Origin of the sequence: Fundidesulfovibrio magnetotacticus (genome assembly GCF_013019105.1) — a bacterium.
Lineage (GTDB): Bacteria > Desulfobacterota > Desulfovibrionia > Desulfovibrionales > Desulfovibrionaceae > Fundidesulfovibrio > Fundidesulfovibrio magnetotacticus.
On the sequence record NZ_BLTE01000008.1, the window covers coordinates 114,285 to 170,015 of the forward strand.

A 55,731-nucleotide genomic window follows, 5' to 3' on the forward strand; every position below is an offset into this window, starting at 1 on the left:
CGCGAGCACCCGGTCCGGGGCCGGGGGCAGGCCCGAGGCCGCGTCCTCGCGCGAGTGCAGGAGGATGGCCTGGGCGGCGGCCGCCGCCACCAGGGCCGAGGGCACGCCGTGGCCGCTCACGTCGAGCATGTAGGCGTCCATGCGGTCCGGGGCGGGCGCGAGGATGTTGAAGATGTCGCCCCCGATGGCGGCGCTGGGCCGGAAGAGCCAGCCCGCCTCGTAGCGCGGGTCCGGGGCCAAGCGCACGGGGAGCAGGCTCTTCTGGATCTCGGCGGCGGCCTTCAGGTCGCGCTCCAGGGCGGCCTGCTGCTCGGCCAGGCGGCGGGTGTAGAGCCGCTGGGCCTCCTGGGCCTTCACCCGGACGGTGATGTCGCGGGCGAGGCAGATGCACAGCCGCCGGGAGGGCAGGTCCACGGCCGAGACCGTGAGTTCCATGGGAAAAGTCGCGCCGTCCAGGCGGCGGCCGGTCATCACGCGGGTTTTCACGGCGCAGGACGGAGCGGGCTTGCGCGCGCGCCGCGCGGGCCGCTCGGCGGGAAGGGCGCAGAGGCCCTCCAGCCGAACCTTGGGGGCCACCTCCGTCAGGGGGCGTCCCGACAGGTCCCCGGGAGCGGCTCCGAACATCTCCTCGGCGGCGCGGTTGGCCGATTCGATGCGCCCGTTCTGATCCACGGCCAGGATGCCGTCGCCCGCGCCGTCCAGGACCGCGCGCAGCCTGGCCTCGCGTTCGGCCATGGCCTCTTCGGCGGCCTTGCGGCCGGAGATGTCCACGGCCACCAGCAGATAGCCCTCGGCCCCCTGCGCCCCCTCGATGGCCGAGAGCACCACCTCGGCGGCAAAGCGCGAACCGTCCTTGCGCACGAGGGTCCACTCGCCCAGGTCGCGCCTGCCGGAGCGGGCCAGGGCCATGAGCACGGCGAGACCGGCCGGGCGTTCTCCCCCGGCGGCCGCCAGCTCCCGGCCGCGCCGGGCGATCTCGTCGGGGTCCAGAAAGGCCAGGGGGGTCTCCAGGCCCACCATGGCGGCGGGCTCGTGGCCTAGAAGATTGGCCGCGCCGGGGTTGAATACGCTGATCACCCCGGCGGGACTGGTGGCCACGATGGCCACCCGCGAGGCGGCCTCCAGCACGCCGCGCAAGCGCCCGGAGAGCTCCTCCAGGGCCTGGAGCGCCGCCTGCCTGGCGGCGGACTCCCGGCGCAGGTCCGCGTTGAGGCGGATCACGTCCAGCGCGCCCCGGCGCAGCTTCTCCACCTCGCGGCGCTCTTCGGTCACGTCGCGAGCGAGCACGGCCACGGCAGGCCCCCCGGGGTCGGCCCCGGGAACCGGATGCGTCGACAACGCCACCGAGCGCGTCCCTCCCCCCCCGGGCGGCTCGAAGGACACCGCCTCGGCGCCCTCCAGCCCGGGCGAGACGGCCTGGGCCGCAAGCTCCTGGAAGCGCTCCCCGGCGACGCCCGTGAGCATCCGGGCGGCGCGCAGGCCCTTGTCCGGCGGGGCGTCCAGGCCGAAGACTCCGACCGTGGCGGGGCTTGCCTCCAGCACGCGGCCCTGGGAATCCAGGAGGAGGCTGGCCAGCTGGCTGGCGGAGAACAGGGCCGACGCCAGCGCCTCGCGGCCTCCGGCCGGGGAAGCGGACGCGCCCCGCGCGGGGGCGTCGCCGGAATCGGCGTCCGGTCGGGAAGGTCTGGGCGGGGCGTCGTGTGGGTGCGTCATGGCGGTTTCCGGCTCGACCATAGCCTCCGGCGTCCGTTGTTACAACACCTCGTGCGTCGCCGCGCGCGGCCTTGCGCGTCAAGCTGCCGCGTGGTAGTCTTCAAGGATGGAGCAACCCGGCGAGCCTTCCAGCGCGGGAGATGCCTCCAACCGGCGCGCCGACTACCGGGTGGAGGTGCCTGCCTCCCACCTGCGGGAACTGGCCCTGTGGCCCGGTCCCGCCGAAGAGCACGTGCGCGTCACCCCCGCCTGCCTGGGCAGGCCGAGGCTGACCCTCTCGCGCCTGGGCCACGGCCGCCTGCTGCTGACGGACCTCTCCATCAGAGGGCTCGGCATGCTCCTCCATCTCCGGCCCGAGGACGCCGAATGGCTCCGGCAGGCCCGCAAGGTCTACATCTACCTCCAGCTCTGGGACCCGACCCATGACGACCCCTTCGGCGTGCTCTCGGTGTTCACCAGCTGCCATCTGGTGCGCGTGGCCGACACGCCGCGCGGGCTTTTCGCCGGGGCGCGCTTCCTGCGCTTCGCCGTGGGTTCGCGTCTGGAGAAGGCCCTGGAGTTCCTGGACGCGCGCATGGCGGGCGTGACCGCCCTGGCCCGCTGGTGCGACAACATCGCCCGGGGCGAACAGCCCGTGGCCGAGCGCCGGTACCCCGGCCTGGACCTGGACAACCTCCTGGCGGAGATCGAAAACGCCCTGACGGAACGTTCCCCCTGCGTTCCCGAGGGCGGGGAGACGCAATGATCGCTCTTTTTGGCATTCTCGTCGTGGTGGCCTGCGTCGCGGGGGGCTACTGGGTGGCGGGCGGCAAGTTCGGCGTGCTCTTCCAGCCCGCCGAGATCCTGGTGATCGGAGGCGCGGCCCTGGGCTCGCTCTTCATCGGCTCCACCCGCACAACCCTCACGCTCATCGGCCGCAACCTCCTGGACGTGTTCTCCTCCAAGCACTACGCCCAGGAGGACTACCTGGAGCTGCTGAGCCTCCTGGCGCGGCTGCTCATCAAGGTCCGGCGCGAGGGACTCTCCAGCGTGGAGCAGGACATCGAGCACCCCGAGTCGAGCATCATCTTCAGCCAGCACCGCCGCATCCGCGAGGACGCTTCCGTGACGCGCTTCATCTGCGACACCTTCCGGGTCTACCTGGTCACGGGGGAGCCCGCCGAGATCGAGGGCATCATGCACGCGGACATGGAGTCCATGCACGCGCTTTCCCATCTGCCGGCGCACAACCTCTCCAAGGTGGCCGAGTCGCTGCCGGGCCTGGGCATCGTGGCCGCGGTGCTGGGCGTGGTGCTCACCATGCAGAAGATCACGGCCCCGCCCGACGAGCTGGGGCACTCCATCGGCGCGGCCCTGGTGGGCACCTTCCTGGGCGTGCTGCTCTGCTACGGCTTCGTGGGCCCCATGGCCACCAAGCTCGAGAATCGCGCCCAGGAACGCGACGCCTTCTTCGGTGTGATCCGCTCCACCATCTCCGGCACGGCCCACGGGGCCACGCCCATGATCGCCCTGGAGTTCGGGCGGCGCTCCGTTCCCGAGGTCTACCGCCCCACCTTCGAGGAGCTGGAGCGCATCATCCGAGGCTAGACCATGAAGCCCAAATCCGCAGCCCCCCGGGTGTTCCGGTCCCGCAGGAGCCTGCCGTCGCACCACGGCGGCAGCTGGAAGGTGGCCTACGCCGACTTCGTGACGGCCATGATGGCCTTCTTCCTGCTCATGTGGATCCTCAACATCGTGCCCAAGGACGTGCAGAAGGCCATCGAGACCTACTTCAAGGCCGACACGAAACTCGGCAAGGTGGTGGAAGACCCCAACTCCGCCCTCACCGGCGACCCGGACCAGGTCCGCAAGGAACTCACCGAGGACCAGGCCGCGCGCTTCGCCATCGCCATGCGCTTCAAGAAGATCATCACCGACGACCCCTTCCTCAAGCAGAGTTCCGGCGTCAGCTCCGACGACTCCGGCGTGCTCCTGCGCATCAACAACGACGTCATGTTCAAGCCCGGCTCCGCCGAGCTGGCCCCCCAGGCCGACAAGGTGATCAAAGAGGTGCGCGAGGTGCTCAAGAGCTTCAACCTCAACCTCATGGTGCGCGGCCACAGCCTGCCCGGCGAACAGGCCGGAGGCCCTTTCCCCTCGGTGTGGGAGCTCTCCGGCGCCAGGGCCGGGGCCGTGGTGCGCGCCCTGCTCCAGGACCGGGCCATCGCCCCCGGCCGGGTGCGCGCCGTGTCCCTGGGCGACACCCTCCCCCTCACCCCCGCCTTCGACGCGGCCAGCGCCGCCCAGAACCGCCGGGTGGAATTCTACTTCCACCGGCCCGACGTCTCTTTCCAGCGCGTGGTGAACTAGGTGGACCTGCCGCGAGGCCTCTCCCTGCAGGCCCGGACCATCCTTCTCGTCACCCTGCTCTCCGGCGCCGCCGCGCTGACCGCCCTGGGCGTCGCCCGTCACGAGACGGCCCAGATTCTCTCCGCCCAGAGCGCCGAGCGCGCCGTGCAGGCCCTCTCCCAGGCCTCCCTGCTCGTCAACGAGCGCAACGAGGACATCCTGGACCAGCGCCGGGATGCCGTGGACAACCTGCGCTCGCTGCACAGGACCTTCCTGAAGCTCTTCACGGGCTTCATCGACCAGGAGCGCGAACGCGGCGTCCAGCGGGAGCGAGCCGCCGACGCCGCGCTCCAGTCCCTGTCCGGGGCGGCCCGGGAGGCGGGAGTCAGCCTTTTCGTCCTGGACTCCGCAGGCGTCTTCACGGTCCACACCACGCCCGGTCTGGCCGGATCCTCCTGGTCCCGCCTCTGGCCCTCCGGCGCGCGACCCGGCCCCGGGGCCGCGCCGCAGCCCATGGAATCCATGGTGGTCTGGTGGCCGGACGGGGAGGCCGCGCAAAACTCCAAGCAACTGGCCAGCCTCGTCCGCTACGAGCCATGGGGCTGGACCCTGGGCGTCAGCACCGCCTTCGAACGCATCGAGAACCGCTCCCTGGAGCTCGCTGCCCAGATGGACCAGGAGATACAAGGGGCCCTCTCCGACGTGCGCTTCGGCCGCGACGGACGCCTCTTCCTCCTGGCCCGCGAAGGCCAGGAGACCCTGCTCGTCCCGCCCCGCTTCAAGGCCCTGCTGGATGCCCACGCCCGGGAGATCGCCCAGGCGGCGTCTCCGGCCGGAGCCCCCGCGCGTCTTCGTTTCATCGGCCCCTGGGGCGACGCCACCGTTTTCACCTCCTACCTGCCCCACGCCGACCGGACCCTGGGCCTTGTCCTGGACACAGCCGAACTCCGGGGAGACACCAACGGCCTGGACGGGGGGTTCCACGCCGCGCTGGCCGCCCTGGTGACCGCCGGGGCGTTCCTGGCATGGCGCTTCACCCGGCGCGTGGCCGGGCCTCTCGGCGAACTGTCCCGGCTGGCCGAACGAGCCTCGCCCGCCCACCCCTCGAACGCCGCCCAGGCCGGCGCCCGACGCCATGAGCTGGACCGGCTGGCCGGAGCCCCCCGCGAAGCGGGTGCGCTGGCCAGAACCCTGCGCGATGCCCTGCACGCCCAGGAGAACGCCGCGCTCGGGCGCGAACAGGCCCAAACCGAGGCCCGGACCGCCGCAGAACGCCTCGCGGCCGTCACCAAGGACCTGGACACCCTCAAGCAGGACCTGGAGCATCGCGTCGCCCTGCGCACCGCCGCCCTGGAAGCGGCCAACCATCGCCTTCACCGCAGCGAAGCGCGCTTCCGCAGCCTCTTCGTGGCCTCGCCCGTGCCTTTCCTTGAACTCGACGCGAGGCCTCTGATCCAGTTTCTGGGCTCCCCCGAAGCCGCGCGGGCCAGGGGATCGCTGGATTTGGTCGGCCCGGAGCTCCTGCTCGACTGCCTGCGCCTGCTGCGCATCCAGGACGCGAACCCCGCCGCCCTGGCCTTCTTCGGCGCATCGGGCATGGACGGACTGACCCGCACTCTTCCGGAGGTCCTCGCGCCCGTGGCGGACATCTCCCTGGACAGACTGCGCGACGTCCTGCTCATCGGTCCGATCCCCCAGGTGATGTGCCGCATACGCACCCCTTCCGGCCTCCTGCGCCACGCAGTGGCGGGCGTGCGCCCCATGCCCGGCCACGAGCAGTCCCGGGACAGGCTTCTCGTCTCGCTGCAGGACGTCACCCGGCTTTACGAGAGTGAAGAGCGCCTGCGTGCCGCCCACGACCGCCTCCAGGCCGCCAACCGCGCCAAAAGCGAGTTCCTGGCCAACATGAGCCACGAAATCCGCACGCCCCTCACGGCCATCCTGGGCCTTGCGGAGCTTTCCACCCGGCAGACCGGCCAGGAACGCACCGCGCAACACATGCGCATGATCGCCGACTCGGCCCAGACCCTCCTGGACATCGTCGGGGACGTGTTGGATCTCTCGCGCGTGGAGGCCGGAAAACTCGTGCTGGACCGCAAACTCCTGCGGCCCCGCGACGTGCTGGACAAGGCCATGGCCCCCCACCTGCTCCGCGCCGGAGCCAAGGGCCTGGAGTTCTCGGCCCAGGTCGCGCCCGACGTGCCCGACACCCTCCTTGGAGACCCGTTGCGCCTGGGCCAGGTGCTCTCCAACCTGATGGACAACGCCGTGAAGTTCACCCCGAAGGGCGCAGTGCGCGTGAACCTCGTCGTGGCGGACCGAAGGGCGACGGACGTGACCCTGGGCTTCTCGGTACAGGACACGGGCATCGGCATCGCCCCGGAGTCCATGGACACCATCTTCGACAACTTCCGCCAGGCGGACTCCTCCTTCTCCAAGGCCTACCAGGGGGCCGGACTCGGCCTGGCCATCTGCCGCGAGCTCACGCTGCTCATGGGCGGCGACATCTCGGTGGAAAGCGTCCAGGGCCAGGGCAGCACCTTCCGTTTCACGGCCGTTCTGGAGCAGACCGACCGGAAAACCTCGGAAACGGCGGTAGCCAGCCCCCCCACGGAGGCCCGCACGACAGGCCTCCGTGTCCTCGTGGCCGAGGACAACCCGCACAATCGCCACGTCTACCGCGAGTTCCTGGCCTCCCAAGGGCACCGCGTGGAGACGGCGGCAGACGGAGAACAGGCCCTGGACCTCCTGCGAAAGCAACCATTCGACCTGGTGCTCATGGACGTGCAGATGCCGCGCATGGACGGCCTGGAGGCCGTGCGCAGCCTGCGCGACGGCGCGTGCGGCGAGGAGGCCTCCCGGACCCCCGTGCTGGCCCTGACCGCCTACGCCATGCGCGGCGATCGCGAGCGATTCCTCCTGGCCGGCATGACCGACTACCTGCCAAAGCCCGTCTCCCTGGACGACCTGGCCAAGGCCGTGGACCGCTTGGGCGGCGCCCCCCCCGCACCCGAAGCTGCCCGGTCCGAGCAGGCCGTCTTCGACAGGAACACCCTGGAACAAACCGCTCTCTTCCTGGCCGAACGCTGCGCCCAGGCCCGGGCGCACCTGAACCAGGGCGACCTGGAAGGCGTCGCCAAAGCCGCCCACGACGTGAAAGGCACGGCCATGCTCTTCCGCTTCGCCGCAGTGAACGAGGCCGGGGCGCGCCTCCACGAAGCCGCCCGCGACGGAAACCCGGAGCTGGCCCGGGAGGCCATGGACGGACTGGACGAGGCCCTGGCGGACTTCCGGCGGGAACTCGGCTGGCGACCCGTCGGCTGAAGCGGTTCGCGACAGGGCGGGGACAGCGGAGACAGCGGAGACAGCGGAGACAGCGGAGACAGCGGAGACAGCGGAGACGCCTCCGGCGGCCAGGGCTTCGCCCTGGACCCACCAGGGGGAGAGCTTCCCCCTGGACCCGGCGATTGCTTCGCGTCAACGTGAGTTTCGTCGCAGCAGGACGGGATAAGGCGCGCCGCTCGGCGGCGGGAGGGTCGTCGGGGCTGGACGGGGGCGAGGCGTGCGCCAGCCCGGGGCCGGTCAGCCGCCTTGCAGCCGGGCCGCAAGGCGCTGGGGCACGAAGCGCTGTCCCCTGGCCACGGCGCGCACGCCCTGGGCCAACTCCTGGGGCTGGGCGTCCTTGAGCAGGAAACCGTGCGCCCCGGCCTCCAGTGCCGCGCGGACCAGGGCGGGGTCCTCGTGGCCGGTCAGCGCCAGGATGCCCGTGCCGGGCAGCAGGGGGCGGATCAGGGCGATGGCCTCCAGCCCGTCCAGAACGGGCATGGAGAGGTCCATGATCACGGCGTCGGGCTTGAGTTCCAGGGCCTTGTCCACGGCTTCGCGGCCGTCGGCGGCCTCGCCCGCCACCACGATGTCCGGGAAGCCCGCCAGGAGCATGCGGATGCCCAGGCGAAGCACCGGCACATCCTCGGCCAGAAGCACCCGGAGAAGCGGCTCCCGGCCCATGCGCTACTTGCCCTTGGAGGCCTTCACCGCCTCTTCCAGTTCGGCGAACGAGGGACGGTGGTGGTTTGGGATGGCCCTGCGCCCGGCCTCCAGGGCCACGGGGGGCGGATTGCCGCCCACGAAGGCCCCCAACGCGCATTTGATCACGACGAGGCAGTGCTCGCCCTCGCGCGCCTTGGACTCCATGTTGGCCGCGATGGGGCCGATGACGCCGTAGCACATGAGCACGCCCAGGAACGTGCCCACCAGCGCCGCGCCGATGTGGTGGCCGATCACCTCGGGGGGCTCCGAGATGTAGCCCATGGTGATGACGACGCCCAGCACCGCGGCCACGATGCCCAGGCCCGGCAGGGCGTCGGCCATCTTGTTCACGGCCTGGGCCGGAGCCACGGCCTCGTGGGAGTAGGCCTCGATGTCGGCCTCCATGATGTTCTCGAACTCGTGCTGTTCGATGTTCACGGTGGAGAACACGCGCATGGTGTCGCAGACGAAATCCACGATGAACTTGTTGGATTTGTTTTTGAGGAAGGCCGAGAAGATCTGGCTCGATTCCGGGGCCTCGATGTCCTTTTCGATGGCCACCAGGCCCTCGCGGCGGATTTTCATGAAGAGCATGGAGAGCATGATGAGCATGTCCAGAAAGAAGGCCTTGCTCGTCTTGGAAGCCCCGAAGGCGCCGCCAAGGCCCTTGAGCGCGCCGATCACCACTTCCTTGGGCGAACCCAGGATCAGGGACCCGAAGGCCGCCCCGAAAATGATCACCAGCTCCGCGGGCTGCCAGAGCACCGCGAAGTTGCCCTTCTCCAGGGTGTAGCCCAGGATGACCGCACCCAGGACCGTGACGATGCCGATGATGGCGAACATGCTCTGTGGTTTCCGTGCCGGTTAGGGTTGCTTGCCTTTGATGGTCTCGTCGTAAAGCCTTTCGATCTGACGGTCCAGCAGTTCCCGCTTTTCCTGGGGGATGGGCGAGGGCGGCGGCGCGGGCGGCTCCTGGGGCTTGGCGAAGATGTTCTCCTTGCCCTTGGGGGGCGCGGGAGCGGGCTTGCCCTGGGCGGGTTCCTGGGGCTTGGGGGTCTCCATCACCAGGCGGATGCGCCGGTTCTTGGGGTCGAAAGGGTTCTCGGGCACGAAGGGGCGCGTGGCCGCGAACCCGGCCACCTGGCCCACGGCGTCCTGGGCCACTCCGGCCTTTTCCAGTTCGCGCCGGGCCGCGGCGGCGCGTTCCGTGGAAAGCTCCCAGTTGGTGAAACGCTCGCCCGCGTAGGAGTAGGCGTCGGTGTGGCCCTCCACGGTCAGGCGGCCCTTGCCCGCTTTGGCGAACTGCGGGGCCACGGCGGCCAGTGCGCGGCGCGCGTCGGGCGTGAGGTCGGAGCGGCCCAGGGCGAAGAGAGGCTTGCCCTTGGCGTCCTCCACCACCTCGACGATGAGCCTGTCGGCCTCGGTCTTGACGATGATCTGGTCCTTGAGGTCGGGCACCTTGGCCTCGATGGCCTCTTTGACGGCCTCGGCGGCCTTCTCGGCCTCGGATTTCTCCTTGGCCGGCCCCGAGGGGGTCTCGGAGAGCGGTTCCACGATGGAGGGCGGGTTCTGGGGCTGGGCGATCTGGGAGAGGTCCGTGGCCGGGATGAGGCCCGGCTTGCCGCCGGTGTCCAGCAGGCTGAAGGACTGGAAATACTGCGCGATCTCCTCGCGCTTTTCCTTGGGCAGGGAGTTGACCAGCCACATCACCAGGAAGAAGGCCATCATGGCCGTGACGAAGTCGGCGTAGGCCACCTTCCAGCTGCCGCCGTGGGCGCCGCCGTGGCCTCCCTTCTTCACCTTCTTGATGATGATTTTCTTGTGTTCCTTGTCCGCCATGGCGCTCCCTTCCGGGTTGAATGCCATGCAAACGGCGGACCATGCAAGGGATTCCCACCCTCGTGCGACAGGGGGGAACACCAGGCCGGGGCGCGGGGACGGGCTCGCGGCCGGGCGCGGCAGGCTGCGACCCGGTCAAGCGGCTGGGGGGGCTCCGGACAGAGCGCAAAAAAAGGCGGCCCCACGGAGGGGCCGCCTGAATTCCGTGCCGGCGGACTAGGCCGCGGCGGGAACCACGTGGATGCGGGTCTTCACCTTGCGGTTGCGGGTGTACTTCTCGAAGACCACCGCGCCGTCCACCAGGGCGAAGAGAGTGAAGTCCCGGCCCAGGCCGACGTTCTCGCCGGGGTGGAACTTGGTGCCCAGCTGGCGCACCAGGATGTTTCCGGCCTTCACGGCCTGACCGCCGAAGCGCTTCACGCCGCGACGTTGTCCGGCGCTGTCGCGGCCGTTGCGCGAGCTGCCGCCTGCTTTTTTATGAGCCATGAGAAGCCTCCTAGGCCGTGATCGCCTTGATCTTCAGGGTGGTGAGATCCTGGCGATGGCCGGTCTTCTTGTGGGAGTCGTTGCGACGCCACTTGTGGAAGACCACCACCTTGGGGCCGCGCAGATGCTCGACCACTTCGCAGGTCACCTTGGCGCCGCCCACGTAAGGAGCGCCGACCTTCAGGCCGCCTTCGGCTCCCACGAGCAGGACCTTTTCCAGGGCCACTTCGGCGCCAGCCTCCACCGGGAGCTTCTCCACGGTGATCTTTGCGCCTTCCTCGACACGGTACTGCTTACCGCCGGTTTCAACAATCGCGTACATGAATAGACCTCCGCAAACGGGGAAGCCGTTCTTACGGAGCCCACGGTTTTTTGTCAACCCCGTTCCCGCGCTTTTTCCTCCCGTCCACTCCGTTGACAACCCCCGACGCCCCATGACAGACCCGGAACGCGCAGGGACACGAGGCGTCCCGCGCGCGCTCCCACCGCGCGCCCGCCGCGCGCGACCAGAAGGACATTCCATGAACATCCTCGCGATCCAGATAGGCATCGGCGCGTCCGTCTGCCTGCTCAAGGACGGCAAGATCGTCCTGGCGGTGGAGGAAGAGCGCCTCTGCCGCCAAAAGGGCTTCATGGGCTTCCCCGCCCAGGCCCTGGCATACCTCAAGACGCGCCACCCCCGCGAGCTGGACTCCCTGGCCCTCTGGGGCATCCCCGGGCGCGACGACGTGCTCCACTCCAAGGCGGAGTTCCAGACCCGCTACGACGCCCGCCTGGAGCCCGCGCGCAAGCCCTCCCTGGCCCAGTCCTGCAAGGGGCTCGCCTGCCGCGCCCTGCCCGACGAGGTGAAGGCCCTCATCAAGCCCTCCCTCAAGAAGCCCTCGGTGGCCAGCATGGTCCGCGAGGCGCTGGAAGGGTTCGAGCTGCCCGAGAAAAGCCTGCGTCGGCCCGGCCACCACCTCTGCCACGCGGCGGCCGCCTACTACGGCCTGGGCCGCGACCATGAGCGCCCCTACCTGGTGCTCACCCTGGACGGCGGCGGCGACGGCCTGTGCGCCACCGTCTCCATCGGCCGCCGTGGACGCCTGGAGACCGTGGCCGCCACGCCCACCGGGCACTCCGTGGGCAACCTTTATTCCAACATCACGCACCTTCTGGGCTTCACGCCCCACGAGCACGAGTACAAGCTCATGGGCATGGCCCCCTACGTGCCCGAGCGCCACACCGCGCGCGTGCGCGACATCCTTGCCGGATACGTGGGCCTGGACCCCGCCAATCCCATGCTTTTCAAGCGCCTGATCCCCGAGAGCACCACCATCTGCAACAAGCGCCTCGCACGCGACCTGCGCCGCCAGCGCTTCGACAACGTGGCCGGGGGCCTGCAGCGCTTCACCGAGGAGCTGGTCACCGACTGGGTGAAGGCCTGCATGGAGCGCACAGGCATCCGCGACCTGCTCTGCTCCGGCGGCGTGTTCATGAACGTGAAGCTCAACCAGCGTCTGAGCCGCCTGCCCGAGGTGCGCTCCATCGACGTCTTCCCCTCCTGCGGCGACGAGACCAACGCCCTGGGCTGCGCCTTCCTGCTGCACAACGAGGCCTCCGGCGGCGGCTTCCCCGAGTTCAGGGCCTTCACCCTGGGCCCGGCCCCCTCCTTCGACCTGGAGGAGGCCAAGGCCCGCCATGCCGGGGACTGCACCTTCGAGAAACTCGAAGACCCCCACCAGACGGCCGCCGAGCTGATCGCCTCCGGGCGCATCCTGGCGCGCGTGGCCGGACCCATGGAGTTCGGGGCCAGGGCGCTGGGCAACCGCTCCATCCTCTGCGACCCCAGCAGGCTCGAAATGGTGGAGCGCGTGAACTTTCTCATCAAGCAGCGCGACTTCTGGATGCCTTTCGCCCCGGCCATCCTGCGCGAGGACGCCGAGCGCTACCTGGTGACGCCCCCCACCCTGCCCCCGGAACTCTCGCCCTACATGATGTTCACCTTCGACACCACCGAGGCCCGCGAGGAGATGATCGCCTGCCTGCAGCGCGCCGACCGCACGGCCCGCGCCCAGGTGGTGAACCGCGAATACAACCCCGGCTTCCACGAACTGCTCACCCGCTACAAGGCCCTCACGGGGCGCGGCGCGGTGATGAACACCTCCTACAACATCCACGGACACCCCATCGCCATGGGCTCCATGGACGCTCTGGAGATCCTGGTGAACTCCAGCCTGGACCACGTGCTCATCGAGGACGTGCTGGTGGGCAAGCGCAAGGCCTGAGCCGGGCTTGCACGGCGAGAGGAAAAAGCCCCCCGCGCGTCGGCTCGGGGGGCTTTTTAGCGTTTGATGCGGGCGTACCGTCAGGGCTTGCGGAAGGCGTAGCAGCCGTAGGCGTAGGGGCGGCCCAGGCGGTCGTATTCGGCCAGCGTGCAGATGCGGTCGCCCAGGGCGTAGCGTTCGTCCACGAGGTCGAGCCCCGCGAAGAGCGCCCGGGACGACTCGGGCGTGAGCACCCGGTGGGCGTTGTAGACGATCCTGTCCTCACGCCCCGCCGGGAAGGCCGCCAGCACCAGCCCGCCGGGGCGCGCCACCCGGGCCATCTCCCGCGCGGCCCGGGCCATGCCGTGCACGTCCGGGGCGTCGCCGTAGCGGCCCAGGCCCACGTGCTCCAGCACAGAGAGCGAGCTGACGAGCGGGACCGAGCCGTCCCCGAAGGGCAGGGCCAGGATGTCCGCCTTGAGGGCCTGGAAGTTCTCCATGCCCCCGTCCACGTTGCGCAGGTCCACGGAGACCACCCGCGCGGCCTGGGCCGCGAAGCCCACGAAGTAGCGCGAGGAGGCCACGTCCGCCATCCATTCGGGGCGCTCGCGCAGCACGTGGGAGAAGGCCCAGGAGTCCTGGTAGATGTAGCGCCCGAACCGGCCCGAGGATTCGGTGCGCTCGCCCAGACAGGGACGCTCGGCCGCAAGGGGCGTGCGCAGGCCCGAGGCGGCCAGCTGGCGGCGCAGTTCCCGGGCCGTGGCGAAGTAGTCGCGCCATTCGCGCCAGAGCGCCTTGAGACGACGCTCCCGGGCCAGCACGTTCAGCGAGGGCAGGACGTAGCGGTCGATGAGCCCCATGGTTCTACTGCCTGGGCACGAGGCCCTCGGGGCCTTCCTGATAGGCCTGGCCGCAGTCGGGGCAGGCCAGGGTTTCGTCCAGGCGGCCGCCGCAGGCGCACATCCAGCCGATGCGCCGGGCGGGGTTGCCCACCACCAGGGCGTGGTCGGGCACGTTGCGCGTGACCACCGAGCCCGCGCCCACGAAGGCGTAGCGACCCACCGTGCGCCCGCAGACCACCGTGCAGTTGGCCCCCAGCGTGGCCCCCTTGCGGATGAGCGTGGAGCGCAGCTCGTGCATGCGCGGAATGTGCGCGCGCGGGTTCATGATGTTGGTGAACACCATGGAGGGGCCGCAGAACACGTCGTCCTCCAGCGTGACGCCCTTGTACACCGAGACGTTGTTCTGGATCTTGCAGCCCGAGCCCACGCGCACGTCGGGGCCGATCACCACGTTCTGGCCCACGTTGCAGCGCTCGCCCACCTCGGAGCCCGAGAGCACGTGGGAGAAGTGCCATATCTTCACGTTCTCGCCCAGGGTGACGCCCTGGTCCACCACGGCGGTCTCGTGCACGAAGACCCCGGCCGGGAAGCGGCCGGGAGTCCCGGCTCCGGGGCGCACGGCCTGCCCCGTGTCCAGGGAGCGCTGCCCGGCGTTGAGGATGCGCAGCACGCGCAGGCCTTCCTCGGAGTCGGTGACGGGGCGCCGCCCGGTGGTCAGGCAGTCCAGGAAGTGCTGGCACTCGGCGCGCAGGGGCTCGCCCTGCTCCAGGGGCACGCGTTCGGGCTGGGCCTTGGCGGGCACGGGCACGTTGCCCTCCCAGCGGATCTCGTGGGGGAAGAGCAGGAGCTTGTCCTCCCAGGGAAGGGTGTCGTCGAACACGGCCATCTTGCGCTCGCCCACCACCACGAGCTTCTGCTCCTTGAAGGGGTGCAGCCAGGAGACGAAGATGTGCGCCTTGAGCCCGGAGGGGAAATCCAGGTGGGTGGTGGTCACGTCGGCGATGCGCCGGTGGAGGTAGTTGCCGCCCGTGGCGTGGACGCTCTCGGGCTCCTCCCCGGCCAGGGCCAGGATCATGGAGATGTCGTGGGGCGCGAACGACCACAGGATGTTCTCTTCCCGGCGGATCTTGCCCAGGTTCAGGCGGTGGGAATAGATGTAGTTGATCTTGCCCAAGGCCCCGGAGCGCACCAGCTCGGCCAGGGCGGTGAAGGCCGGGTGGTAGCGCAGGAGGTGCCCCACCATGAGCGTGAGCCCCTGGGCGTCGGCCAGTTCGGCCAGTTCGCGGCCCGAGGCCTCGTCCAGGGCCAGGGGCTTTTCCACGAAGAGGTGCTTGCCCGCCAGGAGCAGCTCCTTGGCCACGGGGTGGTGCGTCTCGGCCGGGGAGGCGATGACGGCGGCGTCGATGTCGGGGTCGCGCAGGAGTTCGTGGAGGGCCATGCAGGTGCGCACGCCGGGATACTGCTTGCGCACGGCCTCCAGGCTGGCCTCGTCGCGGTCGCACACGGCGGCCAACACGCCCAGGGCCGCGAAGTTGCGCACGAGGTTGCGGCCCCAGTAGCCGGAGCCGACGACGGCCACGCGTGGTCTGGTGGGATTCATAGGGATATTCCTTCTGCGCCGGGGCCGCGTCCAGGGCGGCCGCTCCGGGCGGTTAGCGTTCGATCTGCCGGACGAACCAGCGGCAGAAGCGTTCCATGCCAGCGGGCGAGACCATGTCGCGGTAGGCCTCCTGGCCCCTGCGGGCCAGGGCGACGCGGGCCTTGTCGTCGCCCAGCAGGCCCAGCACCACGTCCTCCAGGTCGCTGAAGTCCCAGCGGTAGGGGGCGTAGGTCTCGTGGGGCACGAAGATGTCGGGCCAGGTCTCCATGTGGGAGATGTCCGGGCGCACCAGGGCCGCGCCCAGGATCATGGTTTCGTATTCCTTCACGTTGAGTTCGCCCCAGCCGAAGGGGCCGAAGCTCAGCTTCGAGCCGGCCAGCTGGCGGCGGTATTCCGCGATGCCCGGCAGGCCGGGCAGCCAGTTGAAGGCCTTGTGACGGAGAAAGGGGAAGCGCTTGCGGTAGCCCGCCACGGGGAGCTGGCCGCGCACCGAGCCCGTGAGGTCCGGCCGGGCCTTGAGCAGGGCGTCCAGACGCTCGATGAGGGTCTTGCGGTCGAAGGAGACGCTCTCGCGGCCCATATCGGCGGTGGTGCGCAGGAAGAAGTCCTGCAGGCGCGGCGAGGCGGGGTCCACGCAGGGCACGGCGTAGCGCGGGGGCAGGAGGCCCGGGAACTGCCTGCGCAGCGAGCTGTAGCGCGTGAAGCCGTTGAACACGTCGCCCATGCCGATGTTCCAGGAGAGGTCCACCTTGGGCCAGTCGGCCTCGTCCAGGGGGTGGAACTGCTCGAAGGGGGCGGCGTCCTCCACGCCGAAGACGCGGTGGTAGTAGTCGGAATAGATGCGCCCGCCCACGAAGGGCTTCTTGTAGAGCGTGCGGTCCTTGAGCAGCTGCTTCTTGAGGTAGAGGTCCACGTGGGGCAGAAGCTCGAAGTGCGTGACGCCCGTGCTGTCCGAAAGGTCGAACCAGACGAGTTTGGAGGCGCGCTTTCGGCATTCGCCCAGGAAGCGGATCAGCCTGCCTTGGGGCTCGAAGAAGGCGGCGCGCTCCCCGGCCAGGTCCATGACGGGCTTGGAGACCAGGCAGAGGATGTCGCATTCCAGCCCGGCGGGCGAGGCGTCGTGGCGAAAGCGCACGTCGTGGCCCAACTCGCGAAGGCGGCGGCGGTTGTGGCGCACCGGGGTGGCCAGGTAGTCGGAGATTTTGTCTTTGGCTGTGAGGAAGACGACCCGCTTCACGGGAGGACTCCAGGGCGGGCCGGTCCGCCGCTCTTGCCGGCCCACGCGGGGCCCGGGATGTGTCGCCGGGACGTGGAGCGGTCCGGGCGCTTGGCGCGTGCCTGGTCCGGCGGTTTCCGGACCCCCCGGTCCTTAGTGAGAATCGCCCCGTGCGTCAAGGAACTCGCCCGGCTGCTTTCAGCGGATGAAGCGGCGCAGGGGTGAGCGGTCCATGGCCCAAAGCATGACGCCCGTGCCCAGCACGGTGCAGGCGAAAAGCGCCAGGAGCTGGGGGTTGGAAGGCGCGAGCGCTGCCTGCGGGGTGGCCAGGGCCGCCAGGGCCATGTGCGCCAGGCTCTGGGGGATCTTGTGCACGGCGAAGACGCCCAGGCTCAGGCGTGAAAGCGTCTCCACGGCGCCCCGGCGGGGGAGGTCCAGCGAGAGCGCATAGCCCATCAGCGCCAAAGCCCCGCAGATGTTGGAGTAGCGGCAGTAGGTGCGCACCTCCAGGCCGTGGACCGCGATCAGCCAGGATTCCAGACAGGCGAAGGCGAACCAGGCCAGGGCGAAGGCGCGTCCGTGGCGGGCCAGTTCCTTGGCGTGAAAGGCCGCCGGCACGTAGAGCACGAAGAATTCGAGCCCGATGTAGCTGGGGATGCCGTAGGCTTGTTCCAGGCCCACGAAGCCCGTGGCGAACCCGGCCACGGCCCACCCGGCGCGCGCGCGCCAGGCCGGGCCCAGGCGCGCGTAACCCTCGGCCAGAACGGTGAGCACGAGGAGGTCGCTCAGGAAATAGAAGACCGAGCCCCCCACGTAGGGCAGGCTGGGCCCGCCCTGGAGCACATGCGAGAAGGTCAGCGGCGCGAGTTCCCCGGTGAAGGCCCAGGACGTCAGCCATTGCGTGAGCGTCCAGAACAGATATAGCTGGAGCAGGCGCGCCATGCGGCGGCCGAAATAGCCCGGCTTCGCTTCGCGCCCCTGGAAGTAGAGATAGAGCGACACCAGCAGGAACGTGGGCACGGCCAGGGTGGTCGCATGGAAATAGAAAAAGCCGAAACACGCCCTGGCCAGGAAGGGGGCCTGGGCGTCCAGCAGCCAGGGCCTGGCGTGCCAGACCACCACGAACGTTATGAGAAGCGCCTTGAGCCAGTCCAGGGATGCCCGCCGTTCAGTCATGGGGCACGGCCTAACCCATCGCACCGGGCGAGGCAAGGCGCGCGCCGTTTGACCCGCCCCAGGCCTTTGGCCTAAGCTGGCCCACACCTTCGGAGAATCAGGAGCCCCCGTGAAACGAGCCGTCGAGTCCCGCTTCGACCAGCGCCTGGCCGCCCAGGCCAAAGCCGCCTACCGCTTCGACGCCGCGAGCCTGGGCCACAAGGACCGCGCCATCGCCGCCTTCCTGCGCGCCCTCTCCCTGCCCGGCAAACGCTGCCTGGACGTTGGCCCCGGCACCGGGCGCTGGCTCCGATTCCTCCAGGCCGAGGGCGCTGGGCCGCTGTGCGCCGCCGACATCTCCGCCGAGGCCCTGGCCCTGGCCGCGCCCCTGTGCGAGAAGGTCCAGAAGCTCGACCTGGAGCGCGACGTGCTGGACTTCCCCGACGCCTCCTTCGACCTCGCCGTCTCCTTCGAGGTGCTCGAACACCTGGCCGACCCGGACAACTACGTGCGCGAACTCCGGCGCGTCGTGCGCCCGGGCGGGAGCATTCTCATGAGCGTGCCCAACGTGGTCTCCTTCATCTCCCGCGTGCGGGTGGCGCTGGGCGGGCTGCCCCCGGCCATCAGCCAGGACCCCACCCACCTGCGCCACTACCGCCGCAAGGACGTCGCCGCCCTGCTGGCCCGGCACGGCCTCGCGGCGCGCTTCATCCCCACGTCGTTCTCGCTCAACCCGCTCGACCCCAAGTGCCGCGTGCGCGTGCCCCCCTGCGCCCTGCTGGCCGGGCTCGACGACAGCCTCCTCTTCCACGCCGCGGTCTAGGCCCATGCCCGGCGCGCTCCGCCCCGTGAACGTGCTGGTGGCCAGCTCCAAGTTCCCGCCCGAGTACGCGGGCTCGGCCCTGCGCGCCCACGCCACCTACCGTCGGCTCGCAGCGTCCGGGGCCGTGGACTACGAGGTGCTCACCAGCTCCGTGACCCACAATGAGCGCCTGAGCTACGTCCACGAGGGCTCGCGCGTGACGCGCATCGCCCGCAAGGTGAGCGGCCTGCACCAGGGCGACCCCGGCGAGGACCGCCCCGTCTCCCGCGCGCGCTACCTCTTCAACGTGGCCGCCTCCCGCGCCGACTACCTCCTGGAGGCCACGGCCGTCTGGCGTTGGCTCGCCCCCAGGAGCGCGGGCTTCGACGTCTTCCACGTCTTCGGCAACAACCACGTCACGGCCGCGGCGCTCACCTGGGCCAAGCTCAAGGACAAGCCCTGCTTGGTGGAGCTGGTGAATCTGGCCGACGACCCGCGCCAGTACGAGCCCTGGCTCGTCTCCCGGCTGCTGGGGCCGGGCTTCCCCCGGCGCTCGCTCATGGTGTGCATCTCGCCGCTTCTGGCCGACATGTGCCGCCGCCACGGCATTCCCGAGGAGCGCATCTGGTGCCGCCCCAACCCCGTGGACGAGGCGCGCCACCGCTTCGACCCCGCCGGCCGCGAGGCCCTGCGCGAAAAGGCCTGGCCCGGCATGGCCCCGGGGGACGCGCTGCTGGTCTACGTGGCCAAGTTCCGCAAGCTCAAGAACCAGCGCTTCCTGCTGGACGTGCTGGCCCGGCTGCCGGAGCGCTTCCGGCTGCTGCTGGCCGGGCCGCTGGTGGACTCCGGCCCCCTGGCCGAACGCCAGCAGGCCTACTTCCGGGAGATCGGACGCGACGCGGCCGCCATGGGCCTTTCGCACCGCGTGAGCCTGCGCCCGGGCTTCGTGGAGCACCCGGAAGACCTCTACCGCGCCGCCGACGCCTACCTGATGCCCAGCACCTACGAGGCCCTGGGCACCCCGGTGCTGGAGTCCCTGGCCTGCGGCACGCCCTGCGTGACCAACTCCATCCCCGGCGTCTTCGACCGCTGGGTGCAAGACGGCGTGAACGGCTTCGTGCGCCCCCTGGACCCCGAGGCCTGGGCGCGCGCCGTGCGGGACTGCCTGGAGTTCACGCCCGAGGCGCGCGAGCGAGCCTCGCGAGACATCCTGGCCCAGGCGGGCACACTGGTGATCGACGCGCAGTACGTGGAGCGGCTGCGGGCGATGGCGTAGGCCCTCTACCAGCCCCTGCGCAGCATGTACTTGCAGGCCAGGCCCAGGATGCGCCATGGCCCCAGCCCCTTCATGGCATGGCGTTCCATGTATTTGTAGCCCTTCCAAGCCCGGCCCAGCAGGAGATAGAGCCGAAGCAGGGGCAGCCTGGTCAGGACATCGCGGTGCCTGGCCAGGAACGGGAACCCGACCATCAGGGCGAACAGGGCCTGAAGGTTCCTGATCCGCTCCTTGTCCGCCAGGCGCAGCGGGGTGTCCGCGTAATAGGACGGCGGGAATTTCACGCTCTCGTCGACGTAGCCCTTGTCCAGGCAGTACTGCCAGATCTTGGTGCCGTAGTAGGGATTGAGCAGGCTCGACCAGGCGAAGTCGGCCTGGACCTCCACGTTCAGGTCCAGGCTGTCGCAGGCGTCGCGGTAGCTGTCGGGCACGGGGTTGCCCAGGATGTTCTGGGTGAGCAGGAAGATGCCGTGGCGCTTGACCGTGGCCGCGGCCTGGACGATGGCCTCACGCGACATGGCCCGGCAGAGGATGTCGTTGCGCGTGGCGTCGTTGCCGCTCTCGATGGCCATGGTGATCGAATGGCACCCCGCCTCCTTGAGGAGGCGTACATTCTCGTCCTTGACCAAGTTCGCCCTGCAGTTGACCCCAAAGGGAACGTTGATCAGCTCCAGGTACTTCTGCTTGAACTCGCGCAACCACTCCGTCTTCACGGGGAAAAGGTCGTCGATGAAAAAGAAGAAATTGATGTTCTTATTATAGTAACGAATGGAAGCCAGTTCCGCGATGACGTTGTCCACGGAGCGCACGCGCATCAGGTTCTTGCCGTAGAGTTCACGCAGCTGGTGGTTGAAACAGTAGGAGCAATCGAAGGGGCATCCCCTGCTGGCCATGACGAATTCAATATTGCCGATGACGTTGGGGATGTGCTTGTAGATCCGCCTGTCCGGGAAGGGCAGTTCGTCCAGGTCGGCCGTGAGGGGCCTGCAGGGATTCTGGATGACCCCTGCCTCGTCCTTGAACCAGAAGTTGGCCACGTCGCGCCAGTCCCGCCCGGCCTCCATGCGCTCCACAAGCTCTAGGAGGGCTTCCTCGCCCTCGCCCCGGCAGATCATGTCCACGCCGGGCTCGTGCACCAGCTCCGGGAAGAAGGTGGGGTGCGGCCCCCCGAAGAGCGAATGCACACCGGCCGGGAGCACGCCCCGCAGCCGCCGGTTGAGCTCCAGATAGATCGCCTCGGTCCCGGTGGTCACGGAATAGGCCAGGATCTGTGGTGCGAAGGTGAGCACCTCCCGTTCGAGGTTGGGGTCCTCGGCATGGAACAAGCGTACCTGATGGCGATGCGCCTTGAGCATGGCGGAAAGACACATCACGCCGAGGTTCTTGAAGCTCCCGTGGACGTCCACTTCTGAAATGAAGACGATGCGCATCGCTGCTCCCTTGGCGTGTCTCTGAGGACCCCGCGACACCCCGGATGGTTCACACCAGCCAGGGATACCGCTTCAGACAGTATGTTACCGCGAAGCTCAGCATCAGCACAAGGACGTACTGAACCGTCTTGTCGGTCACCGCGAACATGGAAAAGAATGGCGCAAGCCAATGATTCAAGAGCAAGTGAAGGCAGAACACGCCGAACGACAACCCGGCGAGTCGCTCCAGCAGAGGATGGTGTTTCCTGAAGAACGCCATCGCGCCGCAGACGATGGCCAGCGCCCCTACACAGAGGGAGGCCCTTGCATACGGCGGCATGATGTACTTGTCCGGATAGCCTGGCCAGGCGATCCTGGACAGGAACACCCACTCCAGGACGGACAGTACAAGCCAGAGCGCCGTCAGGCAGCCCACCACGCGCCCCGCGCGGGAGGCGTCATCCAGCGTCCCGTTGTCCAGAAGGCTGCGCACCAGAATTCCTCCGAACAGGTACGGGATGAACGTCATCGGATTCCAGTAATAGTACGGCAGCTGCAAGACGCCCTGGAAGAACCAGGGAGCAGCCAGCATCACAAGCATCGAAGCGACCCAGAGCCCTGTGGCGCGGGCGGCAGAGAGCTCTCCCGCCGGAAAGACGCGGCGTACGGCCTCGTACCCAGCAGTCCAAATCATGAGTGAAACCAAAAAATAGAACGATGTGTTCGTGCTGATCAGGTAGCCCAGGAAATAGGGCAGGCTCACGAGAAAAAGGCGAACGTCCATTTCCAGGATGATGTTGTGGGCCGTGGCCCAGAACAGCGTCATGATGAAGAGCTGGCGCATGCGCCTGGGGAAATAGTCCGCCTTGGTCTCCCTGTTGAGAACGTACAGGAACATCGACACCTGCATGAACACCGGGACCGCCAGCAGCAACAGGTTCATGGACAGGATGTCCGTGCCCGTCGGCACGAATCCCTGGAGAATGTCCGGGGCGAACCGGGTCACCTTGGGGGCGGCCACGATATGCCAGTACGAGACACAGACGCAGAAGAACACGCGCAGGGCATCGAATCCGTGGAACCGCATGGCTCATGCCCTCAGATGGTTATGGTCCGCAACTCGCCGCAGCGGGCGCACAGGGGGTTGCACACCCTGTTGGCCAGGAACTCCCGGCGCAGCGCGATCATCCGGGGTGAATTCCAGATCTCGGCCAGCGAGGCCGAGCCCATGTTGCCTAGCACGTACTTGCCGTCGAAGTCGAAGCAGCAGGGCAGCACGTCGCCGTTGTAGGCCACGGTCATGGAACGCCAGGGATACGGGCAGGTGACCAGGCCTTTGGACGTGAAATCCAGTACCGCCGCCGAGGCGTTGCCCGAGATTTCGGATATGGCCTCCACGCTGCCGTCCCAGGGCGTGAAGGGCTTAACGTACACGGCCCGCACCCCTGGGACGTCCTTCCAGCGTCGCCGGGCCAGTTCCACGCTGGCGGCGTTGAGCTCAAAGTCGATGATGGAGACGAAGACCTCGGCCTTGGCCCCCAGCTCCTGCCTGATCTCCAGGAATCGGCTCAGGTTGGCCGCCGAGGACTCGTAGGCCTCTTTCACGCCCCGGATGGCGGCGAAACTCGCGTCGTCGTGGCCGTCCAGGGAACAGTACAGCGTGGAGACCCCAGCCTTGAGCAACGCCCGCCCCTTGTCCTCGCTGAGCAGGAGGGGGTTCAGGGAGAGTCCGGTGCGCAAGCCCCGGGACTCCGCGTAGGCCACGCAGCGGTCCAACTCCGGATGGAGCAGGCTTTCCCCGAAATGGTGCAGCCAAACCGGCTGGGAGGCCAAGAGCCCCTTGGGGGCCTGGGCCACGAGTTGATCCACGACCTCCCGGAAGAGCGCGAATTCCATGACCCCCTTGGGCCTGGTCATGGCGTGCGTCCGGGGGCACATGACACAGCGCATGGGGCAGTGGTTGGTCAGCTCGATGTTGTAGAGGGTGAACGGGGCGTGGACCAGTTCCGCACGGGCTCGGGCCTGGGCGCGGAACACCATGGACGCCAGGTCCACGGCCAACCGGCGGGCGGCGGAGGAGTGCGTGAGCACGGCGCGCAGGAGCTGACGCAAGGACGGCAGGCTCATGGAGTCTGCTCCCTCCGGGGCAGGCCGTGCGGCTCCCCGGAGGGGAGGAACAGCCACAGCGCGCTCACCGCGAAGTAGAACAGGTAGTTCACGAGAATCAGTGAGGAGAAGAGCACCGCCCACTCGGTGGGCAACCCCTGCTGGGCGAAGAGCATTTCAAGCCAGACGTCCCGGGTGCCAATGCCGGCCACGGAAACCGGCAGCATCCCCACCAGTTGAGAGGTCATCGTGGCGAAACAGGTCATGGAGATAGAAACCTTAAGATTGAGCCCCGAGGTCATGGCCAGCATCCCCAGGAGGAAAACAAGCCATTGCCCGACGCTCATGGCCAGGAGGGCGAGTTTGTGCCGGGTATTAAAGAGGTTATCCAGCAGAAGCCCGGCCGAAACGCCCATAATGCTTCGTCCGCCAAGGAACTTCTTCAGCCAGGGCCGACCCAGTTCCAGGAGCCCCCAGCCCCCTAGGCCCAGCAGGCACGAAGCCACCGTCAGAGTGATCAGGCCATGGTCGTCTTCCGTGGCGAGAAACACCGTGGAGAGCAGTGTCACCACGGCCAAGGCTGCCAAGTCCAACAGGCGATCCATCAGCACGCTGTTGATTCCCTGGAGAAAGGAGACACCATGGCCTTTGAGGTATGTGACCCTGATGACCTCTCCCATCCTGGCCGGACTGACCAGCCCCCAGAAGGAACTTTTGAAGAATATCGAAACCGACGCGCCCAGAGCGATCTCCAAGCCCTGGCAGCGCAGCAGGAGGTGATAACGCGCCACCCGCACACCGATCATGGCCAGGGTGAGCAGCAGCCCCAGTAAGAGCATCGCCGCGTCCAGGTGCATAAGCATGGATCCGATGGCGCGCAGGTCCTGCCGGGAGACAACCAGGGCCATGAGTCCCAGCCCCGACAGCCGCAGGACCCACCTCAGGACCCGGCGTCCCGTTCCCTGGGCGCGGCCTTCTCCTGCCTGGGATCCCACTTCGCCCCCTAGCCCCCGGCCTTACGCAGCACGGCCAGGTAAACGTAGGCTAGCGCGCTGGGCACAGTGCCCGGCACGTCGAGGACCTCCTCCACCGCCAGGGGCGAGGCACGAAGGAAGGCCACCAGTTCGGGGCGCGTGAAGTGCCGGTCCCTGATCTGTACGTGCATGCCCCCGAAGCGACGCAAGCGCAGCAAGGCGCGACGGACAAACTGCACAGGGTGGAAGTTGGGGTAGATGTAATAATGAATGGCGTTGCGCAGCAGGAAAGCCTTCTTGGGCAGCAGAAGCACCGCCCTGCCTCCGGGGACCAGCACGCGGCTGAACTCTTCGAGACCCTTTTCGGGGGAGATGAAGTGTTCCAGGCTGCCCATGGAGAACACCAAGTCGAAGGAGCCCTCCGGGAAGGGCAAGGCTTCGCCCATGCCCTGCACCGTCCGCACGTGGGGATGGCGCGCGCGTGTTTTGTCCAGGGCCACATGGGAAACGTCCAGGGCCACGCTGTGACACCCGGCGGGCACGTGGTCGAAGAGCAGGCCCATGCCGCAACCAGCGTCCAAAAGGCGCTGGCCGTCCTGGGGGCGCACGCGTGAGACCGCCTCGCGCATCTCCACCGACACGTTGAACAGGCTTGCGTCGTGGATGGCGTCGTAGTTGTCCACGGTTGCGGCCAACTCGGCGGTGTCCACACCCGTGGCGTTGGGCCGTCCGGGCCTGGGCAGGAAATCCGGGATACCTGCTCGCACGGGGTAGTCCGCTCCGCAGCGCTCGCAACGCAATCCTTCTCCCTGTTCGCCGACAGACCCCCGGCAGTAAACGCAGCAATAAGTGGTGCTCATGAGTCCCTTCAGGCTGTCTCCAATTTGTGAATTATCCAGACCACCGGATGGTAGACCCCGAGCCTTGCTGCCCACTCCAGGGGCTTGAGCACCCCCAAAGCACGCAAAGTTCCGACGATGCGCGCCAGGGCAGGCACGGAGATGGTCTCGGTGCTACGCAGCCGCGCCAGGAAGAGGTCCAGGCCCAGGTCCTCCACGCGCGCGGGGAGCCCTTGGAGCAGCCGCCGCATGGACCCGGGCGTGGTGAACGTCAGCTCGTCCAGGTAGCGCGGATCGCGCCCGCGCAGCCGCACATAAAATGTCTTGAGCGCCCTGGGAAGCATGGGCGGCCAGAACAGGTCGTAATGGGGCTCCCAGACGAAAAGGTAGTTGGGGAACACCAGATACCAGATGCCCCCGGGCCTCAGCACCCGCACGCCCTCCGACAGCATGAGCCTTTGATCCCTGCAGTGCTCCAGCACGGACATGGAAACCACCGCGTCGAACGTGTTGTCCCTGTAGGGCAGGCGCTCGCCCACGGCGTTCACCAGCCCGGCCTTTCCAGCAGGCAGGTGTGCCATGGCCAGGCGGCACTGCTCCACGGAGGGCTCCACGCCGTGGGCCTGCAGCCCGCGCTGGGACATCCGCCGCAGCATGGAGCCCACGCCGGCCCCGATGTCCAGCACGCGGGCGGGCCGGTCCAGCGGCCCCAGCCTGTCCAGCACGAGGTCCACGATGGCGTCCTGCTTGGCCAGGTTGCGCTGCTCGATGAGCACGCGCTCGCGCAGGTTCGCTGTCTGCAGCTCCGGGGCGTGCAGCTCGAAGTAGCGTTCCAGAACATCCCCGGGAACGGGGGAACGCTCGTCGCGTGGGCTAGCGGGCACGCAGGGACTCGAAGAGGTCTTCATGGGCCTTGGTGATGCTTTTCCAGCTGAACACGGTGCGCAACATGTCCTGGCCTCTGGCCACCAGGGAGGCGGACAGCCCGTGTTCGTCGGCAAGGCGCAGCACGGCCGCCGCGATGGCTTCGGCGTTCTTCTGGGGAACGAGCAGCCCTGTGCGCCCGTCCAGCACCGTGTCCAGGATACCCCCGACGTCGCCGGCCACCACGGGCACGCCGTAGACCCAGGCCTCGAAGGTGACGATGCCCAGCCCCTCGGTATCCCCCTTGGAGTCCACGATGGAGGGGAACACGAAGACCTCGGCCTGCTCGTAGAGCTTTCCCAACTCCTTGGCCGGGATGAAGCCGTGGAAGCGCACGATGTCGTCCACGCCCAGCCTTTTGGCCTCCTGGGCCAGGGGGTCGCGCTCGGGGCCGTCGCCCACCACGTCCAGGACCACGCCGGGCATCGCCTTGCGCAGCTCTGGCAGAGCGCGCAGCAGGTAGACCACGCCCTTGCGCTCCACCAGCCGCCCCACGAAGAGCAGGCGTGCTCCGGTTTCGCGGGTGAAGGACTTGGCCGGGGCCATGGCGTCCAGGGTCACGCCACGGGTGAAGATGGAGGTCTGCGGCCCCACGGGAATCATCTCCAGGCGGGCCTTGCCGAGGTCGAACGCCTTGAAGAGCTCCATGTTGGGCGTGGAAATGGTGATGAGGGCCGACACGCGCGGGAAGATGGCCTCGCAGGCCTTGCGCAGCAGGCCCGAACGCCTCGCCATGAAGAGCTCCACCCCGTAGATGGTCAGGGCCACGGGCTTGCGCAGCACGAGCTTGAGCATGATCCCCGTGAGGGCCGAGAGGAGCCAATGGCAGGAAACAACGTCCACCTTGCGCATCAGGCACAGGCGCAGGGCCGCGAAGAACTGGCAGGGCAAAAACAGGCAGAACAGGAGCCTGTAGCGCCAGTAGCGCTTGATGCGCTCGGGAATCCCCGAGCCGTAGCAGAGGGTCTCCCAGCTGTCGGGGCCGTAGCGGAAATAATGCAGGTGCACTCCGCCGCGCGTTTCGCGGGAGGGGCCTCCCGGGTAGTGCGGCAGCACCACGTGCACCTCGTGGCCCTCACGCGCCAGGTGCTCGTAGAGTTCCAGAACGTAGGGACTGGCGGTCTCGCTGGCTGCCGTGGGGTAGCTGGAGGTGAGGACGAGGATGTTCATGGGGTTGGCGGGGGTTCCGGTTGGGCCGCTGGGCGCGGAGGAGAAATCCCCCGCCGAGGCTCTTTTGTCAAGCCGCGCCGGAGCGGGAGCCCGCCAGCTCTTCGCCTGTGGTCAGCGCGTAGCGCCGCACGATGCGCCGGAGTACCTCACGGGCCTGTTCCTCACGCCAGGGCAGCGGCCTGCGCAGCCCAGGACGCGCATAAAAGGCCGCGGGCAGGGCGTTGTCTGGCACGAGGTCCGCGAGATGGAAGGCGTAATTGAGGAAGCCGCCCCCCGTCAGGCCCTCCAGGGCGTCGAAGACCTTAAACAGGCCGCTGCCGAGGATGTTCACCATGGAGAAGTGGATTGGGAATTTGCAAAGGGGCATGGTCGTCACGGGAATTTCCAGAAGGCCCGCGCCGCCGGGACGCCAGATGCGCCCGGGGCTGGGACGGTAAGGGTCGCGCGGAGAGAGCAGATGGGCTGGATAGCCCCAGTTGGCAGGGTGGATGGGCTTGCGCAGCAGCAGGCGGTAGTAGGTCTTCACCACGGGAGAGATCACTGTGGCGATCATGGAGGAGTCGTAGGCGTATCCCAGCTCCTCCAGGACGCGGACCAGGCCCGGATCGGTGGCGTAACAAGGGGCCTTGAAGCCGGAGCAGGCCACGCCGAGCCGGTCCAGGATGGCCTCGTGCGCGCGCGCGACCTCCTCGCGCCTGGCAAGGGCGTCACACTCGGCGAAGTCGCTGTGGGAATAGCTGTGGTTGGCCACCCGGTGCCCGGCTTCCAGGGCGGCGGCCAGGAAGGGCAGGTTGGCTTCGTTCTCCAGGTCGCGCCCCACGACAAAGAAGGTGGCGCGCACCCCAAAGGACGCGAAAAGTTGGAGATAGACGGGCATGGCCCGGGCGATGATCGGGTCCGGGCCGTCCTGGACCCCGGGCAACCCGTATGCGCGCGCGATGACGTCGTAGGAGTCCACGTCCACCTGAACCACGGCTGTGGGCCTGTTCTTCACGGCTTGCGAGGCCGCGGCACGGATGGCGCTCATTGCGGCTGCTCCCCGACCGGGCTTGCGGCTCTTCTTTCGAGAAATGGAATAGATGGCTGCGGTGTGAGCGACCCCAGCGCGGACAGGGAATCCTGGGGGAAAAAACACCCCACGAGCATGAACGCCAGGTTGGGCAGGATGCCGTTGGGATCCGGGATATTGGGCAATTCCAGACGGTTCAGGGGGCGCAAAGTATAGACGACGGGCGCGTCTGGCACGATCGGATGGAAGCGCCTCAGATTCCAGAAGAGCCTGGCGTTCTCGATGGGAAGTGAGGGGGACGTGTCGACCTTTGCCACGGGTTCGCCCCGGCCCTCGGCCAAGTTCATGCACTGGGACGTCACCGCCAGATAGGACGCGGAAAGAATCGCCGCGAAGCCCACCAGGACAAGGCCTGCCCTCTTCACCCAGCCGGGCCGTACCTCGAGCAGACGCAGCCAAAAGAAGGCGTGGCCGAACACGAAATACGGCAGGAGCACCCGCATGGCCGAGGGCAACTCCCCGTGCCCCACGTAGAAGAACAGCGCCAGGGGCAAAATGGTCGTCACGGCCTGGAACCAGCTGCGGACCCACAAGACCCCGGCCATTCCCAGCGGCATAAGCAGGAAGAGGTTCTTCACGTAGGAGACCTGACCGCCGACTCGGGCGTAGTCGCCCACCGCAGCCGTGAAACTGCCCAGAAAGAGCTGCGCGTAGGTGGTGTGCACCAAGAGGTTGTGGCTGCCGTCGGCTGCACGCAGCGCGAACATCAGAAGTTCCATGAGCCCCCAGACCGAGAGTCCGCCCAGCGCTGCAGCCAGGCAGACCCGCCAGTTCCTGCGCTCACGGATCAGGAGATACAGGCCCAGGCAGCCCACAAGGGGCAAGGCGGAGCGGTGCGCGAAGAAAGCCAGGGTCGTCATGAAGAACGCCCAATAGAAACGCCTGACGCTGAAGAGCCAGAGCCCGGCGCAGGCGCAAAACACCTGCAGGGCGTGGGCATCGTAAATCCAGGCGTGGAAGATTATGAAGGGGCTCAGGGTCAGTCCCGCGACCAGGAAGTAGAAGGGCTTGTCGGGCGGGGCCAGGGCGTGGGTCAGGAAAAGGAGCCCGGACAGGAACATGAGTACGCCCAGGAAGAAGTGGAGCGTCAGGGGGTGGTCGGAAGTCAGCTTGATCAGGGCCAGATAGGTGAAATAGGGCAAATGCTGGTCGGTGATGGCCGAGGCCCAGCCATTGCGGAGGATGTCGCTCTTCAGGCCGTAGTGACTCTCGAAATAGTCGTTGAGCCCCTCCACATCCCCCGTGAAAAGCAAACGCTTGAACACCTCGGCGGACACCTCGAACTTGCCGGAGTTTTCCCCGCCCTGATATGTTCCCGAATAGGACAATCCCACAACGCCGTAGTACACGGCGACCACGAGGCATGCGACGCCCCACGTCACATTCATGCGGCTTGACGCGGACAACTGTCTCTCCATGCAGGTCGGATTGGTGCCGGACGGAACGTCGACGCCCGGGCGGCGAGCCGCCGCCTTATCTGCCAGGGCCCAGCCCCGTGTCAAGAACGTCCGCGATTTACACCCCGCTGGGGCTGTGCCATAAGCCCACCCCAGGCAAGCACCGTGAAAATCGCCCAACTCTGCCACCACTTCGCCGACAGCCTGGGCGGCCTGGAAGTCTGCGTGCACAACGTCTCGCAGCGCCTGGCCCTGGCCGGGCACCACGTCAGCCTCTACTGCTGCGGCCCGGGGCGGCTGCCCTTCCGGCCCCCCTACCGCCTGCGCGCATTCCCCCGGCTCTACAAGGTCCGCCAGACCTACCCCCTGAGCAAGTGGGCCGCCTGCGCCTTCGTGGCCGCCGAGCAGCTGCGCCTGCGCTACGACGTCTGGCAGGTCAACGGAGGCTACCCCTACGGGGCCTATCTTTCCGGACTGTTCGCCCGCCTGGGCGTGCCCGCGGTGCTGCGCTGCTCCGGCGAGGACATCCAGGCCGAGCCCGACATCGGCTACGGCTACCGGCTGGACCCGGAGCTGGCCCGGCTCATCGAGCGCGGCTACCCCCGCTACGACGCGCTGGTGGCCATCAGCGAGACCGTGACACGCGAATACCTGGCCCTGGGCGTGCCCGGGGAGCGCATCGCGCGCATCCCCAACGGCGTGGACGTGGAGCGCCTCGCCGCCCCCCGCGACCGCCAGGCCGTGCGCGAGGCCCACGGCATCCCCCGCGACGCCAAAGTGCTCCTCACCGTGGGGCGCAACCACCCCAAGAAGAACTACCGGATCATCCCCGCGCTCCTGGACGGGCTCCTGGACGCCGGGCACGACGCCTGGTGGCTGGTGGCCGGACGCGGCGTCTCGGCCCTGGACGCCCAGGCCCTGGCCCCGGAGCGTCGCCGCAGGCTGGTGCTGGTGGAGGAGCTGGGCGCGCCGCCCAGGGATTTCTCCCTGCCCCCCGACGCCCTGCTCGACCTCTACAAGGCCGCCGACGTCTTCGTGATGACCTCGCTTCTGGAGACCTTCGGCATCGTGCTCCTGGAGGCCCTGGCCGCCGGGCTCCCGCTGGTCTGCTTCGACGCCCCCGGCGTGCGCGACGTGGCCCACCCCGGCGTGGCCCGCGTCTGCCCCCTGGGCGACCAGGCCGCCATGGCCCGCGCCCTGCACGACGCCCTCATCGCCCCAGACACCCCCGAGGCGCTGCGCGCGCGCCTCGATTTCGCCCGGGACCACTCCTGGGACCGCGTGGCCCGGGACTACGCCGCGCTCTACGCCTCCCTGGCCCGGAGCGCCCGGGAGAACACGACCTGATGGCCCGCAAGATCCTCTTCTTCATCCCCTCCCTGGACATCGGCGGGGCCGAACGGGTGTTCACCGTGCTCCTGCCGCGCCTGGACCGCGCGAAGATCGAGCCCCTTCTGGCCCTCACCGTGCGCCGGGGCCCCCTGCGCGACGCCCTGCCCCCGGACTTCCCCGTGGTGGAGATGGCCTGCAAGAGCCACGCGACCGCCCCCCCGGCCATGATCCGCCTGATCCGCCGCGTGCGCCCCCACGCCGTGATGGCCACCCACAGCCATCTGAACCTGCTCCTGGGCCTGTGCAAGCCTTTCCTGCCCCGGGGCACGCGCCTCATCGGCCGCGAAACGTCGCTTCTGAGCCATTCCCACCAGGAGTTGCGCTTCCCCGGGCTCTTCGACGCCCTCACGCGCCGGGTCTACCCGGTCCTGGACCTGATGGTCTGCCAGTCCCTGGACATGAAGGACGAGTTCGTGCGCGACTACGGGCTGGACCCGGCGCGCATGCGCGTGCTGCCCAACCCCGTGGACGTGGACGGCGTGGCCCGCGCCGGGCGCGAGGCGTTCCCCGGACTGCCCGGCGAACCCTTCGTGACGGCGGCGGGACGCTTCGCCCTCCAGAAGCGCTTCGACCTTCTCCTCAAGGCCTACGCCTTGCTGCCGCGCGACTTCCCCCGCCTGGCGCTCCTGGGCGACGGTCCCCTGCGCCCCTCCCTGGAGGCCCTGGCCCGCGACCTGGGAATCGCCCACCGCGTGGACATGCCCGGCTTCGCGGCCAACCCCCACGCCTTCATGGCCCGGGCCCGGGCCGTGGCCCTCTCCTCCTCCTACGATCCCTTCCCCAACACGCTCCTGGAGGCCGGGGCCTGCGGCGCGCCCGTGGCGGCCTTTCGCTGTCCGGGCGGCGTGCGCGAGATCGTCGAAGAGGGCGTAACGGGCTTCACCGCCGCCCCGGGCGACCCCGAGGCCCTGGCCCACGCCCTGCTGCGGACCGTGGAGCACCCCTTCGACCGCGAGGCCGTGCGCGAACGCGTGCGGGCGCGCTTCGACGTGTCGGCCGTGGTCCCGGCCTACGAGCGGGTGCTTCTGGAAGAGTGAGGAAGGTTCAGCGCGGCGCGTCCGGGTTCACCGGGCAGGCGATCCACGGCGCGGGGCCGACGGCGGAAAGAGCGTGTCAGCGCGGCGCGTCCGGGTCCCCGGCTTCGGCGCGCAGCCGGTCGTAGAGCGCCTCCAGATGCCTTTCCCGGTCCTGGAGCCGCAGATGCTCCACGGCGTGGCGGCGCGCGGCCCGGCCCAGGGAGCGCCTCAGCTCCGCCGAGGAGAGCACCCGGGCCAGGGCGTCGGCCAGGGCGTCCACGTCCCACTCGCGCGCCAGAAGCCCGGTCCGCTCCGTTTCCACCACGCTGGGGATGCCCGCGTGATAGGTGGAGACAACGGGCAGCCCCGAGGCCATGCCCTCGACGAGCGCGCCGGGGATGCCCTCCTGCACGTTCCCGGGGGCGGTCACGCTGGTGTGGCAGAGCACGTCGGCCTGGCGGAACTCCTCCATGAAGGCCCCGGAAGCGTACTCCAGCATGCCCAGCATGGTCACGCGCCCCTCCAGGCCGTTTTGCGCCACGAAGTCCCGAATCTCCCCGGCCAGTTCGCCGTCGCCCAGGATGCGCAGGCGGAAGTCCGGACCGCCCGAGGCCGCGAGCTTCGCCAGGGCCCGCAGCAGGAAGAGGTGACCCTTGTAGGGCTGGAGCGAGGAGACCGTGAGCAGCACCGGGGCCTCGCGCCCGGGACGCTCGAAGTCCTCGGGCAGGAGGAAGCGGTCCACGTCGGTGCCGTAGTAGTGCACCACGATCTTCTCCGGCGGGCACCCGGCCTCCAGGAGCAGGCGCTCCATGTCCCGGCTCATGGCCAGCACCCGCGTGGCGTGCCGGAACACCGTGGCGCGCAGGAAACGCCCCCCGTAGCCCCAGAGCATGCGCGGGAACGAGCTGCAGTCGTAGCCGTAGAAGGAGGCTACGCTGGGCAGGCCCGAACGGCGCATCACCTGGGCGTACATGCCCGCGTCGGTGCCGTAGTGGAAGTGCAGCACGCGGGCCTTGCCGGCGCGCAGGAACTCCAGGGCGCGGTCCACGTCGCGGCGGCCGATGCGGAAGAGACGCCGGAAGAGCTGCTCCTCCAGCCAGGAGTGGCCGGGGCTCAGGTCCAGGCAGGGGAAGCCCTCCAGGTCGAAGGAGGCGAAGCCGCCGTCCGCGCGCCGGGAGAACTCCCGGAAGGCCAGCACGGGGCGGTAGCGCTGGTGGCTCTCAACCTGGTTCTTGATGAAGCTGGCCCGGAAATGGGTGGACTTGCGCACGAAGTGCGCCACCACGGGCCTGGGATCGTCCGCCTGGGTCATGGATGAGCCCTACCGCCAGCGACGACGCCCCGAGCGCTCCTGGCCGTAGTTGACCCCCGGGGTGCGCTCCTGGTGGTCGCGCCGGGCGGCCATGCCGAAGCCGTTGTGGTTGTCCCAGTGGGTGAGCGCCGCCGGTCCGTAGCCGTTCTCGAAGAACCAGCAGGCCAGCTCCGTGGGCGTGTGACGCCGGGCGTGACGGGGGGTGATGGAATCGTAGACGCTCACGAAGAACTCGTCGCGGCTGCGCTTCTGGTAGTCTCCCGCCAGCCTGAGGGCCGGGGCCGCCAGGGCCGTGAAGGCCCCCACGGCGCGGCGCTGCCAGCGCTCGGGCAGGCGGCTGACCACCAGGCGCAGGGCCTCGGTGACCGCGTTGTAGGCCAAGGGCAGGGGCTCCAGGGTCCAGCGGTAGAGGAAGACGTAGAGCAGCCCTCCGGGCCGGGCCAGGGCGGCGATGCGCCGGAAGGCCTCGCGGGTGTCCGGGGTGTGGTGGAGCACGCCGCTCGAATAGACCAGATCGAAGGCCTCGGCGGCCAGGGGCGGGGCCAGCACGCTGCCGCGCACGAAGTGCACGTCGGGCGAGCGCCTGCGCGCCTCGGCCGCGAAGAGCGATTCGGAGTAGTCGAGCCCCACGGTCACCGCGCCCAGGGAGGCGAAGCCCCCAGTGAGCAGGCCGTGGCCGCATCCGGCGTCCAGCACGGTCTTGCCCGGGAAGAAGGCCTCGTCCACGCCGGCCTCCAGGAGGGCCATGGAGAGCCGCTCCGAGGTGAGCCAGCCCCACGTGCGCGTGACGCCGCGATCGAAGAATTCGCGCCACTCGCCCGAGAAGGAGAAGCCCTCGCCCGGGGCGCTCAGGCAGGCCCGGCATGCTTCGCGGTCCGCCCCCTCCAGGGAGGCGCGCTCCAGGAGCTCCGGGGGCACGCTGCCCGGGAGCATCACCGGCACGCCCGCCAGCACGGGATAGAAGCGTCTGGCCCCGGCTGAACGCAGCAGGCCGAAGGCCACGTCGCCGGGCTCCCTGTCTTGGGAATATTCCACGGGCAGGAGGTCCAGGGTCGAACCGTCCTCGGGGCAGCGCAGGAAGGCGAGCAGGTCAGGGCGCACGATGCCCTCCTTGGGACGCTTTGTCCTCCGGCGCGCGGGGAACGGTCCGGAAATACAGGAAGAGGAAGGCTAGGCAGAACAGCAGGAAGGCTCCCTGCACGGCGTAATCGGGGGTTTTCATGTAGTAGCCGGTGCTGTCGGTGAAGCGCGGCCAGAACACGGGGTTCACCTCGCCGGAGACGGAGGTGTCCACGTTGTAGTTCATGCGGTACCACACCTTGGAGAAGAGCAGGCTCAGGAGGGTGAAGCCCGCCAGGAACCACTTCCCGGGCCGCAGGTCCTCCAGGGCCAGCACGGCCAGAAGCGTCAGGAAGGGCAGGATGACGATGCACTGGCGCGTGAGCGGATTGATGGCCTGAAAGCCCATGAGCGTCACGGCCAGGGCCATGCCCCAGCCCAGACGCGCCACGCCCGCCCCGGCGCGTAGAGGCATGCACAGGGCCACCAGCCACACCGGCCCCAGGTAGAGCGTGTGGGCCACCAGGAACTCCAGGGGCCTGCGCGATCCGTGCAGAAGAACTTCCCGGGCGTAGCACCTCAACGTGTCGAAGGTTTCCGGTGCGAGCCTGTCCAGGAGAACCAGCCCCAGCGCCGCCAGGGCCAGGCCCGCGCACGTCAGGAGCATCTCCCGGCGCGACCGGGAAGTCTCGAAGAGCCCCCGCGCGCTCCACACCGAGAAGAGCAGCGCGCCCAAAAACAAGAACGAGAGCGCGAACGAGAGCGGCAACATGGTGTAAAACACCTGCTCAACGCCTTCGACCCAGACAACGCGCACGAGACGCGCCGCACCGGCCAGCGCCGCCAGCGCGACCAGGCCGGCGATCCAGGGCCTGGGCTTCCCGCCGGAGAGGTCCTTGCGCGGGAAAAACGCCAGGCACGCCCCCACGGGCAGCAGCGTGGGCCAGACGAAGAGTCCTGCCGCCGAGAGGAGCACGAGCGTCCAGCGTCGACCGGCCACGTAGGCCCAGAGCATGAACGTGGCGTAGGCCAGACCGTGGGAGTCCGTGAGCGTGGGGTAGTAGAAGGAGAACTTGAGCACCGCGTAGTTGACGAAGAGGAACAAGAAGCCCGTCCAGCTCCCCCGGGGGCCGATGCCCAGGGTGCTGGCAATGCCGTTCCAGGCCAGGGCCATCAGGGCGTAGAGCGCGATGTTCACCGCCTGGAACGCGACGATCACCCCCGGCACGGTCATGGCCGCGCCCGAGGCCTTCATGACCAGGAACACCAGCGCGCTGGGCAGGTAGCGGAAATAGCTCACCGGATAGGGCGGCTTGCCCGTGGCCAGGAACTCGTCGAAGCGCAGGGCCAGATGGGCGTAGACCCCGCCGTCCCAGCCCAGGCCGTTGTTCACGTAGATGCGCTCCGAGAACGCCGCGAGGAGCGATCCGGCCGCCACCACCAGGGCCGCCTGGAGCCACATGTGGACGCAGGGTCGCCGGAACAGGCCTTCCAGGACTGCACGATCGGTTCGCATGGGCCGGTCTTTGACCTCATCGTCCCCGTCGTGTCAATGCGCGCGGGACCGCCGCCCCGGCGGCACTTGACCCGGGCCGCGCGCCGGGCTTAGATGTGCGCGCGCCGCACGCGCCCAAAGGAAGCTCCCGCCATGATCCCCTTCGTCGACCTCAAGGAACAGTTCCGGCGTCTCGAAGCCCGCATCCGCGAGCGCATGGACGCCGTCCTGGCCCACGGCAAATACATCTCCGGCCCCGAAGTGGCCGAACTGGAAGAAAAACTGGCCGCCTACGCGGGGACCAAGGCCTGCGTGGGCGTGGCCTCGGGCACCGACGCCCTGCTTCTGCCCCTCATGGCCATGGGCGTGGGTCCCGGCGACGCCGTGTTCACCACCCCCTTCACCTTCATCGCCACCGCCGAGGTGGTGAGCCTGCTCGGGGCCACCCCGGTCTTCGTGGACATCGATCCGCGCACCTTCAACATCGACCCCGACGCCCTGGAGCGCGCCGTAACGGCCCTCAAGGCCGGCGACGCCAAGGCCCACCCCCTGCCCGCGAAGGCCCGCGAAGGCCTCGTTCCCAAGGCCGTCATCGCGGTGGACCTCTTCGGCCTGCCCGCCGACTACCCCCGCCTCAACGCCGTGGCCAAGGCCCACGGCCTGACCGTCATCGAGGACGCGGCCCAGGGCCTGGGCGGCGAACTGGACGGACGCAAGGCCTGCTCCCTGGCCCTCGTGGGGGCCACCAGCTTCTTCCCGGCCAAGCCCCTGGGCTGCTACGGCGACGGCGGGGCCGTGTTCACCGACGACGCGGAACTGGCCAAGGTCTTCAAGTCCCTGCGCGTGCACGGCGCGGGCACGGACAAGTACGACAACGTGCGCATCGGCGTGAACGCCAGGCTGGACACCCTCCAGGCCGCCATCCTGCTGGCCAAGCTGGAAGCCTTCCCCGCCGAGGTGGAGCTGCGCCAGGCCGCGGCCGCGCGCTACGACGCCGCCCTGGCCGGAACCGGCGTGACCACCCCCCACATTCCCGGGGGGTACAGGAGCGCCTGGGCACAGTACACCGTCCTCACGGAGCGCCGCGAGGCCCTGCAGGCCGCCCTGAAGGAAGCGGGCGCGCCCACGGCCGTCTACTACCCGCGCCCCCTGCACCTCCAGACGGCCTTCGCCCGCCTGGGCCACAAGCCGGGCGACTTCCCCGTCTCCGAGAAGGCCAGCGCCCAGGTGCTCAGCCTGCCCATGGGGCCGTATCTCACGCCGGAAGACCAGGACATCGTCTGCGCCGTCGTGCGCAAGGCCGCGAGCTGAGGTCCCGTTGAACGCCGCCGTTCCCGCCGCCGTCACGATGCCCTCCGCCGCTCCGGTTGCCCCGGAGGGGCTCAGGGTCTGTTCCCGCTGCGTCTACGACACCACCATCCCCGAGATCGTCTTCGACGACGAGGGCGTCTGCCAGTTCTGCCGCATCCACGAGGAAATGGAACGCCAGTACCCCGCCGGGCCAGAGGCCCAGCGCCGCCTGGAGCAGCTGGTGGACCGCGTGAAGGCCCAGGGCAAAGGCAAGGATTACGACTGCATCGTGGGCGTCTCCGGCGGCGTGGACAGCACCTACACCCTCTATCAGGCCGTGAAGCTGGGCCTGCGCCCCCTGGCCGTGCACTTCGACAACGGCTGGAACTCCGAAGTGGCGGTACGCAACATCGAGAACTCGGTGAGCCGCCTCAACGTGGACCTGCACACCCACGTGGTGGACTGGGAAGACTTCAAGAAGCTTCAGATATCCTTCCTGAAGGCCTCGGTCTCCGACGCGGAGATCCCCACGGACATGGCCATCCACGCCGTGCTCCACCAGATGGCGGACGCCGAGGGCGTGAAGCACATCCTCATCGGCCACTCCTTCCGCACCGAGGGCATCGTCCCCAAGACGTGGACCTACTTCGAGGGCTCCTACATTCGCGGCGTGCACAAGCGCTTTTCGGGCTCGTCGCGCACGAGCGTGCCGGTGCTCTCCCTGCCCGGGCTCTTCTACTACATGGCCCTCAAGCGCATCAAAGTCTCCCCGCTGCTCAACTACTTCGACTACGACAAGAAGAAGGCCGGGGAACTCCTCGCCCGCGAGGTGGGCTGGGAAGACTACGGCGGCCACCACCACGAGTCGCTCTACACCAAGTTCTTCCAGTCCTACCTGCTGCCCTTCAAGTTCGGCATCGACAAGCGCAAGCTCTCCTTCTCCGCGCGCATCCGCTCCGGGACCATGGTGCGCGCCGAGGCCCTGCGCATCCTGCGCGAGGAGCCCTACCCGCTGAACATGGACATCGTGGAGTACACCATGGAGAAACTGGGCCTCTCCATGGCAGACTTCGAGGCCATCATGGCCGCGCCGCGCCGTTCGTTCCAGGACTACCCCACGCTCTACCCCTACATGCGCGCCCTGAAGACGCCCATCACCCTGGGCTTCAAGCTGGGGCTGGTGCCCAAAATCCTGTACTACAAGTACATCTACTAGCCCCGGGACGCGCCATGGTGGTCATCGTCAACTACGGACTCGGCAACCTGCGCTCGGTGCTCATGAAGTTCCACCGGCTCAAGATCGAGGCCCGCATCAGCGACTCCCCCGAGGACGTGGCCCGGGCCGACAAGCTCGTGCTGCCGGGCGTGGGCTCCTTCGGCGCGGGCATGAAGAACCTGCGCGAGCGCGGCCTGGTGGAGGCCCTGCGCCACGCCGTGCTGGCCCGGGGCGTGCCCATCCTGGGCATCTGCCTGGGCATGCAGCTCTTCACCGAACGCAGCGAGGAGGGCGAAGGAGCGGGCCTGGGCTTCATCCAGGGCGCGACCCGACGCTTCGACTTCTCCCGGACTCCCGAGAAGCTGCGCATCCCCCACATCGGCTGGAACAAGGTGGAGCGCCGGGGCGACTCCGTGCTTTTCACGGACATCGACCCCGCCCTGCGCTACTACTTCGTGCACTCCTACGCCGTCTTCCCCGACCGCCCCGCCGACGTGGCCGCCTGGTGCGACTACGGGCAGCGCTTCGCCGCCGCCGTGGAGCAGGGCAACGTGCGCGGCGTGCAGTTCCACCCCGAAAAGAGCCACCACCACGGGCTGCAGATGCTCAAGAACTTCGCGGAGTGCGCCTGATGCTCCTCGCGCGCGTCATCCCCGTGCTGCTGCTCTCCGGGCGCGGCCTCGTCAAGGGCGAGCGCTTCTCCGGCCACCGCTACCTTGGCGACCCCATCAACACCGTGAAAATCTTCGACGCCAAGGAAGTGGACGAGCTGATCATCCTGGACATCGACGCCACGCGCGAACACCGCCTGCCTCCCCTGGAACTGGTGCAGCAGGTGGCCGACCAGTGCCTCATGCCCTTCGGCGTGGGCGGCGGCATCCGGAGCGTCGAGGACGCCCGGCGCATCCTGGAGGCCGGGGCCGAGAAGGTCTGCCTGAACACCCACGCCCTGGAAAACCCGGACCTCGTCTCCGCCATCGCCCGCGACTTCGGCTGCCAGTCGGTGTGCGTGAGCCTGGACGTGAAGAAGAACTGGTTCGGCAAGCCCGAGGTGCGCACGCGCTGCGGCTCCAAGGCCGTCTCCAAGGACCCCGTGGAGACCGCCCGGCGCATGGAGCAGGCGGGCGCGGGCGAGATCATGGTTCACTGCGTGGACCGCGACGGCACCATGCAGGGCTACGACATCCCCCTGATCCAGAGCGTGGCCCGCGCCGTGGAGATCCCCGTCATCGCGGCCGGAGGCGCCGGAACGGTCCAGGACCTCCGGCAGGCCATTGCCGAGGGCGGGGCCTCGGCGGCGGCGGCCGGGGCGATGTTCGTCTTCCACGGCAGACGCCGCGCCGTGCTCGTGAGCTACCCCTCGAAAGAGGAGCTGCGGGAGATCAGGGGCGAATGAGCCGGGCAAGACCATGTGCGGCATAAGCGGCGCGTTCAATCCCCGCGGGCTGCCCCCGGAGCACGAAGCCCTGGTGGCCCGCTTCGGCCGGGCCATGCGACATCGCGGCCCCGACGACGAGGGCCTGTTCTCCGACGGCGTCTGCGCCCTGGGCCACCGCCGCCTGGCCATCATCGACCTCTCCCGCGACGGACGCCAGCCCTTCGTCTCCCCGGACGGCCGCCACCAGATGGTCTTCAACGGCGAAATCTTCAACTACATCGAACTGCGCCAGGAGCTTGCCGGACTTGGCTGGGCCTTCCGCACCCGCACCGACACCGAGGTGCTCCTGGCGGCCTTCCTCCACTGGGGGCCGGACTGCCTGCGCCGCCTCAACGGCATGTTCGCCTTCGCCGTCTACGACAGCCGGGACAGCTCGCTCTTCCTGGCCCGCGACCGCATGGGCGTCAAACCCCTCTACTACGCCCGCCAGGACGAAACGCTCTTCTTCGCCTCCGAGACCAAGGCCCTCCTGGAAATCCCCGGGCTCTCCCGGAGCGTGGACCAGCAGGCCCTCTTCGACTTCCTGGTCTTCAACCGCACCGACGTGCACGACGAAACCTTCCTGGAGTCCGTCCGGCGCATCCCCAAGGGCTGCCGCGCCACGGCCGACGCCTCGGGATTGCGGACCGACGCATGGTGGGACCCGCGCGACTACCTGGGCAAGGGAACCGAAACCGACCCGAAGCGCGCCGCCCTCGCCGTGGAGGAACTTTTCGTCTCGGCGGCGCGGCTCAGGATGCGCTCCGACGTGCCCGTGGGCTCGTGCCTCTCGGGCGGGCTGGACTCCTCCGTGCTCACGGGCGTGCTCTTCGAGCGCCTGGAAGCACCCCGGGGCTACCCCTGCTTCACCGCCGCCTACCCAGGCCACCCCGTGGACGAGACCGGCTTCGTGGACGCCCTCAACCGGCGCTTCCCCTTCGCGAGCCTGCGCACCTTCCCCACCGGCGCCAAGGCTCTGGCGGACCTCCACGACTTCGTGCGGGCCAACGACGAGCCCACCACCGGCCCCTCCTTTTACGCCCAGTACGAGGTGATGCGCCTGGCCCGCCAGCACGGCGTCACCGTGCTCCTGGACGGCCAGGGCGGCGACGAGAGTTTCGCGGGCTACCAGTATTTCCACGGCTTCAACCTCTACGGGCTGCTCAGACGCCTGAAGCTCGGCCGCTTCACCCGGGAGCTGTGGCACGTGCTCACGCGCCGCCAGCACCTCTCCGCCGTGCAGACCCTGGCCTTCCAGGCCCTGCCCGGCCCCGTGCGCAAGGCCCTCCTCCACAAGGCCAGCCCCCTGGTGGACCGGGGCTTCTTCGAAGCCCACATCGAGAAGAGCCGCATCTACCGGGAATTCTTCGCGGTCAAAGGCCTCAACGAGAGCCTCTGCGCCCACTTCCGCTTCAAGCTCGAACACCTCCTGCGCATGGAGGACCGCAACTCCATGGCCTTCTCCCTGGAGGCCCGCGTGCCCTACCTGGACTACCGTCTGGTGGAATACTGCCTGGGCCTGCCCGAGGAGCTGAAAATCGACCGGGGCGAGACCAAGCTCCTTCAGAAGCGCGCCTTGGGCCGCTACACCATCCCGGAGATCCTGGGCCGCAAGGACAAGCTGGGCTTCGCCACCCCGGCCGAACAGTGGATGGCCGAGCCCGGCTGGCGCGCCCTCACGGCGCGCAGCTTCGAGGATGTCCGCCGCCTCTTCCCCGGCGTGATCGACCCCGCCGCCCGGCCACCGGCCGGGGCCGAGGCCGCCTGGAAGACCTGCCAGCTGGCCGCCTGGCGCGGGATCTTCGCGCCGTGACCGCCAACCCGGCCGCGCCCGGCCGCCTACCCGAGACGCCCTTGGGGAACACCCCACGAACATCCCGGACCGGCCCCGCGTCCGTGGCGATGCGCCGGGCACGGCGACGCCCAAAGTGAGCGCCCCATGAACATCCTGGTGGACCTGGGCCATCCCGGCCACGTGCATTTTTTCAGGAACCCCGCAGCCATCTGGCGGGAACGCGGCCACCGCGTGCTCTACACCTCCCGGGACATGCCCATCGTGGCCCGGCTCCTGGCCGCCCAGGGCGACACGGCCCTGGTGATCGGGCGCAGGCGTCCCGGCGCGGCGGGGCTGGCCCTGGAGCTGGCCCGGCGCACCCTGGCCCTGGTGCCGCTGCTCGTTCGGGAGAGGGTGGACGCATGCGCGGCCATCGGCGGCGCGCTCACCGCCCCGGCCGCCCGGCTGGCGGGGCGGCCCTGCGTGGTCTTCGACGACACGGACACCGCTGGCCTGGAGAACCGTGTGAGCCACCCCCTGGCCAGCGTGATCGCCACGCCCCAGGGCTACCCGCGCGACCTGGGCTCCAAACAGGTGCGCTACCCGGGCCTGCACGAACTCTCCTACATGCACCCGGCGCGCTTCGCGCCCGATCCGGCCGCGCCCGCCCGCTACGGGCTCGACCCCGGCGCGGGCTACGCGGTGGTGCGCTTCTCCTCCTGGGAGGCCGGGCACGACCTCACGGCCCGCACGGCCAGCCTGGAGACCAAGCTCGAACTCGTGCGCCTGCTGCAGGGGCGCGGCCGCGTGCTCGTGGTGCCCGAGGGCAACCCGCCCGAAGAACTGCGCCCCCTGGCCCCGGCCATCGCGCCCGAGGACTTCCACCACATCCTGGCCTTCGCGCGCCACGTGGTCACGGAAGGGGCCACCACCGCCTCGGAGGCCTGCATCCTGGGCGTGCCCGCGCTCTACATGAACCCCTCGCGCCCCTTCTACATCTTCGAGCTGGCCCGCGCCGGACTCCTGGACGCGGGCCTGCCCGGCCAGGACGACCTGCCCGCCCTGCTCCGCGCCCAGCTGGAGCGCTTCGCCGACCCGGCAACGGGACGGGAACTGGCCCGGGCCTTCACGTCCGGACGCGCCGACGTGGCCCTCTTCGCCGCCGACCTGGTGGAGGGCGCGGCGCGACGCGCCTGACGCGCCCCGTCGGCTCCCGGAGTCGACCGCGAGCGGATCTTCGCGTGCGCACGCCTCCCCGCGCGCACGGGGAGCCCGCTTTGCAGTGCCCGCGTCCCGGCGAGCCCCCCCCCGGCACGCTCCCGCGCGCCCCTCGGCCAAGCCTGCCGAAGCGATTTTTCTCAGCCCTTCCGCGTCACGCCCATTGGATCATCCCAACACAGCCCGCGCCAGCACGCCCTGGAGCGAGGCCTTCCGAAGCAACCTTCGGGCCTTCGCCAGGACGGCTTTCGCTCCTCGCCCGCCTCGACGCACGTCACTGTTTCAGTCTGTCCGGGGGGTGTGTCAAAACGGAAGGTTGTGAAAAAATGCGAAATTCTTGTTGCATAACCCATGGTCCTGGTGCATGGTTCCATTTAATTCCTGCTGAGAAGACGAAGCGCCCCTGCGCCGGACATTGCCGCGCTCTCTCATGCGACGCACCCGGCGGACGCTTGCCCATATCTCGATCACGGATTGTAAGGCGTTTGAAAGCGAACCGGACCGGCAAGAGTGTTATTGCCGCGTGGAATCGTGTTGCCTGAATCCTGCTCTGGCTTATGAAGATCCGTTTGCAGGGCTCAACCTCCGCAACGGAATGCAGCAAAGGAGCGATGCGCCGTGACGCAACAGGAAACCCTGGACCTTCTCTACATCGCAGCCTTCTTCCTTGGAGGCGTCGGCTTCGCGTTGGGGCCGTTCGTGGTGGCCCATCTGCTGGCGCCGCGTTCCACGCGCAACACCGTGGGCCGCACGCTCCAGCTGGTGGAATGCGGCATTCCGCCCATTGGTGACGCCTGGATACGCTTCGGCGCGGTGTACTATCTCTACGCCCTCATGTTCGTGGCCTTCGCGGTGGACGTGCTGTTCCTCTTCCCCGTGGCCCTGGTCTACAACAAACCCGGACTCGTGGGCGATCTGCAGGCCTTCGTCGAAATGTTCCTCTTCGTGGGCATCCTCTCGCTGGTCATCGTCTACGCATGGAAAAAGGGAGTGTTCCGGTGGCAACGCAAGACGTTCTCCAATCGGTAGTCCAATTCTCCCGGCTCGACCGGCTGCTGGACCTCTGCCGGGCCAACTCGCTGTGGCCCATGACCTTCGGCCTGGCCTGCTGCGCCATCGAGATGATGGCCACGGGGGCCTCCCGGTTCGACCTGGCGCGCTTCGGGGCCGAGGTCTTCCGGCCCTCGCCGCGCCAGAGCGACGTGATGATCGTCTCGGGCACCATCAACCGCAAGATGGCCCCCGCCGTGCAGACCCTCTACGACCAGATGCCCGAGCCCAAGTGGGTGATCGCCATGGGCAACTGCGCCATCTCCGGCGGCCCCTTCGTGTTCAAGGGCCAGTACGCCGTGGTGGAGGGGGCCTCCAAGCTCTTCCCCGTGGACGTGGTGATCCCCGGCTGCCCGCCCCGGCCCGAGGCCCTCATCGAGGGCATCCTCAAGCTGGAGGAGAAGCTCACCGGCACGCGCCGCTGGCCCCGCGTCACCCCCGAATCGGCCTGGAAGACCGCCGCCCCCCAGGCCCCCGAGCAGGAGAGCGCCTGACATGGACACCGCCCAGCTCGAACAACGCCTCGCCGCGCTGCCCGGCGCGAAACTCACGGTGAAGGACCACGCCCGACAGGGAGTCCATCTGGAGGCGGCCCTGGCCCCGGAAACCCTGGTGGAGGCCGTGGAGATCATGGACTGCGCGGGCTACTTCCTGGAGACCGTCACCGGCATCGACTGGCTGGGCGAGCAGGAGGCCCTGCGCAAGGAGGTCCTGGCCGCGCGCGAGGCCAAGGCCAAGGCGAAGGCCAAGGCCGCCGCCGAGAAGGCGAAAGCGGCCAAGGAGGCCCACGACGCCGCCGTGGAGGCCGCTCTGGCCGCCGGAGAGACGCCCCCGCCCGCGCCCGAGCCGGAACCCGAGCCCCAGGCGGCCCCCGAACCGGAGATCCCCGTGCTGGAGGACTCCATGGAGGCCGTCTACGACTTCAACCGCTACCCGACAAAGGGCGACGGCTGCCGCCAGGGCCTGCACCGCGTGGCCCTGCGCGTGCGCGTGCCCCGCTCGCACCCGGAAGTGCCCACCATCCAGCACCTCTACCCCGTGGCCCACTGGCATGAGCGCGAAACACACGATTTCTTCGGCATCCGCTTCGCCGGACACGGCTACCTGATCCCCCTGCTCCTGCCCGAGGACGCCGACTACCACCCGCTTCGCAAGGATTACGGCGCATGAACCAACTTGCCCAGAGCCCCGGCGACGAGCGCTTCGTCCTGAACCTGGGGCCGCAGCACCCCGCCACCCACGGCGTGCTGCGCGTGAAGCTCGTCATGGACGGGGAGTACATCGTCGAGGCAGAGCCCGTGCTGGGCTACATCCACCGCATGCACGAGAAGATGGGCGAAAACCGCACCTGGGCCCAGTTTCTCCCCAACACCGGGCGCATGGACTACCTGCACGCCCTGGCCTACAACCTGAACCACTGCTGCCTGGTGGAACGCGCCCTGGGCATCGAAGTCCCCGAGCGCGCCGAATACCTCCGGGTGATCATGACGGAGTTGAACCGCATTTCCAGCCACCTGCTCTGGTTCGGGGCCTTCGTGCTGGACCTGGGCGGCTTCTCCCCCCTGCTCTACGCCTTCGACGACCGCGAGCAGATCCTCGACCTCCTGGAAACCGCCACGGGCTCGCGCCTCACCTACTGCTATTTCCGCTTCGGCGGCCTCTACAACGACGTGGACGAGAACTTCGTGCCCGGCGCGCGCGCCTTCGTGGCGCGCATGCGCGAACGCATGCCCATGTACCACGCCCTGGTCACCAAGAACATCATCCTGGTGAAGCGGCTGAAGGACATCGGCTTCGTGGACGCCGAGATGTGCCGCAAGTACGGGGCCACCGGCCCCGTGGCCCGGGGCGCGGGGCTGGCCTACGACGTGCGCCGCCACGAGCCCTACTCCGTTTACGACCGCTTCGATTTCGACGTGCCCGTCTACCACGAGGCCGACTCCATGGCCCGCTACATGGTGCGCATGGACGAGATCATCGAAAGCCTGCGCATCATCGAACAGGCGCTGGACGGCCTCCCGGAAGGCCCGGTGATGGCCCCCAAGGTCCCCAAGTCGGTGAAGCCGCCCAAGGGCGACTACGTGCACGCCGTGGAGACCGCCCGGGGGCTGCTCTCCTTCCGCGCCGTGAGCGACGGCTCCGGCACGCCCTGGCGGCTCAAGCTGCGCACGCCCTGCTTCTCCAACCTGCTGGTCTTCGGCGAGGCCTGCCGGGGCATGCTCCTGCCCGACGCCCTGGCACTGATGGGCAGCCTGGACCTTGTGATCCCGGACATCGACCGCTGAGCATGAGGACGCGCCATGACCATGCCTGATCCGGAACTGTTGCGCCTGGGCGCCTACCTGCTGGGCTTCATCGGCTTCATAGCGTTCAACGCCGCCTACCTGGTCTGGCTGGAGCGCAAGGAGGCCGGACACATCCAGCGCCGCATCGGCCCCAAGGAAGTGGGACCCTACGGCCTCTTCCAGCCCGTGGCCGACGGCCTCAAGCTCATGAGCAAGCAGCTCCTGGTGCCCGAAGGGGCAGACCGCTTCCTCTTCCGCGTGGCCCCGGTGCTGGTGATGACCCCGGCCGTCATGAGCTTCGTGACCATCCCATACTCCGACAGCCTGGCCGCCAGAAACCTGGACCTGGGCCTGCTGGCCGTGTTCGCCTTCGCCTCGGTGAACGTGCTGGGGCTTTTGCTGGGCGCGTGGGGCTCGCGCAACAAGTACGCCGTGATCTCGGCGGCGCGCGTGGTCTCCCAGAACGTGGCCTACGAGATCCCCATGCTCGTGGTGGTGGTCACGGTGGTGATGATCACGGGAACGCTCAACCTTCATGAGGTGGCCGCTGCCCAGGCCGGGGGCTTCTGGCACTGGAACGTGCTGCGCCTCTCGGCCAGCCCGCTCATGCCCGTGGCCTTCCTGATCTTCTTCACCTGCATGCTGGCCGAGACCAACCGCGCCCCCTTCGACATGGCCGAGGCCGAATCCGAGCTGATCGCCGGGGCCTTCACCGAATATCCGGGCATGGGCTTCGGCGTGTTCTTCATGGGCGAGTACGCCAACATCGTGGTGGGCGCGAGCCTGGCCACCGTGCTCTTCCTGGGCGGGTGGGGCTGCCCCTTCGGGCTCTTCCCGGGGCTGCACTGGTTCCTCATCAAGCTCTACGCGATCATCTTCACGGTGATCTGGATCCGCTGGACCTTCCCGCGCACCACCTTCTACGGACTGCTCAACCTCTCCTGGCAGGTGCTCATCCCCTTGTCCTTCGCCAACCTGATCCTCACAAGCGCCCTTCTCAAGGTGTGGTAGCCATGAACGCCTACTTCAGGGACATCGCCCTCGGCCTGTGGAGCCTCCTGGCAGGCATGGCCATCACCATCCGGTACTTTTTCCAGCCCGTGGTCACGCTCCAGTACCCCCACGAGGCCGTGCCCATGACCCCGCGCTACCGGGGACACATCGACCTGGTGTTCGACGAACGCACCGGAACCAACAAATGCATCGTCTGCAACGCCTGCCAGAAGGCCTGCCCCTCGGGCTGCATCTCCCTGGACGGCGAGAAGCGCGAGGGCCAGAAGCAGAAGTCCCTCACCCGCTACGAACTCGACTTCACCAAGTGCAGCCTCTGCGGCCTCTGCGTGGAGGCCTGCCCCACCGAGGCCCTCATGTTCTCCAAGGACTACAACCTCGCCGCCTTCGACGAGAACGACTGCCGCTTCGACCTCATCAAGCGTCTGGAGGAGCGCCCATGACCACCCCCGGCTCCGCGCAGGACGCCCTCGCGGGCGTTCTCTTCCTGGTGTTCGCCCTGGCCGCGCTCTTCGGCGCGGGCGTGGCGGTGGGCGCGCGCAGGCTGGTGCGCGCCGTCGCGGGCCTGGCCCTCAGCTTCCTGGGGGTGGCCGGGCTCTACTACTTCCTCTCCAGCCCGTTCGTGGCCTTCATGCAGGTGCTCATCTACATCGGGGCCGTGTGCGTGACCATCGTCTTCGCCGTGATGCTGGCCGACACCTCCGAGGCCGCCTCGGAGTCGCCAAAGGGCAAACTCCTCACGCTCACGGGGGCCGTGTGCAGCGCGGGCGTCGCGGCGGCGCTGCTCTTCGCGGCCTCCACCGCGCAATGGCATCAGCAACCGGCCCAGCCCGCGCCAGGAACCCTTGAGCGCGTGGGCGTGTCGCTACTCACCACCTACTCCATGAGCTTCGAGCTGATCTCCGTGGTCCTGCTCGTGGCCATGCTCGGCTCGCTGGTTCTGGCGCGCCGGGGGAGGGACAGGCAATGAACCTCCTTGGCCTGAGCCAGCACCTGGAGACCTACCTGGTCCTGGGCGCCCTGCTCTTCGCCTTCGGGCTCTACGGCATGGCCCTGCGCCGCACCTTCATCGGCATGCTCATCTCCTCGGAGCTGATCCTCTGCGGGGCGAGCGTGAACTTCATGGCCTTCGGCCGCTTCGTGGCCCCGGACCAGACCACCGGCCAGATCGTGGCGCTCTTCGTCATGGCCATCGCGGCGGCCGAGGCGGCCATCGCGCTCTCCATCATCATCGCCGTCTACCGGGACTTCCGCTCCATCGAGACGGACGCCCCGGCGGACCTCAAGGGCTAGGGGGTAGGAGGGATGTCCATGGAAATCGTCGAATCCGCCCGGCCCCTTTACGCCATCCTGGCCGCCCTGACGGGGGCCATGCTCGTGATGGTCTCCGGGCGCAGGCCCGACGTGCGCGAGGGCTGGTCCTGCCTGGCCTCGCTGGTGATGTTCGCCGTCATCGTCTCCATGGTCCCGGACGTGGCCCCCGCGCCCGTGGGCCGGGGCGTCACCCTGCACCAGACCCTCTTCGCCATCCTGCCCGGCGTCTCCGTGAGCTTCCGGGCCGACGCCTTCTCCATGGTGTTCGCCCTGGTGGCCTCCTTCCTCTGGATCATCGCCGTGTTCTACTCGGCCGGATACATGAGGGGCTTGAAGGAGCACGCCCAGACGCGTTTCAACACCTGCTTCGCCCTGGCGCTCTTCGGGGCCATGGGCGTGGCCTTCGCCGACAACCTCTTCACGCTCTACCTCTTCTACGAAATCGTGAGCGTGTGCACCTACCCCCTTGTCGCCCACCACCAGGACGAGGAGAGCTACACCGGCGCGCGCAAGTACATCGTCTACCTGACCACCACGGCCAAGGGGCTCATCCTTCCGGCCATGATCGCCATCTACGTGCTCACCGGCACGCTGGACTTCGCCCACGACATCCACTCGGGCATGCTGCCCCACGGCGTGCACGGGGTGCTGGCCACCATCCTCTACGCCTGCTGCATCCTGGGCTTCGCCAAGAACGGCGTCATGCCCTTCCACAACTGGCTGCCCGGCGCCATGGTGGCCCCCACCCCCGTCTCGGCCCTGCTGCACGCCGTGGCCGTGGTCAAGGTGGGCGTGTTCTGCACCGTGCGCGTGATGCTCTTCACCTTCGGCACCGACCTCATGAAGCTTCTGGACGTGGGCTGGCCCACCGCCTACTTCGTCTCCTTCACCATCCTGGCGGCCTCCATCATCGCCCTCACAAAGGACAACCTCAAGGCGCGGCTGGCCTACTCCACCGTGAGCCAGCTCTCCTACATCATCCTTGGCGTGGCCCTGCTCACCGTGGACGGCATCCAGGGAGGCATCGTGCACATCGCCAACCACGCCTTCTCCAAGATCACGCTCTTCTTCTGCGCGGGCGCCATCTACGTGGCCACCCACAAGAAATACATCTCCCAGATGGGCGGCCTCGGTCGCACCATGCCTTTCACCTTTGGTGCCTTCGCCGTGGCCTCGCTCTCCATGATCGGCGCGCCGCCGGTGGCGGGCTTCGTCACCAAGTGGAAGCTCCTGGTGGGGGCCATGGAGATGCCCGCCCACTCCCTGGGCATCCTGGTGGTGCTCCTGGCCAGCACGCTTCTGAACGTGGCCTACTTCGCGCCGGTCACCTACAAGGCCTTCTTCGGCAAACGCCCCGAGGGCGAGGTCTACGCGGGCATCCGCGAGGCCCCCCTGGCCATGGTGGCCCCCATCCTCATCGCGGCGGCCATCTCGGTCTACATCGGCATCTTCCCCGACTCACTCATGCTCTTCGTGAAGGCGGTGACAGGATGATCGTCAGATTCATCGACTTCTTCCGCGACAGGCTGGGGACCACCATCCGCGCCTGCCTGGCCTTGCTGGCCCTCCTGGTGCTCTGGGACGCCCTCTTCGTCTCCAAGGAGCACGCCCACACCTTCATGGAGCGCATCCCGGGCTTCTGGGCCGTGTTCGGCTTCGTGGCCTGCGTGCTCATCATCGTGGTCTCCAAGTGGTACGGCCACCTGGGCATCATGACCCGCGAGGACTACTACGATGACTGATCTCTGGATCCACCCCTCGCTGATCCTCCTGGTCGGGGCCGTCATCCTGCCGATGCTCCCCAAGGCGCTGCGCAAGCCCTTCCTGGTGGCCGTGCCCGTGCTGGCCTTCGCCGACGTGCTCTCCATGCAGGGCAACTTCGGGGTGCACGGCGTGACGCGTTTTCTGGACTGGACGCTCACCTTCGGCCGCGTGGACGCCCTCTCCATGGTCTTCGCCTACATCATGACGCTCATGTGCGTGATCGGCACCATCTACGGCCTGCACGTGGAGGAGCCCGCCCAGCACTCGGCGGCCTGGACCTACGTGGCGGGGTCCCTGGGCGTGATCTTCTGCGGCGACTACCTGGTGCTTTTCCTCTTCTGGGAGATCATGGCCTTCTCCTCGGTGTTCCTGGTGTGGTTCCGGGGGCGCAAGGAGAGCCTGGCCTCGGGCTACCGCTACCTGCTGGTGCACACGGCGGGCGGGCTGCTCCTCCTGGCGGGGCTGGTGCTGCGCTACCAGGCCACCGGCGGCGACATCTCCTTCGGCCCCATCGGGGTTGCCTCGCCCCAGCTCTACACCTGGCTGATCCTGGCTGGCTTCATCCTCAACGCCGCCGTGCCGCCCCTGCACGCCTGGCTGCCGGACGCCTACGGCGAGGCCACCGTGACCGGCTCGGTGTTCATGTGCGCCTTCACCACCAAGACGGCGGTCTACGCCCTGGCCAGGGGCTTCGCGGGCATGGAGATCCTGGTGCCCCTGGGCGTGTGCATGGCCCTCTACGGCGTGGTCTACGCGGTGCTGGAGAACGATTCGAGACGCCTTCTGGCCTACCACATCATCAGCCAGGTGGGGTACATGGTGGCGGGCGTGGGCATCGGCACGGAACTGGCCATCAACGGGGCCTGCGCGCACGCCTTCGCGCACATCCTCTACAAGGGCCTGCTCTTCATGGGCTGCGGGGCCGTGCTGCACATGACCGGCAAGAGCAAGTTCACCGAACTGGGCGGGCTCTACAAGCGGATGCCGCGCACGTTCGTGTACACGCTCATCGGGGGCCTCTCCATCTCGGCCTTCCCACTCTTCAGCGGCTTCGTCTCCAAGGCCATGATCGTGGCCGCGGGGTTCGAGGTGCACAACTACTGGGCGGCCTTCCTGCTCACCCTGGCCTCGGCGGGCACGTTCCTGCACACGGGCCTGAAGGTTCCGTACTTCATCTGGTTCGGCAAGAACAACTGCTCCGAAGAGACCTGGAAGCGCGCCAGCGACCCGCCCATGAACATGCAGGTGGGCATGATCCTGGCCTCCATCCTGTGCATCTTCATCGGCTGCTACACGCCCTACCTCTACAAGATGCTGCCCTTCCCCCAGGTGGCCCAGGCCTACGAGCCCTACACGGCCTACCACCTCTCGGAGACGCTGCAGATCCTGCTGTTCACGGCCCTGGGCTTCTTCCTGCTGCTCAAGAAGCTCACCCCCGAACCCAAGATCAGCCTGGACCTGGACTGGTTCTACCGCATGGGCGGACGCGCCTTCTACTGGTTCGCCCGCAAGCCCGTGCAGACCGCAGACGACGCCGTGAGCGAGGCCTGGGACCGCCAGGGCGTCGTGCCGCTCATGAAGACGGCGCGCTACTGGTCCTGGTTCGACTGGCACGCCATCGACGGCGTGGTGGACGGCATCGCCCGCACCGTGCGGGAATACGGCGAGGCCCTGCGCACGTTCCAGAGCGGCAGGCTCCAGCTGAACATCATCGCCATGCTGGCCCTGGTGGCCCTGGCGCTGGCGCTCCTGGCCGCGGCCTGAGGATCCAAGGAGGATGCCGGGTATGGACTTTCTGAGCATGAACGCGCAGGGCTTCCCCCTGCTTTCGATCCTCGTCTTCCTGCCCCTGGCCGGGGCCCTGGTGACGCCGCTTCTGCCCGGCGACAACCTGGCCAGGTGGTGGGCGCTTTTCGTCACCCTGGCGGTGGCGGCCCTCTCGCTGCCCCTGTTCTCCGGGTTCGACGCCACGAGCGCCCTCTACCAGTTCGGCGAGCACAGGCCGTGGATCGAATCCTTCAACATCCATTACACCCTGGGCGTGGACGGCATCTCCCTGCTCCTGGTGATGATGACCACCCTGATCATGCCCCTGTGCGTGCTGGGCTCCTGGCGCTACATCGAGAAGCGCGTGCCCGAGTTCATGATCTGCCTGCTGGTGATGGAAACCTCCATGCTGGGCGTGTTCCTGGCCCTGGACCTGGTGCTCTTCTACGTGTTCTGGGAGGCCATGCTCATCCCCATGTACCTGCTCATCGCCGTGTGGGGCGGCCCGCGCAAGACCTACGCCTCCATGAAGTTCTTCCTCTACACCCTGGCGGGTTCGGTGCTCCTGCTGGTGGCCATCGTGGCCCTCTACGTGAGCCAGGGCACCTTCTCCATCCCCGCGCTCATGGGCCAGCAGTACTCCCTGGGCTTCCAGGTGATGGTCTTCCTGGCCTTCTTCCTGGCCTTCGCCATCAAGGTGCCCATGTTCCCCTTCCACACGTGGCTCCCGGCCGCCCACGTGGAAGCGCCCACGGCGGGTTCGGTGATCCTGGCATCGGTGCTGCTCAAGATGGGCACCTACGGCTTCGTGCGGTTCTGCCTGCCCATCACCCCCGACGCCGTTGTGGAACTGCTGCCCTACCTCCAGTGGCTCTCGGTGGCGGGCATCCTCTACGGCGGGTTCACGGCCCTGGCCCAGCAGGACATGAAGAAGCTCATCGCCTACTCCAGCGTGGGCCACATGGGCTTCGTCACCCTGGGCATCTTCGCCCTCAACGAGCGCGGCCTGGAAGGGGCCATGCTCCAGATGATCAACCACGGCGTCACCACCGGCGCGCTCTTCCTCTGCGTGGGCATGCTCTACGAGCGCACCCACACCCGCGACCTCAACGCTTCCGCGGGCCTGGGGCGCTTCATGCCCATCTACGTCACGTACCTGGCCTTCTTCTCGCTCTCCTCGCTGGCCTTCCCGGGCACAAACAGCTTCGTGGGCGAATTCCTCATCCTGGCCGGGGCCTTCTTCAACAACGCATGGGCCGCCGTGGCCGCCGTGCCCGGGGCCATCCTGGCCGCCGCCTACATGCTGCGCCTGCTCCAGCGCGTGATCTGGGGCGGCACGGACAACCCCGACCAGTCCAAGCTCTCCGATCTGGGATGGCGGGAGACCCTTACCCTGGCCCCGCTCCTGGCCTTCGTCTTCTGGATCGGGCTCGCACCCGAACCCTTCCTGCGCGTGATGCGCCCGAGCATCGGCCACCTGCTGGCCCAGACCGGCTACCAGGCCCCCAACGCCCTGGCCCTGGCCGACCTCTTCACCCGCTGAAGCGCCCCATGAACCGACAGCACAGCAAGGCCCACGCATGAACGCACAGCTCTTCTTCCCGGAACTCGTCCTCTGCGCAGGCTGCCTGGCCGCCTTCGTCCTCACGCTGACAGGGCCGTCCGCCAGGGTCCCCAGGCTCTGCGCCCTGGTGGTTGCGGCCCTCTTCGCGGCCGCGTGCTTCTGGTCATTGCCCCTGGAGGGGAGCCTCTTCGCCGGGGCCTACCGCGTGGACCTCTTCTCCCAGATGGTGAAGTGCGCCATGGCCTCGGGCTTCGTGCTCATCCTGCTGTTCGGCGCGGACCTCAAGGGCGTGCCCGGCGAGGTGCGACCGGAGTACTACCTCTTCCTGCTCACGAGCCTTCTGGGGCTCACGCTGCTGGTCAGCTCGGTGGAGCTGCTCACGCTCTTCATCGCCCTGGAGCTGTCGTCGTACTCGCTCTACCTTCTCGTGCCCCTGCGCCGGGGCGAGGGGCTGCGCGCCCAGATGGAAGCCTCGGTCAAGTACATCCTCTTCGGCGTGGCGGCCTCGGGGATCATGCTCTTCGGCATGAGCTACGTCTTCGGCCTCACGGGGACCACCTACCTGGATCAGGCCGTGCCGGCCATGCGCGCCCTGGCGGGCACGCCCATCGGCGCGGCGGCCCTGCTGGCCCTGCTGGCGGGACTGCTCTTCAAGCTGGCGGTGTTCCCCTTCCACTTCTGGGCCCCGGACGTGTACCAGGGCGCCTCCAACGACACGGCGGCCTTCGTGGCCTCGCTGCCCAAGGTGGCGGCCGTGGCCGTGCTCCTGCGCCTGGCCGCCATGGCCGCGCCTCCCGAGGGCCTCGCTGCTGGCCACGTGCAGGCGGCGCTCACGGGGCTCTCGGTGGCCTCCATGTTCTACGGCAACCTCACGGCCCTGGCCCAGAAGGACGTGAAGCGCATGCTGGGCTTCTCGGGCATCGCCCACGCGGGCTACCTGCTCTTGGGCGTGGTGGCCCTGGACGCCTGGGGCTTCGCCTCGGCGCTCTACTACGCCACGGCCTACGTGTTCATGATGCTGGCGGCCTTCCTGGGCCTGTGCGCCGTCTCCCCGGACGGGGGCAACCTCACCGTGGACGACCTCTCGGGCCTGCACAAGCGCTCGCCCATCCTGGCCTTCGTGCTCGCGGCCAGCATGTTCGCCCTGGCGGGCATCCCGCCCTTCGCGGGCTTCATGGGCAAGTTCATGCTGCTGGCCACGGCCTACAAGGCAGGGCACGGCGTGCTGGTGGCCATGGCCGCCGTGAACACGGCCCTGGCCATCTGGTACTACCTCCAGGTGGTGCGCCGCATCTACACCGTGGCTCCGGCCGAAGGCGCCGGACCCATCGCCGTGGACTCGGGCACGCGTCTGGCCGGAATCTGCCTGGTGGTGCTGATGATCGCCCTGGGCCTGGCACCCGAGACCCTGGTGCGCCTGGCCGCCTCGGCCGTGCGCATGGCCATGTAGCGGGCCGCTCCCACGAATTTTGAAGGGCCGTCCCCACGGGGGCGGTCCTTTCTCTTTTCCGATGCGTCACGCTTTCCCGAAAAACCGTGCGACCCTTGGCGGAGCGCTCCGGAGGAACTATCTGTGAAGCTGTCGTCAACCAGACCTCACAGGAGACCGCAGCCATGATGTTTCACCGCACCGCCCTCAAGGCCCTGCTGGCCCTGGCCCTGACCCTCTCCCTGCCCCTGGCCGCCCTGGCCGGGGAGATCACCGTGTCGGCCGCCGCGAGCCTGACCAACGCCTTCCAGGAACTGAAGCCCCTCTTCGAGAAGGCTTCTCCCGGGGCCACCGTGGCCTTCAACTTCGCGGCCTCCGGGCCGCTGCTCAAGCAGATCGAGGCCGGAGCCCCCGTGGACGTGTTCGCCTCGGCCGACCAGAAGACCATGGACCAGGCCGCCGCCAAGAACCTGCTCGCCCAGGGAACCCGCAAAGACTTCGCGGCCAACACCCTGGTGATGATCGCCCCGGCCACGCCCAAGCCCGAATTCAAGACCCCCAAGGACCTCACCGCCAAGGCCGTGGAGCGCATCGCCATCGGCAGCCCCGAGTCCGTGCCCGCGGGCAACTACACCCGCCAGTCGCTAACCGCCGACAAGCTCTTCGAGGCCCTGCAGCCCAAATTCGTGCTGGGCGAGAGCGTGCGCCAGGTGCTGGATTACGTGAGCCGGGGCGAGGTGCAGGCGGGCTTCGTCTACAAGACCGACGCCCTCATCGCAGGGGACAAGGTGGCCATCGTGGCCGAGATGAAGAACCACGATCCAGTGACCTACCCTGTGGCCGTGATCGCCGCCTCGGCCAAGAAGGACGAGGCCGGGAAGTTCATCGCCTTCCTGCTCTCCCCCGAGGCCCAGGCCGTGCTGGCCAAGTACGGCTTC

51 protein-coding genes (2 of these 51 running past the window's edge) are annotated in these 55,731 nt (G+C 68.4%); 29 read left to right on the forward strand and 22 right to left on the reverse strand.

The window, feature by feature from the left end; all coding sequences use genetic code 11:
• Positions 1 to 1,713: the 5' portion of a SpoIIE family protein phosphatase gene (locus NNJEOMEG_RS09960; RefSeq protein ID WP_173083957.1), read on the reverse strand. The gene continues 468 nt to the left of window position 1, outside the view; the window shows 1,713 of its 2,181 coding nt (coding positions 1–1,713); its start codon is at positions 1,711 to 1,713; the stop codon falls past the left edge of the window.
• Positions 1,714 to 1,819: 106 nt separating this feature from the next.
• On the opposite strand from NNJEOMEG_RS09960, the gene NNJEOMEG_RS09965 reads away from it, so the two are divergent.
• The 4 genes from NNJEOMEG_RS09965 to NNJEOMEG_RS09980 are packed head-to-tail and all read left to right on the forward strand — an operon-like array spanning position 1,820 to position 7,365.
• A complete protein-coding gene (locus NNJEOMEG_RS09965) occupies positions 1,820 to 2,458 on the forward strand; it encodes a hypothetical protein (protein ID WP_173083959.1) in 639 nt (212 codons plus the stop codon).
• On the forward strand, positions 2,455 to 3,300 hold the full coding sequence (gene motA, locus NNJEOMEG_RS09970) for a flagellar motor stator protein MotA (RefSeq protein WP_173083961.1): 846 nt from the start codon (positions 2,455 to 2,457) through the stop codon (positions 3,298 to 3,300). Before NNJEOMEG_RS09965 ends, motA (NNJEOMEG_RS09970) begins: the two co-directional genes overlap by 4 nt.
• 3 nt (positions 3,301 to 3,303) lie before the next feature.
• The gene (locus NNJEOMEG_RS09975; protein WP_173083963.1) at positions 3,304 to 4,062 is read left to right on the forward strand and encodes an OmpA/MotB family protein; all 759 of its coding nucleotides are present in this window, start codon (positions 3,304 to 3,306) and stop codon (positions 4,060 to 4,062) included.
• Positions 4,063 to 7,365: a response regulator gene (locus NNJEOMEG_RS09980; protein ID WP_173083965.1), complete on the forward strand. Its 3,303-nt coding sequence runs from the start codon at positions 4,063 to 4,065 to the stop codon at positions 7,363 to 7,365.
• A gap of 258 nt (positions 7,366 to 7,623) precedes the next feature.
• Here NNJEOMEG_RS09980 and NNJEOMEG_RS09985 read toward each other — a convergent pair whose 3' ends face one another.
• From NNJEOMEG_RS09985 to rplU, 5 genes are all read right to left on the reverse strand, one after another.
• Complete coding sequence (locus tag NNJEOMEG_RS09985) at positions 7,624 to 8,049, reverse strand: response regulator (protein WP_173083967.1); 426 nt, start codon at positions 8,047 to 8,049, stop codon at positions 7,624 to 7,626.
• 3 nt (positions 8,050 to 8,052) lie between these two features.
• Positions 8,053 to 8,913, reverse strand: a complete 861-nt coding sequence (motA, locus tag NNJEOMEG_RS09990) for a flagellar motor stator protein MotA (protein ID WP_173083969.1) — start codon at positions 8,911 to 8,913, stop codon at positions 8,053 to 8,055.
• 21 nt (positions 8,914 to 8,934) lie between these two features.
• Positions 8,935 to 9,909, reverse strand: a complete 975-nt coding sequence (locus NNJEOMEG_RS09995; RefSeq protein ID WP_173083971.1) for a flagellar motor protein MotB — start codon at positions 9,907 to 9,909, stop codon at positions 8,935 to 8,937.
• 216 nt (positions 9,910 to 10,125) lie between these two features.
• Positions 10,126 to 10,395: a 50S ribosomal protein L27 gene (rpmA, locus tag NNJEOMEG_RS10000; RefSeq protein WP_173083973.1), complete on the reverse strand. Its 270-nt coding sequence runs from the start codon at positions 10,393 to 10,395 to the stop codon at positions 10,126 to 10,128.
• A gap of 10 nt (positions 10,396 to 10,405) precedes the next feature.
• Complete coding sequence (gene rplU / locus NNJEOMEG_RS10005; RefSeq protein ID WP_173083975.1) at positions 10,406 to 10,717, reverse strand: 50S ribosomal protein L21; 312 nt, start codon at positions 10,715 to 10,717, stop codon at positions 10,406 to 10,408.
• A 199-nt stretch (positions 10,718 to 10,916) separates the two neighbouring features.
• Between rplU and NNJEOMEG_RS10010 the strand changes: the two genes are divergently transcribed.
• Positions 10,917 to 12,662, forward strand: coding sequence for a carbamoyltransferase C-terminal domain-containing protein (locus tag NNJEOMEG_RS10010; protein WP_173083977.1), 1,746 nt, complete (start codon positions 10,917 to 10,919; stop codon positions 12,660 to 12,662).
• An 80-nt stretch (positions 12,663 to 12,742) separates the two neighbouring features.
• Here the strand turns inward: NNJEOMEG_RS10010 and NNJEOMEG_RS10015 are convergent, their stop codons facing one another.
• From NNJEOMEG_RS10015 to NNJEOMEG_RS10030, 4 genes are all read right to left on the reverse strand, one after another.
• Positions 12,743 to 13,501 (reverse strand): DUF268 domain-containing protein, encoded by a 759-nt coding sequence (locus NNJEOMEG_RS10015; protein ID WP_173083979.1) that lies wholly within the window; start codon positions 13,499 to 13,501, stop codon positions 12,743 to 12,745.
• 4 nt (positions 13,502 to 13,505) lie between these two features.
• Positions 13,506 to 15,083 (reverse strand): Gfo/Idh/MocA family oxidoreductase, encoded by a 1,578-nt coding sequence (locus NNJEOMEG_RS21110; RefSeq protein WP_173083981.1) that lies wholly within the window; start codon positions 15,081 to 15,083, stop codon positions 13,506 to 13,508.
• Positions 15,084 to 15,135: 52 nt separating this feature from the next.
• A complete protein-coding gene (locus NNJEOMEG_RS10025; RefSeq protein WP_173083983.1) occupies positions 15,136 to 16,320 on the reverse strand; it encodes a hypothetical protein in 1,185 nt (394 codons plus the stop codon).
• A 177-nt stretch (positions 16,321 to 16,497) separates the two neighbouring features.
• Complete coding sequence (locus tag NNJEOMEG_RS10030) at positions 16,498 to 17,475, reverse strand: acyltransferase family protein (protein WP_173083985.1); 978 nt, start codon at positions 17,473 to 17,475, stop codon at positions 16,498 to 16,500.
• A 109-nt stretch (positions 17,476 to 17,584) separates the two neighbouring features.
• Between NNJEOMEG_RS10030 and NNJEOMEG_RS10035 the strand changes: the two genes are divergently transcribed.
• Complete coding sequence (locus NNJEOMEG_RS10035) at positions 17,585 to 18,277, forward strand: class I SAM-dependent methyltransferase (RefSeq protein ID WP_173083987.1); 693 nt, start codon at positions 17,585 to 17,587, stop codon at positions 18,275 to 18,277.
• 4 nt (positions 18,278 to 18,281) lie between these two features.
• Positions 18,282 to 19,532, forward strand: coding sequence for a glycosyltransferase family 4 protein (locus NNJEOMEG_RS10040; protein ID WP_173083989.1), 1,251 nt, complete (start codon positions 18,282 to 18,284; stop codon positions 19,530 to 19,532).
• Positions 19,533 to 19,537: 5 nt separating this feature from the next.
• On the opposite strand, the gene NNJEOMEG_RS10045 is transcribed toward NNJEOMEG_RS10040, so the two are convergent.
• The 9 genes from NNJEOMEG_RS10045 to NNJEOMEG_RS10085 form a co-directional block, all read right to left on the reverse strand.
• Positions 19,538 to 20,962: a B12-binding domain-containing radical SAM protein gene (locus NNJEOMEG_RS10045; protein ID WP_173083991.1), complete on the reverse strand. Its 1,425-nt coding sequence runs from the start codon at positions 20,960 to 20,962 to the stop codon at positions 19,538 to 19,540.
• A 49-nt stretch (positions 20,963 to 21,011) separates the two neighbouring features.
• A complete protein-coding gene (locus NNJEOMEG_RS10050) occupies positions 21,012 to 22,028 on the reverse strand; it encodes an acyltransferase family protein (protein WP_173083993.1) in 1,017 nt (338 codons plus the stop codon).
• Positions 22,029 to 22,039: 11 nt separating this feature from the next.
• Positions 22,040 to 23,068, reverse strand: coding sequence for a radical SAM/SPASM domain-containing protein (locus tag NNJEOMEG_RS10055; protein ID WP_173083995.1), 1,029 nt, complete (start codon positions 23,066 to 23,068; stop codon positions 22,040 to 22,042).
• Positions 23,065 to 23,955, reverse strand: a complete 891-nt coding sequence (locus tag NNJEOMEG_RS10060) for a lysylphosphatidylglycerol synthase transmembrane domain-containing protein (RefSeq protein ID WP_173083997.1) — start codon at positions 23,953 to 23,955, stop codon at positions 23,065 to 23,067. The genes NNJEOMEG_RS10055 and NNJEOMEG_RS10060 overlap by 4 nt, the downstream gene beginning before the upstream one ends.
• 95 nt (positions 23,956 to 24,050) lie before the next feature.
• On the reverse strand, positions 24,051 to 24,788 hold the full coding sequence (locus NNJEOMEG_RS10065; protein ID WP_173083999.1) for a class I SAM-dependent methyltransferase: 738 nt from the start codon (positions 24,786 to 24,788) through the stop codon (positions 24,051 to 24,053).
• A gap of 101 nt (positions 24,789 to 24,889) precedes the next feature.
• Positions 24,890 to 25,744 (reverse strand): class I SAM-dependent methyltransferase, encoded by an 855-nt coding sequence (locus NNJEOMEG_RS10070; protein WP_173084001.1) that lies wholly within the window; start codon positions 25,742 to 25,744, stop codon positions 24,890 to 24,892.
• Positions 25,734 to 26,954: a glycosyltransferase family 4 protein gene (locus NNJEOMEG_RS10075; protein WP_173084003.1), complete on the reverse strand. Its 1,221-nt coding sequence runs from the start codon at positions 26,952 to 26,954 to the stop codon at positions 25,734 to 25,736. Before NNJEOMEG_RS10075 ends, NNJEOMEG_RS10070 begins: the two co-directional genes overlap by 11 nt.
• Positions 26,955 to 27,021: 67 nt before the next feature.
• Positions 27,022 to 27,981, reverse strand: coding sequence for a polysaccharide deacetylase family protein (locus tag NNJEOMEG_RS10080; RefSeq protein ID WP_173084005.1), 960 nt, complete (start codon positions 27,979 to 27,981; stop codon positions 27,022 to 27,024).
• Positions 27,978 to 29,381, reverse strand: a complete 1,404-nt coding sequence (locus NNJEOMEG_RS10085; RefSeq protein WP_217270502.1) for a hypothetical protein — start codon at positions 29,379 to 29,381, stop codon at positions 27,978 to 27,980. The genes NNJEOMEG_RS10080 and NNJEOMEG_RS10085 overlap by 4 nt, the downstream gene beginning before the upstream one ends.
• Before the next feature lie 204 nt (positions 29,382 to 29,585).
• On the opposite strand from NNJEOMEG_RS10085, the gene NNJEOMEG_RS10090 reads away from it, so the two are divergent.
• Together NNJEOMEG_RS10090 and NNJEOMEG_RS10095 are read left to right on the forward strand one after the other, a co-directional pair.
• On the forward strand, positions 29,586 to 30,767 hold the full coding sequence (locus NNJEOMEG_RS10090) for a glycosyltransferase family 4 protein (RefSeq protein ID WP_173084008.1): 1,182 nt from the start codon (positions 29,586 to 29,588) through the stop codon (positions 30,765 to 30,767).
• Positions 30,767 to 31,849, forward strand: coding sequence for a glycosyltransferase (locus NNJEOMEG_RS10095; RefSeq protein WP_173084010.1), 1,083 nt, complete (start codon positions 30,767 to 30,769; stop codon positions 31,847 to 31,849). The genes NNJEOMEG_RS10090 and NNJEOMEG_RS10095 overlap by 1 nt, the downstream gene beginning before the upstream one ends.
• Positions 31,850 to 31,925: 76 nt before the next feature.
• Here the strand turns inward: NNJEOMEG_RS10095 and NNJEOMEG_RS10100 are convergent, their stop codons facing one another.
• From NNJEOMEG_RS10100 to NNJEOMEG_RS10110, 3 genes are read right to left on the reverse strand one after another with little or no spacing between them, the layout of a single operon-like run.
• Positions 31,926 to 33,140 carry a glycosyltransferase gene (locus NNJEOMEG_RS10100; RefSeq protein WP_173084012.1) on the reverse strand — a complete coding sequence of 405 codons (1,215 nt, stop codon included), beginning with the start codon at positions 33,138 to 33,140 and terminating at the stop codon, positions 31,926 to 31,928.
• Positions 33,141 to 33,149: 9 nt separating this feature from the next.
• The gene (locus NNJEOMEG_RS10105; protein WP_173084014.1) at positions 33,150 to 34,241 is read right to left on the reverse strand and encodes a methyltransferase domain-containing protein; all 1,092 of its coding nucleotides are present in this window, start codon (positions 34,239 to 34,241) and stop codon (positions 33,150 to 33,152) included.
• Complete coding sequence (locus tag NNJEOMEG_RS10110; RefSeq protein WP_173084016.1) at positions 34,231 to 35,715, reverse strand: hypothetical protein; 1,485 nt, start codon at positions 35,713 to 35,715, stop codon at positions 34,231 to 34,233. The genes NNJEOMEG_RS10105 and NNJEOMEG_RS10110 overlap by 11 nt, the downstream gene beginning before the upstream one ends.
• A 132-nt stretch (positions 35,716 to 35,847) precedes the next feature.
• Between NNJEOMEG_RS10110 and NNJEOMEG_RS10115 the strand changes: the two genes are divergently transcribed.
• From NNJEOMEG_RS10115 to modA, 20 genes are all read left to right on the forward strand, one after another.
• Entirely contained in the window at positions 35,848 to 37,005 is a 1,158-nt protein-coding gene (locus tag NNJEOMEG_RS10115; RefSeq protein ID WP_173084017.1) for a DegT/DnrJ/EryC1/StrS family aminotransferase, read from the forward strand.
• 7 nt (positions 37,006 to 37,012) lie between these two features.
• Positions 37,013 to 38,200 carry an N-acetyl sugar amidotransferase gene (locus tag NNJEOMEG_RS10120; protein ID WP_235956922.1) on the forward strand — a complete coding sequence of 396 codons (1,188 nt, stop codon included), beginning with the start codon at positions 37,013 to 37,015 and terminating at the stop codon, positions 38,198 to 38,200.
• A gap of 14 nt (positions 38,201 to 38,214) precedes the next feature.
• Positions 38,215 to 38,832, forward strand: coding sequence for an imidazole glycerol phosphate synthase subunit HisH (gene hisH / locus NNJEOMEG_RS10125; protein ID WP_173084019.1), 618 nt, complete (start codon positions 38,215 to 38,217; stop codon positions 38,830 to 38,832).
• Positions 38,832 to 39,596: an AglZ/HisF2 family acetamidino modification protein gene (locus NNJEOMEG_RS10130; protein ID WP_173084021.1), complete on the forward strand. Its 765-nt coding sequence runs from the start codon at positions 38,832 to 38,834 to the stop codon at positions 39,594 to 39,596. Before hisH ends, NNJEOMEG_RS10130 begins: the two co-directional genes overlap by 1 nt.
• A gap of 13 nt (positions 39,597 to 39,609) precedes the next feature.
• Positions 39,610 to 41,430 (forward strand): asparagine synthase (glutamine-hydrolyzing), encoded by a 1,821-nt coding sequence (asnB, locus tag NNJEOMEG_RS10135; RefSeq protein WP_173084023.1) that lies wholly within the window; start codon positions 39,610 to 39,612, stop codon positions 41,428 to 41,430.
• 126 nt (positions 41,431 to 41,556) lie between these two features.
• Positions 41,557 to 42,588, forward strand: a complete 1,032-nt coding sequence (locus tag NNJEOMEG_RS10140; RefSeq protein WP_173084025.1) for a DUF354 domain-containing protein — start codon at positions 41,557 to 41,559, stop codon at positions 42,586 to 42,588.
• Between the two features lie 639 nt (positions 42,589 to 43,227).
• Positions 43,228 to 43,638, forward strand: a complete 411-nt coding sequence (locus NNJEOMEG_RS10145) for an NADH-quinone oxidoreductase subunit A (protein WP_173084027.1) — start codon at positions 43,228 to 43,230, stop codon at positions 43,636 to 43,638.
• On the forward strand, positions 43,608 to 44,153 hold the full coding sequence (locus NNJEOMEG_RS10150; RefSeq protein ID WP_235956923.1) for an NADH-quinone oxidoreductase subunit B: 546 nt from the start codon (positions 43,608 to 43,610) through the stop codon (positions 44,151 to 44,153). The genes NNJEOMEG_RS10145 and NNJEOMEG_RS10150 overlap by 31 nt, the downstream gene beginning before the upstream one ends.
• A 1-nt stretch (position 44,154) precedes the next feature.
• Positions 44,155 to 44,829: an NADH-quinone oxidoreductase subunit C gene (locus tag NNJEOMEG_RS20675; protein ID WP_173084031.1), complete on the forward strand. Its 675-nt coding sequence runs from the start codon at positions 44,155 to 44,157 to the stop codon at positions 44,827 to 44,829.
• Positions 44,826 to 45,944, forward strand: a complete 1,119-nt coding sequence (locus NNJEOMEG_RS10160) for an NADH-quinone oxidoreductase subunit D (protein WP_173084033.1) — start codon at positions 44,826 to 44,828, stop codon at positions 45,942 to 45,944. The genes NNJEOMEG_RS20675 and NNJEOMEG_RS10160 overlap by 4 nt, the downstream gene beginning before the upstream one ends.
• A gap of 15 nt (positions 45,945 to 45,959) precedes the next feature.
• Positions 45,960 to 46,955: an NADH-quinone oxidoreductase subunit NuoH gene (gene nuoH / locus NNJEOMEG_RS10165; RefSeq protein WP_217270503.1), complete on the forward strand. Its 996-nt coding sequence runs from the start codon at positions 45,960 to 45,962 to the stop codon at positions 46,953 to 46,955.
• 2 nt (positions 46,956 to 46,957) lie between these two features.
• Positions 46,958 to 47,398 carry a NuoI/complex I 23 kDa subunit family protein gene (locus tag NNJEOMEG_RS10170; protein ID WP_173084036.1) on the forward strand — a complete coding sequence of 147 codons (441 nt, stop codon included), beginning with the start codon at positions 46,958 to 46,960 and terminating at the stop codon, positions 47,396 to 47,398.
• Positions 47,395 to 47,925: an NADH-quinone oxidoreductase subunit J family protein gene (locus NNJEOMEG_RS10175; protein ID WP_173084039.1), complete on the forward strand. Its 531-nt coding sequence runs from the start codon at positions 47,395 to 47,397 to the stop codon at positions 47,923 to 47,925. The genes NNJEOMEG_RS10170 and NNJEOMEG_RS10175 overlap by 4 nt, the downstream gene beginning before the upstream one ends.
• Complete coding sequence (nuoK, locus tag NNJEOMEG_RS10180; protein WP_173084041.1) at positions 47,922 to 48,248, forward strand: NADH-quinone oxidoreductase subunit NuoK; 327 nt, start codon at positions 47,922 to 47,924, stop codon at positions 48,246 to 48,248. The genes NNJEOMEG_RS10175 and nuoK overlap by 4 nt, the downstream gene beginning before the upstream one ends.
• A gap of 18 nt (positions 48,249 to 48,266) precedes the next feature.
• Positions 48,267 to 49,763 carry a monovalent cation/H+ antiporter subunit D family protein gene (locus tag NNJEOMEG_RS10185; RefSeq protein ID WP_173084042.1) on the forward strand — a complete coding sequence of 499 codons (1,497 nt, stop codon included), beginning with the start codon at positions 48,267 to 48,269 and terminating at the stop codon, positions 49,761 to 49,763.
• On the forward strand, positions 49,760 to 50,011 hold the full coding sequence (locus NNJEOMEG_RS10190; protein WP_173084044.1) for a hypothetical protein: 252 nt from the start codon (positions 49,760 to 49,762) through the stop codon (positions 50,009 to 50,011). The genes NNJEOMEG_RS10185 and NNJEOMEG_RS10190 overlap by 4 nt, the downstream gene beginning before the upstream one ends.
• Positions 50,004 to 51,797, forward strand: coding sequence for a Na(+)/H(+) antiporter subunit D (locus NNJEOMEG_RS10195; RefSeq protein WP_173084046.1), 1,794 nt, complete (start codon positions 50,004 to 50,006; stop codon positions 51,795 to 51,797). Before NNJEOMEG_RS10190 ends, NNJEOMEG_RS10195 begins: the two co-directional genes overlap by 8 nt.
• Before the next feature lie 22 nt (positions 51,798 to 51,819).
• Entirely contained in the window at positions 51,820 to 53,343 is a 1,524-nt protein-coding gene (locus NNJEOMEG_RS10200) for an NADH-quinone oxidoreductase subunit M (RefSeq protein WP_173084048.1), read from the forward strand.
• A 37-nt stretch (positions 53,344 to 53,380) separates the two neighbouring features.
• A complete protein-coding gene (locus NNJEOMEG_RS10205; protein WP_173084049.1) occupies positions 53,381 to 54,814 on the forward strand; it encodes an NADH-quinone oxidoreductase subunit N in 1,434 nt (477 codons plus the stop codon).
• Positions 54,815 to 54,978: 164 nt separating this feature from the next.
• Positions 54,979 to 55,731, forward strand: partial view of a molybdate ABC transporter substrate-binding protein gene (modA, locus tag NNJEOMEG_RS10210; RefSeq protein WP_235956924.1) — the 5' portion only. The gene runs 12 nt beyond the window's last position; only the first 753 of its 765 coding nucleotides appear in the window; its start codon is at positions 54,979 to 54,981; its stop codon lies beyond the right edge, outside the window.

Bases quoted from the DNA above. Each gene is read 5' to 3' on its own strand.
- NNJEOMEG_RS10130 (WP_173084021.1), top strand. From the start codon at position 38,832: ATGCTCCTCGCGCGCGTCATCCCCGTGCTGCTGCTCTCCGGGCGCGGC.
- NNJEOMEG_RS10050 (WP_173083993.1), bottom strand. From the start codon at position 22,028: ATGCGGTTCCACGGATTCGATGCCCTGCGCGTGTTCTTCTGCGTCTGT.
- rplU (WP_173083975.1), bottom strand. From the start codon at position 10,717: ATGTACGCGATTGTTGAAACCGGCGGTAAGCAGTACCGTGTCGAGGAA.
- motA (WP_173083961.1), top strand. From the start codon at position 2,455: ATGATCGCTCTTTTTGGCATTCTCGTCGTGGTGGCCTGCGTCGCGGGG.
- NNJEOMEG_RS10055 (WP_173083995.1), bottom strand. From the start codon at position 23,068: ATGAGCCTGCCGTCCTTGCGTCAGCTCCTGCGCGCCGTGCTCACGCAC.
- NNJEOMEG_RS09965 (WP_173083959.1), top strand. From the start codon at position 1,820: ATGGAGCAACCCGGCGAGCCTTCCAGCGCGGGAGATGCCTCCAACCGG.
- NNJEOMEG_RS10060 (WP_173083997.1), bottom strand. From the start codon at position 23,955: ATGGCCCTGGTTGTCTCCCGGCAGGACCTGCGCGCCATCGGATCCATG.
- NNJEOMEG_RS10015 (WP_173083979.1), bottom strand. From the start codon at position 13,501: ATGGGGCTCATCGACCGCTACGTCCTGCCCTCGCTGAACGTGCTGGCC.
- nuoK (WP_173084041.1), top strand. From the start codon at position 47,922: ATGAACCTCCTTGGCCTGAGCCAGCACCTGGAGACCTACCTGGTCCTG.
- NNJEOMEG_RS10160 (WP_173084033.1), top strand. From the start codon at position 44,826: ATGAACCAACTTGCCCAGAGCCCCGGCGACGAGCGCTTCGTCCTGAAC.
- NNJEOMEG_RS10140 (WP_173084025.1), top strand. From the start codon at position 41,557: ATGAACATCCTGGTGGACCTGGGCCATCCCGGCCACGTGCATTTTTTC.
- NNJEOMEG_RS09985 (WP_173083967.1), bottom strand. From the start codon at position 8,049: ATGGGCCGGGAGCCGCTTCTCCGGGTGCTTCTGGCCGAGGATGTGCCG.
- NNJEOMEG_RS10040 (WP_173083989.1), top strand. From the start codon at position 18,282: ATGCCCGGCGCGCTCCGCCCCGTGAACGTGCTGGTGGCCAGCTCCAAG.
- asnB (WP_173084023.1), top strand. From the start codon at position 39,610: ATGTGCGGCATAAGCGGCGCGTTCAATCCCCGCGGGCTGCCCCCGGAG.
- NNJEOMEG_RS10030 (WP_173083985.1), bottom strand. From the start codon at position 17,475: ATGACTGAACGGCGGGCATCCCTGGACTGGCTCAAGGCGCTTCTCATA.
- NNJEOMEG_RS10170 (WP_173084036.1), top strand. From the start codon at position 46,958: ATGAACGCCTACTTCAGGGACATCGCCCTCGGCCTGTGGAGCCTCCTG.
- NNJEOMEG_RS10095 (WP_173084010.1), top strand. From the start codon at position 30,767: ATGGCCCGCAAGATCCTCTTCTTCATCCCCTCCCTGGACATCGGCGGG.
- NNJEOMEG_RS10190 (WP_173084044.1), top strand. From the start codon at position 49,760: ATGATCGTCAGATTCATCGACTTCTTCCGCGACAGGCTGGGGACCACC.
- NNJEOMEG_RS09975 (WP_173083963.1), top strand. From the start codon at position 3,304: ATGAAGCCCAAATCCGCAGCCCCCCGGGTGTTCCGGTCCCGCAGGAGC.
- rpmA (WP_173083973.1), bottom strand. From the start codon at position 10,395: ATGGCTCATAAAAAAGCAGGCGGCAGCTCGCGCAACGGCCGCGACAGC.
- NNJEOMEG_RS10195 (WP_173084046.1), top strand. From the start codon at position 50,004: ATGACTGATCTCTGGATCCACCCCTCGCTGATCCTCCTGGTCGGGGCC.
- NNJEOMEG_RS21110 (WP_173083981.1), bottom strand. From the start codon at position 15,083: ATGAATCCCACCAGACCACGCGTGGCCGTCGTCGGCTCCGGCTACTGG.
- NNJEOMEG_RS09995 (WP_173083971.1), bottom strand. From the start codon at position 9,909: ATGGCGGACAAGGAACACAAGAAAATCATCATCAAGAAGGTGAAGAAG.
- NNJEOMEG_RS10200 (WP_173084048.1), top strand. From the start codon at position 51,820: ATGGACTTTCTGAGCATGAACGCGCAGGGCTTCCCCCTGCTTTCGATC.
- NNJEOMEG_RS10010 (WP_173083977.1), top strand. From the start codon at position 10,917: ATGAACATCCTCGCGATCCAGATAGGCATCGGCGCGTCCGTCTGCCTG.
- NNJEOMEG_RS10100 (WP_173084012.1), bottom strand. From the start codon at position 33,140: ATGACCCAGGCGGACGATCCCAGGCCCGTGGTGGCGCACTTCGTGCGC.
- NNJEOMEG_RS10115 (WP_173084017.1), top strand. From the start codon at position 35,848: ATGATCCCCTTCGTCGACCTCAAGGAACAGTTCCGGCGTCTCGAAGCC.
- NNJEOMEG_RS20675 (WP_173084031.1), top strand. From the start codon at position 44,155: ATGGACACCGCCCAGCTCGAACAACGCCTCGCCGCGCTGCCCGGCGCG.
- NNJEOMEG_RS10175 (WP_173084039.1), top strand. From the start codon at position 47,395: ATGACCACCCCCGGCTCCGCGCAGGACGCCCTCGCGGGCGTTCTCTTC.
- NNJEOMEG_RS10080 (WP_173084005.1), bottom strand. From the start codon at position 27,981: ATGAGCGCCATCCGTGCCGCGGCCTCGCAAGCCGTGAAGAACAGGCCC.
- hisH (WP_173084019.1), top strand. From the start codon at position 38,215: ATGGTGGTCATCGTCAACTACGGACTCGGCAACCTGCGCTCGGTGCTC.
- NNJEOMEG_RS10185 (WP_173084042.1), top strand. From the start codon at position 48,267: ATGGAAATCGTCGAATCCGCCCGGCCCCTTTACGCCATCCTGGCCGCC.
- NNJEOMEG_RS10075 (WP_173084003.1), bottom strand. From the start codon at position 26,954: ATGAACATCCTCGTCCTCACCTCCAGCTACCCCACGGCAGCCAGCGAG.
- NNJEOMEG_RS10110 (WP_173084016.1), bottom strand. From the start codon at position 35,715: ATGCGAACCGATCGTGCAGTCCTGGAAGGCCTGTTCCGGCGACCCTGC.
- NNJEOMEG_RS10045 (WP_173083991.1), bottom strand. From the start codon at position 20,962: ATGCGCATCGTCTTCATTTCAGAAGTGGACGTCCACGGGAGCTTCAAG.
- nuoH (WP_217270503.1), top strand. From the start codon at position 45,960: ATGACCATGCCTGATCCGGAACTGTTGCGCCTGGGCGCCTACCTGCTG.
- motA (WP_173083969.1), bottom strand. From the start codon at position 8,913: ATGTTCGCCATCATCGGCATCGTCACGGTCCTGGGTGCGGTCATCCTG.
- NNJEOMEG_RS10205 (WP_173084049.1), top strand. From the start codon at position 53,381: ATGAACGCACAGCTCTTCTTCCCGGAACTCGTCCTCTGCGCAGGCTGC.